Origin of the sequence: Tunturibacter empetritectus (assembly GCF_040358985.1) — a bacterium.
Taxonomy (GTDB): Bacteria; Acidobacteriota; Terriglobia; order Terriglobales; family Acidobacteriaceae; genus Edaphobacter; species Edaphobacter empetritectus.
The window spans coordinates 3,101,829-3,159,200 of record NZ_CP132932.1 but is presented as its reverse complement, the minus strand read 5'-3'; the positions used below and the strand labels follow the sequence as shown (position 1 = coordinate 3,159,200).

The 57,372-nt window shown below is 58.9% G+C and carries 53 protein-coding genes (2 of these 53 running past the window's edge); 20 read left to right on the top strand and 33 right to left on the bottom strand.

Translation table 11 applies throughout. The features are described 5' to 3' along the window. Together RBB75_RS13105 and RBB75_RS13100 are read right to left on the bottom strand one after the other, a co-directional pair. A protein-coding gene (locus tag RBB75_RS13105) for a hypothetical protein (protein ID WP_353068325.1) crosses the window boundary here: on the bottom strand, positions 1–255 show its 5' portion. The gene continues 99 nt to the left of window position 1, outside the view; the window shows 255 of its 354 coding nt (coding positions 1–255); it begins with the start codon at positions 253–255; its stop codon lies beyond the left edge, outside the window. 124 nt (positions 256–379) lie between these two features. Further along, positions 380–850: a hypothetical protein gene (locus RBB75_RS13100; protein ID WP_353068324.1), complete on the bottom strand. Its 471-nt coding sequence runs from the start codon at positions 848–850 to the stop codon at positions 380–382. A gap of 329 nt (positions 851–1,179) precedes the next feature. On the opposite strand from RBB75_RS13100, the gene RBB75_RS13095 reads away from it, so the two are divergent. After that, positions 1,180–2,175 (top strand): hypothetical protein, encoded by a 996-nt coding sequence (locus RBB75_RS13095; RefSeq protein ID WP_353068323.1) that lies wholly within the window; start codon positions 1,180–1,182, stop codon positions 2,173–2,175. Between the two features lie 19 nt (positions 2,176–2,194). On the opposite strand, the gene RBB75_RS13090 is transcribed toward RBB75_RS13095, so the two are convergent. Next, on the bottom strand, positions 2,195–3,814 hold the full coding sequence (locus RBB75_RS13090; protein ID WP_353068322.1) for an FAD-dependent thymidylate synthase: 1,620 nt from the start codon (positions 3,812–3,814) through the stop codon (positions 2,195–2,197). A gap of 74 nt (positions 3,815–3,888) precedes the next feature. Here RBB75_RS13090 and RBB75_RS13085 point away from each other — a divergent pair, with 74 nt between their 5' ends. From RBB75_RS13085 to RBB75_RS13055, 7 genes are all read left to right on the top strand, one after another. After that, on the top strand, positions 3,889–4,683 hold the full coding sequence (locus RBB75_RS13085) for a YqjF family protein (protein WP_353068321.1): 795 nt from the start codon (positions 3,889–3,891) through the stop codon (positions 4,681–4,683). 32 nt (positions 4,684–4,715) lie between these two features. Continuing rightward, the gene (fabG, locus tag RBB75_RS13080; protein WP_353068320.1) at positions 4,716–5,462 is read left to right on the top strand and encodes a 3-oxoacyl-[acyl-carrier-protein] reductase; all 747 of its coding nucleotides are present in this window, start codon (positions 4,716–4,718) and stop codon (positions 5,460–5,462) included. Between the two features lie 449 nt (positions 5,463–5,911). Then, positions 5,912–7,066 (top strand): hypothetical protein, encoded by a 1,155-nt coding sequence (locus RBB75_RS13075; protein WP_353068319.1) that lies wholly within the window; start codon positions 5,912–5,914, stop codon positions 7,064–7,066. 66 nt (positions 7,067–7,132) lie between these two features. Next, positions 7,133–7,933 carry a class I SAM-dependent methyltransferase gene (locus RBB75_RS13070; protein ID WP_353068318.1) on the top strand — a complete coding sequence of 267 codons (801 nt, stop codon included), beginning with the start codon at positions 7,133–7,135 and terminating at the stop codon, positions 7,931–7,933. A 219-nt stretch (positions 7,934–8,152) separates the two neighbouring features. Next, entirely contained in the window at positions 8,153–8,791 is a 639-nt protein-coding gene (locus tag RBB75_RS13065) for an alpha/beta hydrolase (protein WP_353068317.1), read from the top strand. 218 nt (positions 8,792–9,009) lie between these two features. After that, the gene (locus RBB75_RS13060; RefSeq protein ID WP_179585397.1) at positions 9,010–9,414 is read left to right on the top strand and encodes a helix-turn-helix domain-containing protein; all 405 of its coding nucleotides are present in this window, start codon (positions 9,010–9,012) and stop codon (positions 9,412–9,414) included. A gap of 61 nt (positions 9,415–9,475) precedes the next feature. Continuing rightward, positions 9,476–9,955: a GAF domain-containing protein gene (locus RBB75_RS13055; protein ID WP_353068316.1), complete on the top strand. Its 480-nt coding sequence runs from the start codon at positions 9,476–9,478 to the stop codon at positions 9,953–9,955. Positions 9,956–10,055: 100 nt separating this feature from the next. Here RBB75_RS13055 and RBB75_RS13050 read toward each other — a convergent pair whose 3' ends face one another. The 8 genes from RBB75_RS13050 to RBB75_RS13015 form a co-directional block, all read right to left on the bottom strand. Beyond that, complete coding sequence (locus tag RBB75_RS13050; protein ID WP_353068315.1) at positions 10,056–10,886, bottom strand: rhomboid family intramembrane serine protease; 831 nt, start codon at positions 10,884–10,886, stop codon at positions 10,056–10,058. Positions 10,887–10,994: 108 nt separating this feature from the next. After that, entirely contained in the window at positions 10,995–11,486 is a 492-nt protein-coding gene (locus RBB75_RS13045; protein WP_179637197.1) for a hypothetical protein, read from the bottom strand. Positions 11,487–11,592: 106 nt separating this feature from the next. Continuing rightward, positions 11,593–12,654, bottom strand: a complete 1,062-nt coding sequence (locus RBB75_RS13040; RefSeq protein ID WP_353068314.1) for an MBL fold metallo-hydrolase — start codon at positions 12,652–12,654, stop codon at positions 11,593–11,595. 239 nt (positions 12,655–12,893) lie between these two features. Further along, positions 12,894–13,133 (bottom strand): hypothetical protein, encoded by a 240-nt coding sequence (locus tag RBB75_RS13035; RefSeq protein ID WP_353068313.1) that lies wholly within the window; start codon positions 13,131–13,133, stop codon positions 12,894–12,896. A gap of 17 nt (positions 13,134–13,150) precedes the next feature. Next, positions 13,151–13,606, bottom strand: a complete 456-nt coding sequence (locus RBB75_RS13030) for a MaoC family dehydratase (protein ID WP_353068312.1) — start codon at positions 13,604–13,606, stop codon at positions 13,151–13,153. A gap of 85 nt (positions 13,607–13,691) precedes the next feature. Continuing rightward, positions 13,692–14,561, bottom strand: coding sequence for a 3-hydroxybutyryl-CoA dehydrogenase (locus tag RBB75_RS13025; protein ID WP_353068311.1), 870 nt, complete (start codon positions 14,559–14,561; stop codon positions 13,692–13,694). A 172-nt stretch (positions 14,562–14,733) separates the two neighbouring features. After that, positions 14,734–16,206, bottom strand: coding sequence for a serine hydrolase domain-containing protein (locus tag RBB75_RS13020; protein ID WP_353068310.1), 1,473 nt, complete (start codon positions 16,204–16,206; stop codon positions 14,734–14,736). A gap of 258 nt (positions 16,207–16,464) precedes the next feature. Then, positions 16,465–17,316, bottom strand: coding sequence for a PP2C family protein-serine/threonine phosphatase (locus RBB75_RS13015; RefSeq protein WP_353068309.1), 852 nt, complete (start codon positions 17,314–17,316; stop codon positions 16,465–16,467). Between the two features lie 104 nt (positions 17,317–17,420). On the opposite strand from RBB75_RS13015, the gene RBB75_RS13010 reads away from it, so the two are divergent. After that, positions 17,421–18,335: a DNA-methyltransferase gene (locus tag RBB75_RS13010; RefSeq protein ID WP_353068308.1), complete on the top strand. Its 915-nt coding sequence runs from the start codon at positions 17,421–17,423 to the stop codon at positions 18,333–18,335. Here RBB75_RS13010 and RBB75_RS13005 read toward each other — a convergent pair. From RBB75_RS13005 to RBB75_RS12975, 7 genes are all read right to left on the bottom strand, one after another. Beyond that, positions 18,298–18,735, bottom strand: coding sequence for a DUF4870 domain-containing protein (locus tag RBB75_RS13005; RefSeq protein WP_353068307.1), 438 nt, complete (start codon positions 18,733–18,735; stop codon positions 18,298–18,300). The two genes, RBB75_RS13010 and RBB75_RS13005, sit on opposite strands and share 38 nt — an antisense overlap. A 300-nt stretch (positions 18,736–19,035) precedes the next feature. Further along, positions 19,036–19,761, bottom strand: coding sequence for a hypothetical protein (locus RBB75_RS13000; protein WP_353068306.1), 726 nt, complete (start codon positions 19,759–19,761; stop codon positions 19,036–19,038). Between the two features lie 12 nt (positions 19,762–19,773). Beyond that, complete coding sequence (locus RBB75_RS12995) at positions 19,774–20,322, bottom strand: hypothetical protein (RefSeq protein ID WP_179637188.1); 549 nt, start codon at positions 20,320–20,322, stop codon at positions 19,774–19,776. Then, positions 20,319–20,582: a hypothetical protein gene (locus RBB75_RS12990; protein WP_179637187.1), complete on the bottom strand. Its 264-nt coding sequence runs from the start codon at positions 20,580–20,582 to the stop codon at positions 20,319–20,321. Before RBB75_RS12990 ends, RBB75_RS12995 begins: the two co-directional genes overlap by 4 nt. 76 nt (positions 20,583–20,658) lie before the next feature. Then, on the bottom strand, positions 20,659–21,603 hold the full coding sequence (locus RBB75_RS12985; protein WP_353068305.1) for a metallophosphoesterase family protein: 945 nt from the start codon (positions 21,601–21,603) through the stop codon (positions 20,659–20,661). Positions 21,604–21,692: 89 nt separating this feature from the next. Next, positions 21,693–22,232, bottom strand: coding sequence for an HPF/RaiA family ribosome-associated protein (locus RBB75_RS12980; protein ID WP_179637186.1), 540 nt, complete (start codon positions 22,230–22,232; stop codon positions 21,693–21,695). A 201-nt stretch (positions 22,233–22,433) separates the two neighbouring features. Next, positions 22,434–23,099, bottom strand: coding sequence for a Bax inhibitor-1/YccA family protein (locus tag RBB75_RS12975; RefSeq protein ID WP_179637185.1), 666 nt, complete (start codon positions 23,097–23,099; stop codon positions 22,434–22,436). Between the two features lie 219 nt (positions 23,100–23,318). Between RBB75_RS12975 and RBB75_RS12970 the strand changes: the two genes are divergently transcribed. The 5 genes from RBB75_RS12970 to RBB75_RS12950 all read left to right on the top strand — a co-directional run bounded on the left by RBB75_RS12970 (position 23,319) and on the right by RBB75_RS12950 (position 27,716). Further along, entirely contained in the window at positions 23,319–23,777 is a 459-nt protein-coding gene (locus tag RBB75_RS12970; protein ID WP_179637184.1) for a vitamin K epoxide reductase family protein, read from the top strand. A 120-nt stretch (positions 23,778–23,897) separates the two neighbouring features. Continuing rightward, positions 23,898–24,296 carry a hypothetical protein gene (locus RBB75_RS12965; protein ID WP_179637183.1) on the top strand — a complete coding sequence of 133 codons (399 nt, stop codon included), beginning with the start codon at positions 23,898–23,900 and terminating at the stop codon, positions 24,294–24,296. Between the two features lie 215 nt (positions 24,297–24,511). Further along, entirely contained in the window at positions 24,512–25,465 is a 954-nt protein-coding gene (locus RBB75_RS12960; protein ID WP_179637182.1) for a radical SAM protein, read from the top strand. A 269-nt stretch (positions 25,466–25,734) separates the two neighbouring features. After that, the gene (locus tag RBB75_RS12955; protein WP_257031029.1) at positions 25,735–27,237 is read left to right on the top strand and encodes a glycosyltransferase; all 1,503 of its coding nucleotides are present in this window, start codon (positions 25,735–25,737) and stop codon (positions 27,235–27,237) included. Between the two features lie 98 nt (positions 27,238–27,335). Continuing rightward, the gene (locus RBB75_RS12950; protein WP_179637181.1) at positions 27,336–27,716 is read left to right on the top strand and encodes a hypothetical protein; all 381 of its coding nucleotides are present in this window, start codon (positions 27,336–27,338) and stop codon (positions 27,714–27,716) included. A gap of 125 nt (positions 27,717–27,841) precedes the next feature. On the opposite strand, the gene RBB75_RS12945 is transcribed toward RBB75_RS12950, so the two are convergent. From RBB75_RS12945 to mreC, 6 genes are all read right to left on the bottom strand, one after another. Then, positions 27,842–28,846: a hypothetical protein gene (locus tag RBB75_RS12945; protein WP_353068304.1), complete on the bottom strand. Its 1,005-nt coding sequence runs from the start codon at positions 28,844–28,846 to the stop codon at positions 27,842–27,844. A gap of 268 nt (positions 28,847–29,114) precedes the next feature. Further along, positions 29,115–32,894, bottom strand: coding sequence for an Rne/Rng family ribonuclease (locus RBB75_RS12940; protein WP_353068303.1), 3,780 nt, complete (start codon positions 32,892–32,894; stop codon positions 29,115–29,117). A 576-nt stretch (positions 32,895–33,470) separates the two neighbouring features. After that, positions 33,471–34,571 (bottom strand): rod shape-determining protein RodA, encoded by a 1,101-nt coding sequence (gene rodA / locus RBB75_RS12935; RefSeq protein WP_353068302.1) that lies wholly within the window; start codon positions 34,569–34,571, stop codon positions 33,471–33,473. 12 nt (positions 34,572–34,583) lie between these two features. Continuing rightward, positions 34,584–36,530, bottom strand: coding sequence for a penicillin-binding protein 2 (mrdA, locus tag RBB75_RS12930; protein ID WP_353068301.1), 1,947 nt, complete (start codon positions 36,528–36,530; stop codon positions 34,584–34,586). An 87-nt stretch (positions 36,531–36,617) separates the two neighbouring features. After that, on the bottom strand, positions 36,618–37,142 hold the full coding sequence (gene mreD, locus RBB75_RS12925) for a rod shape-determining protein MreD (RefSeq protein ID WP_179637176.1): 525 nt from the start codon (positions 37,140–37,142) through the stop codon (positions 36,618–36,620). An 18-nt stretch (positions 37,143–37,160) separates the two neighbouring features. Then, positions 37,161–38,471: a rod shape-determining protein MreC gene (gene mreC / locus RBB75_RS12920; protein WP_179637175.1), complete on the bottom strand. Its 1,311-nt coding sequence runs from the start codon at positions 38,469–38,471 to the stop codon at positions 37,161–37,163. A gap of 152 nt (positions 38,472–38,623) precedes the next feature. Here mreC and RBB75_RS12915 point away from each other — a divergent pair, with 152 nt between their 5' ends. Next, positions 38,624–39,253, top strand: coding sequence for a cytochrome P460 family protein (locus tag RBB75_RS12915; RefSeq protein WP_179637173.1), 630 nt, complete (start codon positions 38,624–38,626; stop codon positions 39,251–39,253). Between the two features lie 15 nt (positions 39,254–39,268). Here the strand turns inward: RBB75_RS12915 and RBB75_RS12910 are convergent, their stop codons facing one another. After that, the gene (locus RBB75_RS12910; protein ID WP_353068300.1) at positions 39,269–40,429 is read right to left on the bottom strand and encodes an alpha/beta hydrolase; all 1,161 of its coding nucleotides are present in this window, start codon (positions 40,427–40,429) and stop codon (positions 39,269–39,271) included. Positions 40,430–40,488: 59 nt separating this feature from the next. Between RBB75_RS12910 and era the strand changes: the two genes are divergently transcribed. Next, positions 40,489–41,538: a GTPase Era gene (era, locus tag RBB75_RS12905; RefSeq protein ID WP_179637169.1), complete on the top strand. Its 1,050-nt coding sequence runs from the start codon at positions 40,489–40,491 to the stop codon at positions 41,536–41,538. 154 nt (positions 41,539–41,692) lie between these two features. On the opposite strand, the gene RBB75_RS12900 is transcribed toward era, so the two are convergent. The 3 genes from RBB75_RS12900 to ald form a co-directional block, all read right to left on the bottom strand. Beyond that, positions 41,693–43,063 (bottom strand): sigma-54-dependent transcriptional regulator, encoded by a 1,371-nt coding sequence (locus RBB75_RS12900; RefSeq protein WP_179637168.1) that lies wholly within the window; start codon positions 43,061–43,063, stop codon positions 41,693–41,695. Continuing rightward, positions 43,060–45,678, bottom strand: coding sequence for a sensor histidine kinase (locus RBB75_RS12895; RefSeq protein WP_353068299.1), 2,619 nt, complete (start codon positions 45,676–45,678; stop codon positions 43,060–43,062). Before RBB75_RS12895 ends, RBB75_RS12900 begins: the two co-directional genes overlap by 4 nt. Positions 45,679–45,744: 66 nt before the next feature. Continuing rightward, positions 45,745–46,857, bottom strand: a complete 1,113-nt coding sequence (ald, locus tag RBB75_RS12890; protein WP_179637164.1) for an alanine dehydrogenase — start codon at positions 46,855–46,857, stop codon at positions 45,745–45,747. 180 nt (positions 46,858–47,037) lie between these two features. Between ald and RBB75_RS12885 the strand changes: the two genes are divergently transcribed. Both RBB75_RS12885 and RBB75_RS12880 read left to right on the top strand, forming a co-directional pair. After that, complete coding sequence (locus RBB75_RS12885; protein ID WP_353068298.1) at positions 47,038–48,390, top strand: hypothetical protein; 1,353 nt, start codon at positions 47,038–47,040, stop codon at positions 48,388–48,390. A gap of 102 nt (positions 48,391–48,492) precedes the next feature. Then, positions 48,493–49,557 (top strand): rod shape-determining protein, encoded by a 1,065-nt coding sequence (locus RBB75_RS12880; RefSeq protein ID WP_306459659.1) that lies wholly within the window; start codon positions 48,493–48,495, stop codon positions 49,555–49,557. Positions 49,558–49,998: 441 nt separating this feature from the next. Here RBB75_RS12880 and RBB75_RS12875 read toward each other — a convergent pair whose 3' ends face one another. The 4 genes from RBB75_RS12875 to RBB75_RS12860 all read right to left on the bottom strand — a co-directional run bounded on the left by RBB75_RS12875 (position 49,999) and on the right by RBB75_RS12860 (position 54,035). Further along, a complete protein-coding gene (locus RBB75_RS12875) occupies positions 49,999–51,435 on the bottom strand; it encodes a hemolysin family protein (RefSeq protein WP_179637160.1) in 1,437 nt (478 codons plus the stop codon). Next, positions 51,432–52,007: an rRNA maturation RNase YbeY gene (gene ybeY, locus RBB75_RS12870; RefSeq protein ID WP_179637159.1), complete on the bottom strand. Its 576-nt coding sequence runs from the start codon at positions 52,005–52,007 to the stop codon at positions 51,432–51,434. Before ybeY ends, RBB75_RS12875 begins: the two co-directional genes overlap by 4 nt. Then, entirely contained in the window at positions 52,004–52,921 is a 918-nt protein-coding gene (locus tag RBB75_RS12865) for a glycoside hydrolase family 16 protein (protein WP_179637157.1), read from the bottom strand. The genes ybeY and RBB75_RS12865 overlap by 4 nt, the downstream gene beginning before the upstream one ends. 76 nt (positions 52,922–52,997) lie before the next feature. Further along, positions 52,998–54,035, bottom strand: coding sequence for a PhoH family protein (locus tag RBB75_RS12860; RefSeq protein WP_353068297.1), 1,038 nt, complete (start codon positions 54,033–54,035; stop codon positions 52,998–53,000). 467 nt (positions 54,036–54,502) lie between these two features. On the opposite strand from RBB75_RS12860, the gene rpsT reads away from it, so the two are divergent. After that, positions 54,503–54,781 (top strand): 30S ribosomal protein S20, encoded by a 279-nt coding sequence (gene rpsT, locus RBB75_RS12855; RefSeq protein ID WP_183768804.1) that lies wholly within the window; start codon positions 54,503–54,505, stop codon positions 54,779–54,781. Between the two features lie 137 nt (positions 54,782–54,918). Here rpsT and RBB75_RS12850 read toward each other — a convergent pair whose 3' ends face one another. Then, a complete protein-coding gene (locus tag RBB75_RS12850; protein WP_353068296.1) occupies positions 54,919–56,484 on the bottom strand; it encodes a hypothetical protein in 1,566 nt (521 codons plus the stop codon). A 232-nt stretch (positions 56,485–56,716) separates the two neighbouring features. On the opposite strand from RBB75_RS12850, the gene RBB75_RS12845 reads away from it, so the two are divergent. After that, positions 56,717–57,372, top strand: the 5' end (the start) of a protein-coding gene (locus tag RBB75_RS12845; protein WP_353068295.1) for a M13 family metallopeptidase. It continues 1,462 nt past the right edge of the window; the window shows 656 of its 2,118 coding nt (coding positions 1–656); its start codon is at positions 56,717–56,719; the stop codon falls past the right edge of the window.

Here is a 57,372-nt window from a genome sequence, read left to right as displayed (position 1 = left end):
GTGGTCGTAGTGCGGATGGGACCAGTAGGCGCCGGGATAAGGTGGACGATCCCAGCGGCCGGGAACCCAGGCATAACGGCCGTCGTTGACTCCCCAATAACCATCGACCCAGGCATATCCATCGCCGGGCATCGGTGGCCGTACTTCATAACGCAGCGGGGGCGGTGTTCTGCCGATGTAGATGCCAACCTGCCCGAACGTTGGCGTAGTTAAGGTAACTGACGTTATTGCAGCAATTAGCCATTTTGTCTTCAAATAAATTCTCCGTACCCGAACCTTAGCTGCGACGGCAAGATTGTGTCAATGACCCGTATGGCTGTTCGACAGGATGGGATTCAGTTTCACTAAAACAGAAGTGAGTGAGACGTGGGCGCCGTGTTCAGGGGTGCTGGCTCTCCGCTTTGTAGAGCAGTTTGCCTGGGACGAACTCGGTGGCGATGCCGAAGAGAGCGCCAAGGAGGCCGCCCGCACGAGCGAGTCCGCCGGTGAACTTTGCGTTGTTGGTGGCGCCGGGATTGTTGATGCGCGAGTCGACAAGGGCACCGATTCCGGCACCGACGCCTGCGCCCAGTGCGGCCCCTGCGATGATCGATCCGGTTGCGTTGCGGGCTCGGATCTGATGGATGTCCGTTCTGAGGAAGGAGAGCGAGCGATCCACTCCGGCTTGTCGCTTGTGGCAGACGATTGCTTCTTCACTGACCGAATCGAAGGCACAGAGAGTTCTTTGCCTGGCGAGCGTGATTCGGATCGAGGCACCGGGCTTGAGGGTCTCGAGATCGTGCCAGTCTTTGGCAGGCTGCTGGGCAAGGCCCACCGCGGAGGCAGAGAGGAGGAAGGCGAGGCAGAGCACAAGGTTTAAAACGCTGGCGCGGATTCAGCCACCCCCTCAGTCGCGCCCCAAACTATAGCTCTGCGCGTGGAGGCTGGCAAGCACTGCGTTTCTACACGGTATTCGCTCTCTGCATGGACCCAGCTTCCAGCAGCTGTTCGTTGCTCAGCTTTTCGTTGCTTTTGGTGATCTGGTTCGAGTACGCTCGGCTGCGCGCCGCCTGGCTCAGGTCACCTGGCGCTGAACGTTGGTTGCTTAAACCCTCGGAGCGTCAGTTGACCCAAACTTTCCGTAGCAGCCTCCCCGGTTTTCTGCTTAGAGGTTCCCTGCTTAGTTCCCTGCTTAGAGCGATGGGATTTTTTCTTCTGGCAACCGCCACGCACGCTTGCCTCGCCGGCGCTGCTGGACCGAAGGCAGAGGGCCCGGTTGGGATTGGGGTGCCGTTTGACTCTCTTCCAAATGCTCCGGTACCAAGCGCAGCTTTGATGGCGGGTGTGACCGGCTCTAGTTCTGGCGATGACGCCACCGATGGCCTGATGGTTGCTTCTTCCGCAAGCACACTGAGGTTCAGAGGGTCGGGGGGCGGGGCGGGCAGCGGAACGATCAAAGCTCCTGCCTCGGAGCGGGAGATGGCCAGGGAGGAGCTGACCGAGGGCTGCGAGAGCGGCAGGATCAAGGGGAAGCCGTGCAGAGTGCAGTGGCTGCCGATGCTGTGGCAGTCGTTCGAGTTTCTTACGGCGCAGCACTCGGGAAACATTCTGCTGGACTCGGAGACGCGGAACGATCTGACGTCGAATCCTTACTGGTCGACGTATGTGTTTTGCGTCGAACACTACCGCTGGTACCAGTGGTCGGACGATACGACGTTCATCGTGCATGACATCGGGCATCCGATGATGGGAGCGATTACCAGCAGCATCTTTGAGCAGAACGATCCGAAGGCGCGGGGGCTGGTGTTTGAGAACAATGGCAACTACTGGCGCAGCCGGCTGAAGGCGATGGCGTGGTCGGCGGTGTACAGCGCGCAGTGGAAGGTGGGGCCGGTGAGCGAGGCTTCGATCGGCAACAGCGGGCGGAACACGTATTATGTCGCGCATCTGGGGCGCACGACCAACGAGACTGGATTTCAGGACTTCGTGATCACTCCGGTGTACGGCTTCGGCTGGAATGTCGGCGAGGATGCGATCGACCGCTACCTTATGCCGAAGATTCGCGCGCGGTCGAAGAACCGCTTGTACCTGACGGCGTTTGCGTGGATGACGCCGTGCAAGTCGACCGCGAACTTGCTGCGGTGGAAGCCGACCTACTACCGGGACATCGCTATTTCCCCGTCGGGCAGCAACTAGCTCAGGCCGCGAGGTAGTCTTATCGCCGCAACAGATCCACGGGCTCGTTGACGTCTTCGATGCGGAAGTACTGGGCCAGCGAAGGGTGCTTTTTGGCGACCGCTTTGTACATCTCCCAGGCGACGCGGCGATAGCTGAAGTGGCCGGCGATGCCGCTGCGGAGTTCGGAGATGTAGAGGGCCTCGGCGAAGTCCATCTTGAAGAGCGAGCGGCAGCGGGTGGCCAGCGGGAGTATGTACTGGGCGGATTGCGCGGCCTCGGGGACGCTGCTGTCGCGCAGGCTGCGGTAGGTCGCGTAGGTGGCGGCGAGGGTCTCGCTGTAAAGGGTTTCGAGGCCGGCTTCGGCGAGAGTGGGCTGTCCTGGGCAGATGGGCTCGTCGTAGCCGTGGAGGTCGGTGTAGGGCTGCAGGAGCTGGACGCAGCGACGATGGCGATGCATGTCGCGGAAGCCGCCGATGTCCATGAGGATGTCGAAGCGGAGGCTGTGGCCGGAGGAGAAGCTGCGGAGAAGCTCGTCGTGGCGGCCGCGATGTTTTGTGCCGAGGGAGACGATCTCGCCGCGCTGGTTGGCGCTGAGGGCGGCGACCTGGTGGCGAAGCTGGCGGTAGGGGTAGTGGCTGTGCGGGTAGAGGAGCGAAGTGGCGAGTTCGACCTCGAGGGGCTCGTCGCCGTCGAGTAGATCGACGACAGGCGCGGGAGCGATGGGCTGGCTGCCCATGAGGAGCTTCGCGGCGTGGGCGAGTTCGCTGCGGGTCTCGCGCTGGTAGTCATTGGGGGTGGCGTATTTGACCAGCGTGGGCGCAGCTTTGACGGGGCGCAGGAAAGCCTCGTGAGCGCGACGGCCGCAGTCGGCGTCGAGGGAGTCAATCTCTTCGCAGAGGACCTCGCCGGCGGCGTGCTGGACGTTCCATGCGGGCTCGGAGGCTGCGTTGCGAAGCTTTTCGCCTAGCTGGCGGATCTCGGCGAAGTCGCTGGTGAGCAGGCGGGAGACCTGAGTTTCGAGGGTGCGGGCGTTGACGATCTGGCCGAGCGAGGTGTTGGTCGCAAGGGGGAGAAGATAACGGGCGACGTCGAAGGCGCGGGCCTTGAGGGTGCGCTCGTAGGCGTCGGGCTTCATCGATTCAGGCTGCGGGATGGCGGCCTTGAGCGCGGTGAGCATGCCGGAGCTGACCTTGTCGTAGGTGGCGAAGAGGCGCTCGACGGCGGTGGTGAAGGTTGAGGTTTCGTCGCCGAGGGCAGGGGTGAACCAGCCGGAGAGGCGGAAGTTCTGGTAGCGGGTGGAGCGCTCCTGGCCGTCCCAGCGCTGCTCGTCGACGAGCTCGATCGCAGCAAGCAGAGAGAGACGCTCGATGGCGAAGGGGATGTGGGCGAGATCGGCGATGGAACGATGGCCGTAGGCGAAGTAGAAGGTATTGAGGAACTGCTCGGCGCGCTGGGAGCTGATCTCGGCGAGGGACTCCTTCATGGTGAGGGCGGAGCGGGAGTACTTGGCCATGGCGTAGGCGAGGACCTCGGGGTCGGCGCCGTGGATGGCGTAGACGTCGGTCTCGCTCGCGGGGGGCTGCGCGGCGGGGGCATTCGCGGGCGAGGAGGTCGCATGGCTGTCGATTTTGTTCTCTGAGTTGTGGGTCGCTGGCATGGTGAGACTCAGGATACTTGATCCCGTGAAGCTGGGCTTCCGACGGGTGTTTCGGGGACGACTATGCTGGGGGAATGGATGTTTTGAAGGCGCTGGATCACCGTCCCTACGAACTGCCTGCGGGGAGATGGCGCATGGCGCAGCGCTGGAGCGACCTGCTGTTCGCGCACTGGCCGATTGCGGTTGAGGCGATGGCGCGACTGCTGCCAGCAGGGCTGGAGGTCGACAGCTTCGACGGATGGGCATGGGTGGGTGTAGTGCCTTTCTGGATGGATCAGGTACGGACACGGGCGGTGGGCGAGAGATGCGTCGCTGTTCCGAGTGCTGGGAAGTTTTGCGAGTTGAATCTGCGGACCTATGCGCGTTCGCGGGTCACTGGCCTGCGTGGCGTATATTTTTTCTCGCTCGATGCCGCGAGTGCGCTGGCTGTGCTGGGGGCGCGGACACTCTTTCATCTGCCGTATTTTCTGGCCAATATGCAGCGAGAGGTTTCGGCGAATGGAACGATCGAGTACAGAAGCAAGAGGCTGATGTCGAAGCACAGCGTACGGTTTGAAGCAAGCTATCGCGGACTGGGTAAGGTCGCAGGGCCGAGTGTAGACGGCACATTGGAGCATTTTTTGACGGAGCGCTACTGCCTGTTTACTCCGCATGGGGGGAAGGTGCTGGTGGGGCACATCCACCATCTTCCGTGGCCGCTGGAGCGGGCTGAGGCGGAGATTCGTGTGAACGAACTGCCTGCGGCACATGGCATCGCGCTGCCCGATCGTGCGCCGGTGCTGCACTTCGCACGGGAGCTGCATGTTTATATCTGGTCGCTGCGGGAAGACCGCTCGGAGAACGCCCAGGCCGATTCGTATAATGAGTGAGTTTGTTTCGGTGATTTGTTTCAAGGAGAGTCATGAGCATTTCGGCAGGACGTGTTGCGTTGGTGACGGGAGCTTCGCAGGGGATTGGGCGCGCATGTGCGCTGGAGTTGGCGCGGGCGGGAGCGACGGTGGCGCTGGCGGCGAGGAATCTCGAGAAGCTGGGCGACGTTGCTGCGGAGATTGCGGCTGCGGGTGGAAAGGCGCATGCGTTTGCGCTCGATGTTTCAAACGAGGAGTCGATCAAGGAGTGCGCGAAGGCGGTGATTGCGCACTTTGGAGCGGTACACATTCTGGTGAATAACGCCGGCATCACGCGGGACATCTTATCGCTGCGCATGAAGCGGAAGGATTGGGACGATGTGCTGACGACCAACCTGACGGGCGCGTTCCTGATGACGCAGGCGGTGATGTCGCAGATGGTGAAGGGCCGGTGGGGGCGAATCGTCAACGTGACCTCGGTGGTGGGGGAGACGGGACAGGCGGGGCAGGCGAACTATGCAGCCTCGAAGGCGGGGCTGATCGGGTTGACCAAGTCGCTGGCACGCGAGCTGGCGAGCAGGACGATTACGGTGAATGCGGTGGCGCCAGGATTTATCGAGACGGCGATGACCGAGGTCCTTACCGCCGAGCAAAAGGCGATGAATGCGCAGTTCATTCCGCTGGGACGAGTTGGAACCGACATTGAGGTGGCTCATGCGGTTGCGTTCCTTGCGTCGGAGGAGGCCAGCTATATTACCGGGCACACGCTGGACGTAAACGGCGGAATGTACATGGGGTAACCCGGCCTATGGGTACCCTTGGCAGCGACAAAATTTATCATAGTTTCGCCGAGTACTTGCTGTAAAGTCTTTCCAGTACGTGATTTATGGTTCAATTTTCTTTTTTGAGTTTTGAGGTTGATCTTTTGCACCCCGTCCAGAGCTGTTTGGGTTGCCTCTCTCAAAGAGGTTGCAGGGAGCCTTTGAAGCAGGTCCGGGTCCAGAGTGATTGCCGCAATTGTTGAATCAGAGATCCAATCTGATTGATTTGGCGTAAGCCTTTCAGCTATCGCGTGATTCGTCTCCCGAAAAATGTCTTTGATTTGTTTCAATCAGCAACTACTTGGAACTGGCAAAGGCCTGTTCCACAGACTGGACTGCCTTATCACCAGAGACCAGATCCTATCTGTCGTACTGCAAGTAAATACCTGACGTTCCAGTTCCACGATCCTCGGTTCACGAAGTAACTTATGCTGTCGACCAGAGATGAAGCAAAAGACCTATTGGGGAGTGATCTGGATGCTGCGCACCTTCTCGTTCTGCGTGGGCGAGAGGCGATTCTGCGCATGCAGCCAGTCCTAATCCGTTTGAGCGCGCTCTGCGAACAGACCGGAGCGATGGATTACCTGGAGTACTTCCTGACCGGAACCGACAATCTGAAGAAGATTCCCTACCTGGTGCTGGCAGGAAAGCGTCGGGACTTAACCGTTACTGAGCTGCGGGCCGAAGACCTGAAGGGCGCCGTGCTGGTCTATGAGTACAAGGTGCTGGGGATGCCGTCGCGGGTCTTCACCACAAGCGACTTCAACGGCAGCAGGGCCGTGATTGCGCCGCCTGCCGAGCGAACCAGAATCTCCGCCAACGTAGGCCGCTACCTAATGACCAATGGCGCGCAGGTGGTAATGCTCAGCTACTCGGGCGAGGGCGACGAGACGTGGTCGGCGTGTTTCGACGGCTCGGTTCCCGGGGATGAGAAGCGCCTGTGGACGACGCAGACCCGCGAGGTAGGGGCGACCATTGTGCTGGAAAAGACGGTGAATGAGACGCTGGCCGCCATGGGCAAGCACACCCGGCGAAATCTGCGGTACTACCGCCGCAAGGCCGAGGCTGAGCTGGGGTGCATCTTCGAAGGCGACGTGAAGAGCATGCTGAACAAGGCTCAGCTGATCGAATTGAACGAGGCGTCGACCCATCCCGTCTCCGAGAACGTGCTCGAGCGGCGATACAGCTCCATGAAGGCGCTGGACGGGTTGTTCTGCGTTGGTGTGAAGCGGCCGGACGGCCAGTGGATCAGCCTGCTGGGCGGCAGGAGACATCATGGCGTGTCGGAGATTGACTGGCAGATGAATCGCGGAGGACTCGAACGATACTCGGTTGGGACGGTGATCCGCGCGTACCTGATCGAGCACGAGATTAAGATTGGAACCGGCAGGCTGTACTTCGAAGGAGGAACTCCGCACTCGATGCGGCACGCGTTCGTCTCCGAGAAGGCGGTCGATATTGTGGTGGCGAAGCGGTCGCTGTTTGTCTCACTGCTGCGCCGTGTGGCCCACTGGTCGCCGCCAAAAAATAACTTTCTGCTGCAGACGCTGGTCGATCCTGCGCTGCATTGGGAGCTGCACTAGACTTCTATCGAGAGATGAAGCGGCCGGCGCATCGTTTCGTAGATCCTGACGCAGACACAAAATTCAATGACGAGACTCAACACCGCATGGTCGAAGCTGCGATGGTCGCTCGCACAGCGCGGGCTGGCGGGAACGATGCGTACCGCACTGGGCCGCCTGCAGCATCAGGAGGGCGCCGCGGGTCTGGAAAAGCCGGTGCTGCATCCCTTCGATCAACGCTACGGCGTCGACACCAGCGGCCTGATCGGCGGTGGCGACCTGCGCACGGGGCATAAGAACGACGTCTTCAATACTGCCTACTACGGTATGGCTCCCTCGCGGTTTCGGCGCGTGGTCGAGGATTGGATCTCCGGCTCTGAGCACGCCGCGATCTCTCAGTACAGCTTCGTCGATCTGGGCTGCGGGAAGGGTCGCGCAGTGATGATGGCCTCGGAGTTTTCGTTTCGGCAGGTGATCGGGGTGGAGTTGAACGCCTCGCTGGCCAAGACCGCGGAGTCGAACCTGGCCGCCTGGACTGGTGCGACCGGCGCGGGGCGAGCGGTGTGTCCGGTGCGGATTCTCCACCAGGACGCGACCGAGTTCTCGTTTCCGGACGGGCCGTGCCTGCTCTACCTCTTCAATCCGTTCGCGGCTCCGGTGGTAAAGCGTCTGATCGAGCGGTTGGAGGCTGAATTTGCGGGCAGGCCGGGTCTGCTGGACGTCATCTACTTCAACCCCGAGGCAGGCGAGCTGCTGGAGGCTCATGCCGGCTTCAGGCTTCTATGGACCGGGACCGTGGAGCTGTCGGAGGAGGATGCGGCGGCGGACCACGTAGCCTCGCCGGAGGATCTGTGCAGCGTGTACCGGTGGGTGGGGGGGACGGGGTAGGATCGAGACTGTTACGAAACTCTATGCCCCGACCAGCAGAGATTGCCACATCACGTTGGTCTATGACGCACCCTGCATATAGCTGGTATTATCGGCCGCACCAAGGGGCGCGGTAGAGTTGCTTTCCGGCCGCTTCCTATCCCAACATTGAGGAGCAAAAAGGATGAGCGTCAAACCTACAATCGTTCTCGTTCATGGCTTTTGGGGCGGAGCTGCCCATTGGGCAAAGTAATTGTTGAGCTTTCCCGCAAAGGCTACACAGATCTTCACGCCGTTGAATTGCCACTCACCTCTCTTGCCGAGGATGCGGAACGGACGAAGAAGATGGTTTTGCAGCAAAAGGTGCCGGTCGTATTGGTTGGTCACTCCTATGGCGGCGCTGTCATCACCGAGGCTGGAAATCAACCGAACGTGGTCGGCCTGGTCTATATAGCAGCATTTGCGCCGGACGCCGGGGAGAGCCTAGGGGGAATCACTCAAGAACATCTTCCCGCGGCAGCGGCAAACCTAGCTCCCGACAGCGATGGATTTCTATGGATTAAACCAGATAAATTTCATGAAAGCTTCTGTCAGGACTTAACGGACGACGAAGGACTCGTAATGGCTGTCACGCAGAAGGCGCCGCTCGCTAGCACATTTGGCAATACGATCTCAGTTCCCGCTTGGAAGAACAAGCCTTCCTGGTATCAGATATCCAGCGAAGACAGAATGATCGCGCCGGAAAATGAGAGACGAATGTCGGCTCGACTTGGGGCAAAAAAAATCATTACCCTCGCAGCTAGTCACGCTTCGCTGGCTTCAAAACCTATTGAGGTAGCGGCGCTGATTGACGAGGCTGCGAAAGAGTCGATGAAGTAATCACTGCCCTGGGATACTAGCTGAGGTTACTTCAAGACTAGTAACTGATCCTGTAATGCCGGGTGCGGTTCCTGAGTTGCGCGAAGTTCAAGTAAGGCTTCAGGGTTTGGCCGGTAACTGCCTGTCATGAACCTGGGATGGTTCGGAGTTGCCCTGATCCCCAAAGTTAGCCATTGACCAACTCGTTGCGGCTGTTTACTTTGTGGCTAATGGCTGACATGCAAACAATACCTGTTGATCTGGCGAACGAGTCGATTGAGGCTCTTTCCATCTCGATGAATATCGGTTCTACGATTCGCGGATATCGGCTCCAAAAAGGTATGTCGCAGGGCGACATCGAGAAGCGGACCGGGCTGCTGCGCTGTTACCTTTCGCGTGTGGAGAATGGGCACACCGTGCCGTCGCTCGAGACACTTCAGAAGATTGCGCGAGCGCTGGACTTGCAGCTCTCGGAGTTCTTCGCCGAAGAGACGATGGCCAAAGAGATGTCGGGGCTGAACCTGGGCGAGGAGGAGATCCGGTTTTTGACCCAGGTGCAGCGTTACTCGGCGCACTTGTCGGAGAGCGACCGTAGGCTGCTGCTGGCCATGGTGCGGAAGTTCGCCCAGACGACGCTTAGCTAAGTCTGACGCGCAGCGAAAGACGAGGTTCGCCTTACTCTACTCAGACCGAGGGAATCAACTGGTGCCGAATAGCGAACTTCTGAATAAGCTCAAAAATATCACTGCTGAAAGATCCGATCGCTCCACCAGAGCGAAACGGATCGCGGATGCCATTCGCAAGGAAGGATCCTGGCGTTGGGTGGGAATCTATGATGTGGACTTTGAGCGCGGACTGGTCGTGAATATTGCGTGGAGCGGGTACTCCGCGCCGTCTCAACCCGCTTTTCCGATGACACAGGGCCTGACCGCGAGAGCAATTGCCGGAGTCAGAACGGTCAACGCCGGCAATGTGGCCGATGACTCGGGCTACATGACGACGTTCGACAGCACGCGGGCGGAGATTATCGTTCCGGTTCTGGCCCATGGACACGGCGATCTCGTCATCGGGACGCTGGATGTGGAGAGCGAGCATCTGAATGCCTTCGATGCCGACGCGCAGGCTCTGCTTGAAGAGTGTGCCCGCGTGCTCGAGGCATTTTGGGCCGAGTCCAGGTTGCGGTAGCGTCTCCTGTTTGGCGTGCAGCCGCAAAAGCGGGTAGCGAGTTAGCAAGTCAGCAGCGAATCAGTACAACTCCCGCTGACTGGCTGACTGGCTAACTCGCTTACCGCAGCTTGGTGATGAAGTACGCAAAAAGGAATAGCAGAAACGCGGCTCCGGCGAAGGTGAGCTTCTGCCGGGCGAGGTAGCGGGTGCGGCCTGAGGTCATGCGCGGCACCAGCGGAACGCCCAGCGCCAACCCACTCAGAAAGCCGCCAATGTGGGCGTGGTTGTCGATGCGGACGATGCTGGTAAAGTTCGCGCCGATGCCTATGATCAGGTTCAACACCGCGAACTGAATGACGGAGCGGCGAAGGCGTTTGAGCTCGAACGCCGGGATGGGAAGCTTCTTGTTCGACAGCAGAACAATCAGAATGCCCGCGATGCCGAAGACCGCACCTGACGCCCCGGCGCCCACCGAGCCGTAGTCGTGAAAGATGACATTGGAGCAGAGACCGAGTAGGTTCCCGGCGACACCAGTAAGGACATAAACCGCAATCAGTCCCATCGGCCCCAACAGAGGCTCGCCCAGCAGGCCGAGGTTCCACAGGCACCACATGTTGGTCGCGATATGCAACAGGCCCACATGAACGAAGGTGGCCGTAAGCAGCCGATACCACTGGCCGTGCAGGATGAACTCCGTGTTCGTAGCTCCGAAGTAAAGCAACTGGCCGGGCGTCGGGTTACTCGGGGAGACGCCGCGGAAGATCATGTAGCAGAAGACGGCGATGTTAATGCCGAGCAAAATATAGGTGCCCGGGGTGACAAGGATATTCCAGCCGCGCGCGCGGGAGTTAGGCCGTGAGGCCTCGCGCTCATAGTCGGGGATCGGCTGAGCGGGGTGAGCGTCTGTGTGCGGCGGCAGAACTTCGCCTTCAGGGGTGGGGAAGGACATGGTGTTGTACTACGCTATCAAATGCCGTACGGGAGTGGGGAGTGGTTCGCCAAAATCAGAAGCAGCAGGTGACCGGCAGTGCCGCAGATAAGGACTCCGTGACTTTGCTCAGGCGGCGTTCTTGGTAAAGCGGTCGCGGAGATCCGCAGGAATTCGCTGCTGAACGATGCCGCCGATAAAGCCCGGCAGCGGAGTCGCAATTGCAACCAGCACCCAGAGCAGAGTCGAGAAGACAAGGCCGACGATCGCGACTGCCTCAAGCGACACGGCAACCGCATGAGCCTGGTTCAGATGAACCCGAACGGTGTTGATATGGGTGACAACCTCAACCCGGTGAATGACCACGGCAGCCAGAAGAAACGCAACGATCGAAAGGGAGCTGACGCTGATCAAAAGTACATCGATGGTGCGCGCGATGCGCTGGCGACGGAGGCAGTGACTGCAGTCGGAGAGATGCTGCTCATAGTCCGTGCGCATGGCCGGAGAGAGTCCCGAGATGTCGTAGCGCCAACCGGAGAGGATGTCTCCCACCACCTGATCAATGCAACCTAGGCTATGGGCTCTGCGGTTGACTGGAAATGCTAACGCTGTCTTTTTCATCGGTTTATAGTTACCATTCTACCCTGTTTGATAGCTCGAAGAAAAGAAAGGATTCATCGAATCGTAACCGTCAGAGTACCCTCCCTAAACAGCTGAAAAAGAAGCATTAAAGAGTGATGGGATCGAGCGGAACAGACTGGCCAGCCAGAACGATCCGGTTACCGAGCAGCATTGGCTGGTTACCTAGCGCCTGTTCAGCAGAAAGACGCGCCAGCTCAGGAGCGTTATTAGACTCCGACAGGTGCCCGAGAACGATCCAGGCTGCCCCGCCGTCGTAGTCCTTTTCGAGAAACTCAGCCGTCGCGTGGTTGGAGAGGTGGCCAACCCGTGACAAAACACGCTGCTTGACCGACCAGGGGTATGGGCCGTCGCGCAGCATCTCGAGATCGTGGTTGGACTCCAGCAGAAGCACATCAATGCGTTTAAGAGCAGCCTTGACGTTAGGAGGCATATAGCCAAGGTCGGTCGCCAGCGCCATTCGGATGCCCTCGGCCTCGAAGACAAAGCCGCAGGGATCGGCCGCATCGTGCGGAATAGTAAAGGGGGTGATGTCGATGTCGCCGATGGAGAACTGCGTGCCGGCGTGGAAGTACTCCACCGCAGGAAGATGGGTGGGGTCTGCCTTTTGTGCCGCCGGCTCCGGGCTGCAAAGCTCCTCCTCCTCATCGGGGTCGACGGGCAGCTCGAGGGTGGCGTTAGGGTCGTCGGAGCGGTTGAGGGCAGCAGCCTCGGAGGAGACGCTGGCGATCGCCTCGGACTGCGCGGCAAGCTGGGCGGCCAGGCCCGCAGTCTGGATACAAGCCGAGGTGCTCGCAGCAATGGCTGTGGCGCGGGCTTCCTTCTCGCGCTGCACATGATCGAGCCATTTAGCGTAGGTCATCGTAGTGCGTGGGGTCAGCATGCGAACCCAGGCACGGTGCGTCGGCTCGGTAAAGAAGACAGGAATCTTCAGGCGTCGTGCAAGAACCGCAAGGCCTGCAATGTGGTCCTGATGCTCATGCGTAACGAGGATGGCGTCGAGCTTGGCGGGATCTTCCCCCGCGACGGCCATGCGCCGCAAAAGTTCGCGGCAGGAGAGGCCGGCGTCGACCAGAACGCGCGTCCTGGAGCTGGCGATGACTGTGCTGTTGCCTTTGGATCCGGAGGCGAGCACTGTCATACGCATCATCACGTTAGGATACGCCGATTGGTTGTGAGTATGTCGCCAGGGTAACCAGATTGGTTCCCCCCATATGCTGTCCTGCCGGACGGGCCTCCTGCGCGGAGGGCGGGCGTTCGCACGCGTTTTTAAAGCTTCGCTCGCTCCTCCCGTTGGTCGGAATCAACTTCTCCTCCGACCAACGGGAGGACCAGGCGCAGCGGTACACACCGCCCCACGCGTAGTGGGCCCGTCCGCAGGACAGCTTTTCACGACTCGAGACGACGAACCGCGGCGATATCCGCCAGCAGGGTCGAATGACCGCCAGTCCCTATCGGGACGAAGTTGCTGTTGGGACCGGGCTCAACCTTCAGGTAAAAGACGTCGGGGGTCTCTTCGGCATCAAAGACGAAGAGAATTTGAGCCGGAAACCGCTCGCCTTCGACAGTCTCAAGCATGACGACGAGGTCGATACTCGATTTGAGAAGAGCAAGATCCTCGCTGGTCATTGAAAGCTCGTTCTTTACTAGACGGTGGGCCGGACGGGAGCCAGGAAATTGACTGTGGAGCGCATCACCACCTCGTCGCGCTGATTGAAGGCAAGCGTGCGGGTGCGAACCACACCGAACTCCTTGCGGGAGTTGGAGTGCCGAACACCGACGACCTCGATCTCGGTGCGAAGCGAATCGCCCGGGCGAACCGGCTCGGTCCAGCGCATCTCTTCCACGCCTGCGCCGATCATCCCGCCCGCAACCGTGATCGACTGCACGCGAAGGCGCATCACGATCGCAGCGGTAAGCCAGCCCGAGGCCGCGAGACCCTTGAAGAAGGAGTTTTCCCCGGCAGCCTCGTCGAGGTGAAACGGCTGCGGGTCATACTTGCTGCCGAACTCTTTGATCTCTTCGGCAGTCACCTTGGCCTGGCCAAGCGAATTGAACTTCTGGCCTACGTAAAAGTCTTCGTAATAAAACTCCTGGGGCATTGTCTCTCCTGTTCCTTTGGATGCTGCGTCTAGCTTCAGGCTTCGGCTGATCTCATTAGTGTAGAACCGCAAGAGCCGATCTTGCTCATGAGGTGGGATAGGTGTAGAAGCCGCGTCCTGATTTCCGTCCCAGCCAGCCGGCGTCGACCATGCGAACCAGCAGCGGACAGGGGTTGTACTTCGGGCTGCCAAGCCCGTCGGCGAGGACCCGCATGATATCGGCGCAGACGTCGAGCCCGATAAAGTCGGCGAGAGTGAGCGGACCCATCGGATGTGCCATGCCGAGCACGAAGACCTGATCGACGGCCTCGGCAGTCGCCACGCCCTCCATCACCGAGTAGATCGCCTCGTTGATCAGAGGCATCAGCACGCGGTTTGAGATGAATCCCGCGGCGTCATTGACCTCGACCGGCTTCTTGTCGAGTTGCAGCGAGAGTGCATGCACCGCGTCGAAGGTAGCCTGCGAGGTCGCAAGGCCGCGAATGACCTCCACCAGCTTCATCACCGGTACGGGGTTGAAGAAGTGCATCCCGATCACCTGCTCAGGACGCTTCGTCACCGCGGCAAGCTTCGTAATCGAGATGGAGCTCGTATTCGTCGCGAGGATGGCTTCAGCAGGAAGGATGCGGTCGAGATCACGAAAGATCTCCGACTTGATCGCAAACTTCTCCGTCGCGGCCTCGATGGCAAAGCTGCAACTGCCAAGCGCCTCACGGTCGAGCGTGGGAGTAATCCGCGCTCTGGCCTCGTCGGCCTGCTGCTGCGTGAGCTTGTTCTTCACCACTTCGCGAGCCAGATTTTTTTCGATGGTAGCGAGCCCGCGACCGAGAAACGACTGCTGCAGATCGTAGAGGACAACGGGAAAGCCGGAGCGGGCACAGACGTGCGCGATGCCGTTGCCCATGGTTCCGGCGCCGAGGATTGCAATGGTCTCAATGGTCTTCAAATCGGACATAAAGGAGTTTCAGACGACTTCGCAGTGTAGCAGCTTGCGTGTGACCCGCGGAATCAGGGGGCATCCAGGCAGTGGGTCAATTTGAAATCCGGGGCAGCCTAGTTACCTATAACCCGTTTGCGCGCATCGCCCCTTCGAAAGGGGGGATCACTTCCCACAAGCCGACTTATCGTTACCTAACCCATTTCTTGGCTTCACGCTGGTTCGTTCCAGAGATGACAACGCAGCGGTTCACTATTCCATCACTTGTTTTTTCGAAACGAAAGCTCGCGCCTCCCGTTAGCAACGTAAAGTATTGCTGCTCGGACTCCGGCAGCAATTCAACCGGCTCCGAAAGGCCGAAGTGGTAGGTCGAACCCACACTGTAGGTCCCCGAGATGTAGGGTCGCCCGTCCCGGATGGTGACCGTGAATTTGTCTTGTCCGTCCCGATCGGCCTGATCATAAGTGCCCTCTAAATCCTTAAAGGATGTTGGATCAAGTTTTATCAGGGTATGCTCAGCTGGCTGAAAATCAGGCCATGCGTATTCATGTGCAACAGCTCGAAGGATCTCCGTGATGAGTTTCTCGCCTTGCTGGCCATTGGTCATAATTACGATGCCTTGCCCTCTGTCGCGATATGCTTCCAACACGGAGATAAAGCCCGTGTTCACACCAAAATGATCGAAGCGCGGCGTCGCGCCCGGCTTCTCCACTTCGAAGCCCAATCCCCAATTGTCTTTCTGACGGGTCAGCATCTCCTCTGCCAGTGCCTGCGAGAGAACCTTGTGTGAGTTTCCCGCGTATTCCTGTTGCACTTCAATTGCCGCCCGCGCGAGGTCCGAAGGCGTCGCCCACAAGCCCGCAGCCGCCATCTCAGGATAGATATGAAAGCCTCCCGGGAGTGGTTCGCCGTTCGGTCCGTATCCATGTGCAGCGCTACTGAGAAGACTGGGCGGCAGCGGCTGTTCATATGTGCTGTGAGACATCCCAATGGGGCTGAGAACGAGGTCGTTCATCAGCGCCGGGAAGCTTTTCCCTGTAGCCTCCATCATCATCAATTGCGTGACTATCATGCCACCGCCGGAGTAGCTATACACCGAACCGGGCACGGCTGCGACACGCACTGGGGCTGAGTTCGCCGGTTTCGCTCCGTCAAGAATCTGCGCGACCGATGGCAGCGGCCGATTCACTTCATAGCCGCCAAAGCCGTGGACGCTCACTCCGCCGCTATGGCTGAGAAGCATGCGAAGAGTGACTTTTTGGTTCGCCGTGAACTCATTGTCGGGAAGTTTCCACGAGGTGAGTTCGTCGTTCACATTTTCGTCCAGCTTCAGCTTGCCGCGTTGTACCAGTTTGAGCGCGCCTAGCGCAGCAATCGGCTTGCTGATTGACCCCGCCTGAAAGAGAGTTTCAGTAGTGACAGGGCGATTCCTTTGTATGTCCGCCACTCCGTAGACATGCGTCCATTCGATTCGCTCATGGTCGAAGTAGGCAATGCTGATTCCGGGTACATGGTAGTAGCGCATCCTGTCAGCAAGCTTCATGACAGGCGCCGGGTGGCCTTTGATCACGACCGAGGGCAACAATCCATTCTGGATACGAGAAATATGAGCTTGCGTCGCGGTGGTCGCCGCAGGCTGTTGTGCTTGAGTCTGAAGCAACATCAAGGCTGCTGTGATAACTATCGCAGACGAGTGGGTACGACTAGACAGCCAAATCCTGTGCATGAAGCCCTCGCAAGGGAGGATTTACTTGCTGAAGCGCATACGCGTAGCAATAGACAACGGTTCCGTGCCTTTTGCGTGCAGTTCCTTGAAAGTCTCGGGAAACGCGCTTATGTTCAACTAATCCGACCGGGTTTCCCAAAAAGTCGCTTTTTCGGCAGTCTCAGTCATTCATTCAAAACCGACCACTACCGGCAGCTATGGAGCGACGGCGACCAGTAGCACAGTGATGTTATCGTTGCCGCCGTTGCGATTGGCCGTCGTGATCAGATCTTCGCATGCCTTGGTGAGCGCGGCCACGGTCTGCGGCCTGGGGATCGCAGTCAGAATCTCCGCGATCTCTTCGTCAGTCACCTCGTGGGTCAGACCGTCAGACGCAAGCAGATACACATCGTTCGCCTGCGGACGATGGCTTTGAATCTCCGGCTGCACCGTAGCCTGCGAACCGATGGCGCGGGTAATGAGGTTGCGCATGGGGGAGTGCGCCGCCTGATCGAGCGTGATCTGCCCGGCGCGAAGCTGCTCCTCGATCAGCGAATGATCGATAGTGAGCTGCTCCAGCTTGCCGCGGCGCTGGCGGTAGCAGCGGCTGTCACCAACATGGCCCAGCCAAAGCGTCGGAGGATCGGTGACGCGGGAGTTCAGATGACTGGCCGGCGAACGGCGAGTAGGTGCCTTGCCATTCTCCCCCTTGCTCTCGCTTTTGACCACTGGCGTGTGCAGCAGAGCAACCAGCGTCGTGCCCATGCCGTTGTACTGTCGCTGCTGGCGGGACTGCTGATAGACCGCATGATTGGCCGCATGAATCGCTGCATTCATACGCGCCTCCGGCGTCAACGACGCGTCGAGCCCACCTCGCGGCGGAGAAAGATTCGCGAGAAACGTATCGGCAGCCAGAGTGCTCGCAACCTCGCCGGCGGCCGCTCCGCCCATGCCGTCGCAGACGACGAACGCCCCAATCTCAGGCGCCGCAGCGCAGGTATCTTCATTGCCCTTACGGACGCGGCCGCGGTGACTGAGCATGGCGTAGATGAGGTGAGTCGCAGACATATTCGTGCGGGGGCCGTGTGCAGCAGAACCATCCGAGGAGAACAATACACGTCGCAGCCGAAGAGACCAAGGGTACGTTAGTGTTAGGAGCGGAGACCGTTGGCATGAACCGGATCGTGCAGGGAGATAACCTCACCGTTTTGCAGTCGTTGGCAGCCGCCTCCGTAGAGCTGATCTACGTTGATCCCCCCTTCAACACCGGCAAACGCCAGAGCCGCACCCAGATGAAGACCATTCGCGACGAGGCAGGCGACCGCGTCGGATTCGGCGGCCGACGCTACCGCACCGAAGTGCTGGAGCAGCAAAGCGGGGGCACAGGCTACGGCGACCGCTTCGACGACTTCCTCGGCTTCCTGCGCCCACGCCTAGTCGAAGCACACCGCATCCTCTCGCCCACCGGCTCCCTCTTCTTCCACATCGACTATCGCGAGGTTCACTATTGCAAGGTCATGCTCGACGAGATCTTTGGACGCGACTGCTTCCAGAACGAGATCATCTGGGCCTATGACTACGGCGCACGCGCCACCAAACGCTGGCCCGCCAAGCACGACAACATCCTCTGGTATACCAGGGATCCCAAGCGCTACACCTTCAACCTCAACGAGAGCGACCGCATCCCCTACATGGCGCCTGGGCTGGTCGGCGCAACCAAAGCAGCCCGCGGCAAGACGCCGACCGATGTCTGGTGGCACACCATCGTCTCGCCCACTGGCAAGGAGAAGACCGGCTACGCCACGCAGAAGCCACTCGGCATCCTCGAGCGGATCGTGCGCGTCCATTCCAACCCAGGCGACACGGTGCTCGATTTCTTTGCCGGCAGCGGAACGACCGGAGCCGCCGCAGCCAGACACGATCGCAGCTTCCTGCTCGTTGACGAGAGCGCCGCGGCCATCGCCGTGATGGAAAAACGTCTTACAGCCTACGCCCCCCGGAGAGAGGACATGCCCCTCCCGAGAGTCAAAAAAACCAAGGCCAGAAGATCTACCCGCGCGCCTGCTTCTCGGCGAAGTCTCCAATGATCGGCAGCTTGTACCACTCGCCCTTGCTGGCCTTGATGATGAGGAACAGCCAGACCAGAAAGAGGCCGAGCGCTATCACCAGATGCACCAGCGAGAACAGCAGAACAATCCCCGGAATGAAGTGCAGGAGTATCTCCCCAAAGGAGATCAGCAGCTGCAGCACAAACGCCGCCACGCAAAGGCCGATCGACTGCCACGAGTGAAATCGCACCAGCGGCATCTTGTTGAAGGGCTCGAGCACCAGGAAGATAATCGCCGGAATAATCGTGAGATACGCGATGGCCGCCGCTGCATTCTCCGACAGCCCTGCGTTGGTCGCGGCTGGCGGCGCTGCAACATAAGCAGGCGGCACCGTAGAGTAAGCCGGCGGAACATTCGTATAGTCCGGCGGCGGGGGCACCGTTGAACTCGCAGCACTACCCGCGGCAAGGGGCGCACCGCAATGGTTACAAAATGCATTTTGGGTTGCCACCTCGTTGTGGCAGACGGGACACTGCATGGCATCACTCCTGAGAGATGGAATTGGGGCCTAAGTGCAGAACGCAAGTCAGCTCGAGACAGCTCGGAAGTGGACCTCGTCTGAAGTGCTACCCAGCATACCCCGGAATCGGCGCGATTCGATCGATTTTTTCGATGCCCTGCAAAATCGAGAGGTCGAAGTCTAATTCCCCGGCGCGGTTACCGAGACGTCGACCCAGCCTCAACAGTATCCAAGAATCGCGAGAATTCGATTTGCCTCAGCCAGCGGAAGACCCTCGCTCCCCACACAACGCTCACAAACGGCGTTGGGGTCGGTTGAGTAAACCGGGCTGACGAGTAACTCCGGTCTCGCCGCAAGCGCCCTGCGAATCTCAGCCACCGCCGTCTCGAAACTCTCCGGACGATGTGCTTGTCTATGATCCTGCCAGGCCGATTCGACAGCCTCCGTCGTCGAAAGCTCCATCAGTCTAAGAAAATCTCGAACGTACTTGGGAGCCACAGGCTGGCCTTCGCAAAGATTCCAGCTTAGCCTGGCCGCTCGTGCCGTCAGATCTTCCATCGAGATCATTGGCAGTCTTTCGAACTTCCCTTCGATCGGATGAACACGGTTCATCACCGATCCGTAGGCACGAAACACATCCACCCGAACCCCGGTCTCTTCGTCCACGCATTGCAGCAGCGTCTTCCCCGGAGGATCCCCTGGATGAACGTGACGCATAAGGAAGTCTTTGGAAAGACTCTGCGGTATGCAATCGAACGACGGCACGATGAAGTCGATATCGTGCAGCGGACGAAGCTCGAACGGTCCGCCGCACCGCACTATGTAAATCTCAGTGGCAAGTCCACCAGTCAACGCCCACCGGGAGATGTCGTGCCCGGCAAGTTTGCGGATCGTCCGCTCGGCTCGAGCTTTATCGATCTCAGAAAGAGCAACCCCGAAGATCACTGCGTCCTCCGGCTACGGCTTAGCCTGTCGCTCTGCGGCGAGGCACTCCTCGATCGACCTCTGCCACTCCGGCCCGCTCTCCGCGTCTTGCTTCCCCATGGCCAGCACGTCCTCATTCGCGGCTGCGTCGAGAGCAGTCCGAACATAGGTCACCTCCACCTTCGTGCTCGAGGGCGCAAGAACAGAGAGTCGCACCTCGACCGTAAAGACCAGCGCGTCGGGAATGAAGGACACATACTGCATACGGCCAACAATCGGATCAAAGACCGTATTTACCCACACGCTCTTATGCAGACCATGCTGGACCGTAAAGATGGCTCCCTGGACGTCCTGCGCCGGTTGAGGATGAACAAACTCGGGCTTCCAGTGCTTGCCCGCCCAGCACCGCTCTCCCTCCGGACCGAAGAGAGCCGAGGCGCGGCTCAACGGAGCCGGCACAATGAACTTAAAACTATTGCTGACATGAGCCGGCAACGCCGCTGTTTGCGCCATCGCGATAGGCTGCCCTGCGCTCACCACGCCGGTGGCCAGTGCGAGAGGAAGTAACGTGGCTGCTCTCATCTGCGCTCCTTCAAGTGATGGCTATCCAACGCGCGCAGCGTCAGGCCATAGATATTCTTCAACTTCTCAATCTCTTTCAGAGTCTGCGGAGAAAACGCGGACTTGCCCTCAAACGCATGAAGCACAATGCCCTCCAGCAGATCGCCCAGACTCATATCCTTCAACTCGGCCACGGCTTTCAGCACCTTTAGCAACCGCTTCTCCATGCGGACCCCGGTCTGAATCCGCTCAACCTCGACCAGGTTCTTCGATGTCGCCATGTGTACCAATGTACCACGGTAATAAAATGAAGAAATCAAAAAATAGGGGGAGCAGACCTCCCAGAGCAATTGTTCTTTAGGTGTTCTGCGGAGCGACCGACTGAAAGCCCGAAGGCTCATAGTGCGTGGTCAGCTTATTGTCTGCGACGGTGACGATCGTAAAGCCCTCCGGCGTGCCCAGACGCGTGCCATGCCACCAGTTGCCGCACACCGCTCCACTCGTGATGTACGGCACGCCCTTCCACTGAACCACTTCGTTGACATGGGTATGCCCCTGCAGAACGCCCAGCACATTATGTCCCGCGAAGAGATCAAGCACCTGGCTCGCATTGGCGACACTCAGGCCGTGGTGAGGCGGCGCAACCGCTAGTTCGGGCATGTATGCCGCGATCGCTGTGACGAGAGGAATATGAACCGAGACGATGACCGGTGTGCCCGGCGCGAGCACAGCAAGATCGGCCGTCAGCCACTGCAACTGTGCCGCGTCAATGCGGCCCTCGTAGGCGCGATCCGGCGTGATGCCGATCGAGTCCAGCACGATGAAGTGATGGCCCTTGTGGTCGAAGGAGTAGTACAGCTTGCCGAAGCGCTGCTCAAAGAGCTTTTTGCCGTAGAGCGGATCGTCCTGCGCGATACCACTGGCCGGGTAGATACCGAGAACGTCGTGATTGCCGACGGTGTGGTAAACCTTCACGCCCAGATCCTGTTCGGTCTTGTCGTAGAGGTCGAACAGGGTCAGCGCACGCTGCTTCGGCACGGCGAGCGCATCGAAGACGTGATCGCCCCCATTGATGGCAAAGTCGGCTTTGACCCCGCGGGCCTTCTTGAAGGCCATATCCGTACCGACAACGCCATTCAGTTCAGGCTGAAGATGCGCATCGGTAACGAACAGAAAAGTGAACGGCTCGCGAACCTGCCCACCGGCAGACGCTGATGCAGCAAGAAGCGAAGGCGCAACGGCTGCCGAGAGGCTAGTGGCGCCAAGCATCGTGAGAAACTGTCTGCGGCTGGTCGAGTTCACCGCTTCATGATAAATCTACGGAATAACTCAACGATAAAAGTTTGACATCTTCTCCACAGCCCGCAGGCAGCGCGCCACGAACTCCGCCGCTACCGGGAGGGTTGAGACCTCCGCCGGGCCTGGAAGATCAACTTTTTCTTTGGACCTCGAGGACTGAGCTTGGTCGGCTTCTTCGCGGCAGCCTTCTTCGCTGCGGCCTTCTTTGCCGCGACCTTCTTGCCTGTTTTGGCAACAGTCTTTCTAGCCGCCGCTTTTTTGGCCGCCAGAACTGGTGCGGCCTCTTCGGCGTGCGGAACATCCCCGGAGACCTCCTCCGCAGCCCTTCCCCTCCGTCCGAAGAAGGTGGTCAACAATCGCTGCATCTTTCCCAGGGCCGCCCCAACTGCGGACTCCGTCGTCATAGCGACTGCGTTCGCGCTCACCGGCTTGTCCCCGGCGGGGCGAACCTCAACCAGGCAGCGTTTGTCCGCTTTACCAGTCTTTTTGTTATCCACATCAGCGAGATGGACCTCGACTCGCGTAAGCCTCTTGGCAAACCGGTCCAGGACACGGCTCACCTCCCCTTCGACAAAACCCGTCAAACTCGCGTCTACGTCAATTGTCTTGTCGCTATTGACCTGAACCTTCATCTGATCCTCCGGTAGAGTCCCTCATTGAATCGGCTCAGTGTACCTCGATAGAAAGCACTCTGTGCGTGAATATCGGGGCTTTGGGAGCAATGCCCTGCCCTCGTGCTGAAGGATCAGACACACGAACCCAAAGGTTCAACGTCTCAGGAGATCTTCAGACGATCCACGCTCTGCATCTTCGCCAGACGCAACCCTCCGCAGCTAATTCCTGCGGCGGCCACCCATCAACTGCAGAACCGCCATAAAAATGTTGATCGCATCGAGGTAGATCGAGAGCGCAAGGGACACCGCCGACCGGCCATCTCCGCCTGCCCGGATGCGGGCAAAGTCACCAACCGTTAGCAGCGTAAAGACCCCCAGCGTCAACCAGGAGTAGGTATCCGGCGTCATGAAGCGGAAGAAGATGCTGGCGATACCGGCAAGCATCAGCAGCAGCAGAGCGGCGAAACCAATTCCGGCGATGCGCCGATAGTTGATGTTGAACAGATACGCGACGCATCCCATGGCCGCCATGCCCAGGCCGGTGGTTGCCGCCGCGTTGAAGACAACCGTCGAGCCTACAGTCTGAACGTAGCGGTGAATCAGCGGGCCGATCTCCCAACCCATGAAGTACGTCAGCGTAAGGAACAGCCCCAGCGCCAGCGCCGGACTCGCCTTGCGCGTAAAGGTAATCGCCAGCACGAGGACAAGCACCGCGATCATTCCCGGAAGGGTGCTCCACGGGGGAGCCGTTGCAACGCCGAAGGCCGTAATCAAAAAGCCGAGCGAGGTAATGCCCAGCACCTTGGCCAGCAGCGAGGCTGTCTCCTCGCGTGCGCCCTCAATCGTGGTGGGATACCCGTTCATATTCAAGCGGTTGTCGATCATCGTTTTTCTCCGCGGCAAGCCCTCAGGGGGCGCGTTCTATCGGCCTATCCCGCAGGTCCTGCCTGTCTTCCTGACTTCAATGATACTCGCCCCCAACTGCCCCGCCCGCAACAACAGGCGATGAATGATCCGTTAGGGAGCGCGAAAACATGAACTGTAAGACGAACGATAGAGACAAACGATTACAGCCGGTTGCGTCCAACCAAGTAAAATCAGACCATGAAGTATCTGATTGCGTTGCTGGCAGTTGCAGGCATTGTCGTTTCCATCATGGCGTTGCGCGTCCACTACATGGACCCTGCCCTTGCGCCCCCCTGCGCCGTGACCGAAAAGTTCGACTGCGGCGCGGTCAACCACAGCCGGTTTGCCGTCTTTCCTCCCCGCACCTTCGACGAAGACCCTAAGGCCGGTTCACATATTCCCGTGGCGATGCTGGGCATCGCAGGCTACGCAGCCATCGGGGTTCTCGCGCTGATGGGCCGCTGGTGGCTGGTCTTCGAGTTCGCTCAGATCGGTTTTCTCTTCGCCGCGTTTCTTAGCTACATCGAGGCATACGTTCTGCAGAAGTGGTGCATCTACTGTCTTTGGTCGCAGGGCATCGTAACGGCCATTCTGCTGGTAACGATCGTCGCGCTCGTCATGCGGTGGCGGCAGAAGCACTCGTCGCTCACGCCGTAGTGAACTCGAAGAGAAAGACTGTTTCAGATCAGCAGATATTGCGCCTGAACTAGGATTAGGCATCGGGTTGAGTTATTTCGTCGCAAGAAACAAGAAGAAGAGCAAAATCGGGAGCAGTGTATGTGGCCAAAGGTATTCGCGCAGTTAGTTGAGTTGCTGCCTCACATCTCGCGGCTGGTGCCGATGGCGGACAAGTTTTTCAACTCCAAGGCAGCCGCCGAAAAAGCTAATGAAGCTGCGATGGTGGCCATGGCCGAGGGCGTTCGCGGCGATCTGGGACAGGTCACCAAGGCGCACCTGGGACTCTACCGCCAGCTCCAGGACCAGAGCGCGCAGATCACCGAGATAGGAGAAGTGGTAAAGCATGCGCAGGCGTCTATGGAGCAGCACGAACACCGAATGGAGGCGCTCGAGAGACAGGTCGCCTCGTTCAGTCTATGGCTGAAGGCCGGCATTCCTATTTTGATTGCGCTGGTTTCGATGGTCGTCGTCCTTCTGGTCCGGCTACTCCAGCGATAGCACTCTCCGGAATCGTCTCTCAAAATAAATCTGCAAAATGTGGCGTATTTTTTGGCAGCGAAAACGTGGCGGCTAAAACACCACGTCAGCCACACGTATCACCACAACCTCACCACGTTTTCACCACAGCAAAACACATCAAAATCACAAATACCTCTGAAAAACCGCCATTCTCGCCTCCAGATTTTTTTACGTAAAAACCGTAGAATGGAAGCATGGGAATTAGCCGAACCGAAGCGTTGGACTGCTTTCGCAGCGATGATCTGATTGGAATTGGAATGGAAGCCGACGCCGTACGCCGCCGTCTGCACCCCGAAGGTGTCGTAAGCTACGCGATCGACGGAAGAGTCTCCTACACACAGTCCGCGACTGGCGCGGGTTTTGATCAGCTCTGCGAAGAGATCTCCCACATCCTGGAGAGAGGCGGCCACGGCGTGACGCTGCAGGGCGAAGTAACCCCGGCGCTCACAATCTCCTGGTTTGACGGGCTCTTTCGTAGCATCAAGAGACGCTTCCCTACCCTCTGGCTGCACTCCCTCTCGGCCAGCGAGATCCTCTCCATCGCGAACCAAACCGGAGCCACAGTAGAGGACACGATCGCGCGCCTGCACGACGCCGGACTGGACTCAATCCCCGGTGATGACGCGGGTATTCTCGACGACGCCGTACAGCAGGGTACGCGTACAAAGTGGACCACAGCAGACTGGCTCGCAGTCCATCGCGCCGCCCATAGGCTCGGCATGCCAACCACTGCGACGATGGTCTTCGGCGGTGGCGAAACGATGGAGCACCGCATCAATCACCTTGAAGCACTGCGCAGTCTGCAGGAAGAGACAAACGGTTTTGCCTCGTTCACGCCGTGGAGCTTCGCGCCAAAAGCCGCGTCCATGCCGGGGTTTGAGGAGGCAACGGCAGTCGAGTATTTGAAGACGCTGGCCATCTCGCGCATGGCCCTCGACAACATCGAGAATGTGCAGTCGAACCTCGAAACGCAGGGACTCAAAGTGTTGCAGGTCGGACTTCGCTTCGGTGGCAACGATGTAGGCAGTGTCCTGCACGCTGAGGGCGCCAATGCGGCGACTGAGGAGCAGTTGCGGCATGTGATTCGTGACGCAGGATTCAAGCCGGTGCAACGCGATACGGCCTACCGGACAATGTTCTTGAACTAAGAGCAGTCGTTGTCTCTTGCTGAAGTACAGCCGTCTTAACCCGATTTCAAGCGGTGATTCGCGTAGAATCGGTTGGGTACCCCCGAACCTTTCGTGGAGCAACGACCCTGCAATTCTCTCTTCAAACACTGACGTCCCAACTCGGGTTGCTGGTCGGTCCAAAGGGCTTCGGTCACTATTGGAAGACCCACTACGCAGACAAGACGTTCGAGCATCTGTATCGATGGAATGCCTTCGATACGGCAATGCTGATTCCCTACTTCATCGTCATGATTATTCTGGCATTTTATGGGATTCACCGCTATCAGCTCGTGTGGCTCTACTTCAAAAACAAGAAGAACGCTGCGAAGTGGAGTGAGCCGCCGATGCGGTTCGCAGAGGGGCAGCTGCCATTTGTCACGATTCAGCTGCCGATCTTCAATGAACAGTTTGTGATCGAGCGCCTGATCGAGGCGGTATGCAGCCTGGACTATCCGCGAGACCGGTTTGAAGTTCAGGTGCTGGACGACTCGACCGATGAGACGACCGAGGTGGCACGGGAGATAGTCGAACGCTATGCGCGCGGATTTGTCGGCATGGACCCGCAGCCAATTGTGTATCTGCATCGCAGCAACCGGCATGGGTATAAGGCGGGAGCTCTGGACAAAGGACTCGACGTTGCCCGGGGCGAGTTTGTGGCCATCTTCGATGCGGACTTTGTGCCGCCGCGCCAGTGGGTCATGCAGGTGATTCACCACTTCGCGCAGCCGGAGATCGGTATGGTGCAGACGCGGTGGACGCACCTGAACCGAAACTACAGCTTCCTGACGCAGGTCGAAGCAATTCTGCTGGATGGGCACTTTGTGTTGGAGCACGGAGGCCGAAGCCGGGCTGGAGTCTTCTTTAACTTCAACGGCACGGCTGGGATGTGGCGGCGAGAGACGATCTCAACCGCAGGCGGCTGGCAACACGACACCTTGACCGAGGATACGGACCTGAGCTATCGGGCTCAGCTGGTGGGATGGCAGTTCAAATATCTGCAGGACGTCGAATGTCCCGCTGAGCTGCCGATTGAGATGACTGCCTTCAAGACGCAGCAGGCGCGATGGGCGAAAGGCCTGATCCAGACGGGGAAGAAGATTCTGCCGCGAGTGTTGAAGAGCGATGCACCCTGGCATACGAAACTCGAGGCCTGGTATCACCTGACGGCGAATATCAGCTATCCACTGATGATCGTGCTGAGTGTGCTGTTGATGCCGGCGATGATTATCCGCAGTTGGCAGGGTTATATCCAGATGCTGCTGATCGACTTTCCTCTGTTCATCGCAAGCACCATGTCGGTTTCAACGTTCTACATGGTGAGCCAGAAGGAGCTCTATCCGAAGAGCTGGTACAAGTCGATCATCTACGTGCCGTTCGTCATGGCGCTGGGTGGAGTTGGATTGACCATTACAAATACCAAGGCTGTAATGGAGGCGCTGTTTGGAGTGAAGAGCGCATTTGCAAGGACACCGAAGTACAGCGTGAAGAAGAAGGGCGAGAAGAGTCAGGCGAAGGTGTATCGCAAACGGCTGGGCATCATTCCCTGGATCGAGATGGCGATCGGATGCTACTTTGCCTGGACGGTTTACTACGCAATTTCGACGGAGAACTTCTTTACGGTGCCCTTTCTCGTGCTGTTTGTCTTCGGGTACTGGTACACAGGCTTATTGAGCCTGCTGCAGGGTCGTTTCGAACGGAGCCGCGGTCCCGATCAAGAGATGCACGAGAAGCCTTATCCGGTGGGCGTTTAGACGATTGAGGCTGATAGACTGACTGGCTGATAGACTGACCATCAAGTCTCCAGAAGATCTGCAGGCAACATCGCGGCGCAGGAGACCAAAACAGGCTCATGATCACTGGCGCTTTTCTTCTCGTTGCAATCGTTCTTGGGTATCTGCTGACGGTGGGTCTGTCGATGGCGGCCACGTTCTCCATTGCCAGGTTTTTGCCCGATCTGGTCGCGCGGGACCATCGAATCACATCGACGTACAAGCTTCTTCAGGATGGGGTTTGGCTGGTGTGCACAGCGGTGGGAGGCTTTGCGGCGGCGCTCGTTCTGGGCACGGATCACTCTCCGTGGATTGGCAGCCTGTCTTTGATGGCCGTTCTCATGGGAGTCTTGTGGACAAATACCTGGGAGATGCGTCAGCGCGGAGTCGGACATCAGATGCTGATGAGCCTGGCAACGGTGGCCGGCGTGGGTGCAGGATTTTTTCTTCGACTACGATAGCCCTTTCGGAAACGGGCAAAGAACCAGCGTGTCTTGATCGTCACAAGATCAGGATTTAAACAAAAGGAGAGAGGCGGCGTGCCTCTCTTCTTTTGCCTTTTGCAGCTGCACCCAGCAGATAGCCGCTAAAAGCGAACACCAAAGGTAACCGGAATATATGTCGTCCGCGCGCTGGCCTGCGGAAACGCATTGAAGTAGCTTGTAGTGCCGCTGACATCGAACGGGCGCTTCTGATTGTCAGTCCAGACATACCGAGCCTCAGCGTAGAACTTCGTCGAGGCAAAACGCGAGAGCTTGTAGGTAATGCCAAGGCCGCCGTTCACACCGAAGGCATTGCTCGTATACCAGTCGATGGATTGATTGGCCGAGCACTGGTAGTAGCCATAGTATGGGTCGAAACATGTGCCAGTCACAGGAGTCGTGAAGTTGGTGTATTTGTGATAGAAGCCAAGGCCACCGACGACATATGCCCCAAAGGTATCGGACGTATAGTAGTTCACGATTGGATTGAGCGTGAAGGACCAGTCGTGGATGTTGCCGCCCAGTTGAGGGATCAGCGAGCAGTTGCCGGCGGCTTGGGCCGCCGAGGTGCACAATCCGTTGTAGATGGCAAGCTGGTTATTGAGAGTACTAGTCTGAAAGCCGAACTTATCGTAGTCGAACTGGGCGATGACTCCGAAGGTCTTGTTGAAGTTGCGCCCAATGCCAGCCTGGATCTTCCAACTTGGCGTTGCGTAGTTGTGGGTTCCGCCGGTCGGTAATGTGAAGCCACCACCTACAAGGAAGGTGTACTTCGCGGAACCGTCAGGATTGGTATGGCTATCGCTGTAGTTTGGACGGCTGTAACGGCGACGCGGCGGGGGCTGGTTTGCATCACTGCTGAGATTGAAGTCCACGGCGCTGGCGGTCTCGGAGCTGCCCGTGCTACTGCTGTAGCCAAGATCGTCCGGAGTGGAAAGATTGAGCGGTGCAACAAGACTCGCTTTTAAATTAACCGGCGGCAACGGCGATGCGGTACCGGCAGACTGTTGCGCGTGAAGGCCCAGGGTCCCTGCAGCTGCAAAAAAAGCGACTGCCGCGGTACGGCCAAGGATACGGTGTAGGCGATTCCCAATGATCGTGGTGTGCATCTTTGTGTGGCTCCCTTGGTGCTGTGAGGTTCTTCATGGGCTTGAACCCGACTCTAGCGCGCTTGTTGTGTAAGACGCAGGAAATGTCGTTTAGGATGACACTCCGGTGGAGTTTTTACATTTTACGTTGGCCAGAAGATACTGAGGAAAGAATAGTTACGGGCGCCCTGATGGTTTGGACGCCCGTAGTATCTCATGCCTTGGTTCGATCTTGTTTTTGGAGTTTCGCCACAGGCTGAAGCCCGTAATTGCTCTCCGAAACAGCGGTCTAGTGAATGTCGAACTGCTCAGGGTGCAGGCTGGGATCGGATTTGACGAGGATCGTCTTGCCGACCATCTCCTCCATCTCCTGAAGCCACTTGGTGCCTGGAGCCTTGAGCTGTTTGACGACCTCCGGGTTGACGCGAAGCATCACATCGCCGCGGTCGAGATGCTTCTGCATCTTGCGCATCTCGATGTAGATGTCGTTGCACACGGTGACGGGCGATTTGACCATGCCGGTACCGGTGCAGATGTTGCAGGTAGTGGACAGCGTACGCTCGAGCGACTGCTTCACTCGCTTGCGAGTGATCGCGACCAGGCCAAAGTCGTTGAACTGAAGAACCTTCGAAGGAGCGCGATCGGTCTTCAACTCCTCTTCGAGAGCAGCCATCACCTTGTTACGGTTCTTGCGCTCGTCCATATCGATGAAGTCGATGATGATGATGCCGCCGAGATCGCGCAGGCGAATCTGACGAACGATCTCCGGGATCGCATCAAGGTTGGTCTTGACGATGGTGTCTTCGAGGCGAGCCGTCTTGCCGACGAACTTGCCGGTGTTGATGTCGATTGCAACGAGCGCCTCGGTCTGGTTGATGACGATGGAGCCGCCGGACTTAAGCCACACCTTGGAGCGGAGCGCCTTGTTGATCTCTTCGGTGATGCCGAACTGCTCGAAGAGTGGAGTCTCTTTGGTGTAGAGCTTGACGCGACGAATCAGCGATGGCTGGAAGCGCTGCAGGAAGCGCAGAACACGCTCGTACTCGCTCTCGCTGTCGACCCAGATCGCGGAGAAGTTGTCCGTAACCTGATCGCGAAGGATGCGTTCAACGAGATTCAGATCATGATAGATCAGCGCGGGAGACTTCGAGGACTCGGAGCGCTGCTTGATATCAGCCCAGAGGTTGAGGAGGAAGCGGAGGTCAGACCGAAGCTCCTCTTCGCTAGCTCCCGATGCGGCAGTGCGAACGATGAACCCGCCCGAGGCCTCGCCCTTTTCGCTGAGCAGAATCTCCTTCAGACGTCGGCGTTCGCCATCGGATTCGATCTTGCGGGAGACGCCAGTGTGATTGACGGTCGGCATGAAGACGAGGAAGCGGCCAGGCAATGCAATGTGCGACGTGATACGCGCACCCTTCTTTGCGATGGGTTCCTTGGCGATTTGAACCAGGATCTCTTGTCCCGGCTTGAGGAGTTCGCTGATCGCCGGAAGATTAGTGGACTGCATCGAGCTGCGGCCACCACGTCGATCGCGGCCACCGCTGGCACGCTCGCGGTCGCCTGCGCCGCCGGTGTTGCGGGGGCGGTCGTTTCTATCACTGCTGCGGCCATAGCGGTCTCCGCGGCGGCCATCACGTCGACCATCGCGTCGGCCACGACCACGGTCCTGGTCGCGATTGCGATCAGTTGTGGGAGCTGCAGTACCAGCCTGCGCTTGATCGAAGCCATTGGCAGCTGCTTCGTCGCCTTCCACGAACTCTTCATGCAGAACATCCTCTTCGGTGTCAGACTCGTCGAGATCTTCTTCCTCCGTGTCCTCAAGATCCCCGACGAGAGGATCGTAGATGGCGTCCTCTTCTTCGAGGTCGTCCTCCTCTTCCTCGTCCACGTTGCCGGAGCGCGTGATCTGGTCGATGGACATCTCGCGGATCATGGTGCCAAGATCGGCTGCGCCTTCAAGAGTCTCTTCTTCCTCAAAGTCGTCCATCTCTTCGATGGAGCTGGCGTGAAGGGTGGTGCTGAAGTCTTCCTCGTCGAGCGTCTCCTCCTCCAGCGAGCCGATGCCAGGCGCGAAGTGCTGCGGAGCCGCCTGGTCTGCGACGACGTTATCGGCTGGATTCGCGACGGCAGTCTCGTGCTCAATCGGTGAGACAGTTTCGGTGGCATGCTCGGGCGTAAAGATCGCGACCGGAGCCTCAGAGTGCATCTCGCCGGTGGCGTGAAGCGTGGTCAGCTCGTGCGGCGCGGGAGCCGTCTCGGCGAAGACTTCAGGCTCAACATGGGTTGCGGCCGGGGTCTGCCAGTCAAATGGTTCGTAGGCGGCGTGCGCAGGCTCGGTGTGAAGCTGCGCAACATGCTCACCCGGAGCAGGCGTGATGCTGTGGGCCGCGCTGTGATCGTGAGCTTGCGGCTCGGCATGAGTCTCTGCGAGAACCTCCTCAGGCGCATCGAGCACAGGCGCGCTCTGGCGATACTCGCTGGGAGCTGCGGGATCGAGGCGGTAGGAGGCAGAGGCGTCGGTGGGTTCATACTCGACGGGCACGGCTGGTGTCTCGTGCTGTGGTTGTTCGTTCGAGGTGTGGTCGGGATGCGCTGCGAAAAGAACCTCCGGCTGCTCCTCAATCGTCTCGCCAACGCTGAATCCATCTGCTTCGCGAATGACTTCGGCGCGAGGCAGAGAAGGCGCAGGACTGTTATTTCGGTAGTCGGTGCGAGCCACCTGGCGATGCTCTGCGCGGGGCTGGTTGCGGCTCTCTGTGCGGGGTTCATTGCGACGATGGCGTGAGAGAGACTCGCCCGGGAGAGTCGAACCGCCGTCCCAGCCTTCCGGGATGCTGAACTCAGGCGCGGATGGAATGATGACGTTGGTCTCAGTAGGCTTGGACGATGTGACTACTGGCTCCTCGCCGCCCTTGCGGTACTTTGAGAGCGACTCGCCAGGGAGAACGATGGGCTCGGGCGCATTGGCGTTGAGCTCCGGAGCCTGATCGTAGGCGGGTGCGTCGTCCACGCCGTAGAGCGCAGTCTTGGGAGCAAAGCCGCGAGGGACGCGTGGCTCGCGGTCACGTCCGCCACGATCCCCACGGTTGCCACGGTCGTTGCGGCCTCCACGATTACGGTCTCCGCGATCATTGCGCGCACTACGGTCGTTAACCCGGTCGCGATTGCCACGGTCCGCGTTCTCCGGAGAAGAGGTGCTTGTCTCGGGGGCGCTATACGCAGAGGCGATCGGTGCAGTCGTGCTGCTGGCAGGCGCGACAGGTGCGGCAGCTCCGTCGATGTCGAAAGATTCTTCGTCATAGGCGGCTTCACTGGTGACGTTATCCGGAGTGGCGCTGGCGACGTTCGGCGACTCGTCGCGCTGCCCAGGGCCTCGGCCACGGCGACGGCCGCGGCGGCCACGCCAGCGGCGGCTGCCGTCAGCGCCAGGCGCTCCTTCGCCAATCTCGCCCGCGTCGTTTCGGTCGATGGCATTTTCAGTCGGCTGATCGGCAGAAAGAAAGTCGGCCGCGGGTGCGTTGAAGGTATCGTCCGGCGAAGCAGGCGCGAGAGGATCTGCAACAGGCTGACGGTCACGGTTGCCACCGCGGTCACGACGGCCTCTGCCGCCACGGCCACGGTCGCTGCGTCCGCCTCGATCATTGCGATCGCCGCGGTCCGTACGCTCGGAGGTGCGAACCCCGGAGTCGCTGGTCTGGCCGAGCCGATCCGGAGGGCTGGCTACCGTGCCTTCGATGGTGGTGGGGCTGGGGCTGCCGTTGCGGTCGCCACGGTCGTTGCGGCGGCCTTCGGAGCGGCGGACGGAGTCGCCGTTGGTATCGAAGTCAGCCGAATCGCCGGCTTCCTCCATAAAGTCCGTGATGTAGAGGAAGGCGTCGCGCTCGAGGCCGATATCCACGAAGGAGGACTGCATGCCTGGCAGAACGCGGGTGACTTTACCGTTATAGATGGATCCAGCGAGAGTGTATTCATTCTCGCGCTCGTAATAAATTTCGGTTAGATCGTCATTTTCGACGATGGCGAGACGAGTCTCGTGAGGGGTACTGGAGATATAAATTTCTTTCGACATTCGCTGTGCTCTTTCTGCCCGGCCTCTAAGAGGTTCGAGCGGCAGACGCAACAGAGAACAATCGGGAGTTCGCCTGACCCGGAGGGCAGGTTTGGCTCACCGTGGAGCGGACAGATTACGGGCTGCGGAAGCTCGTGAACAAGACTCGACGACCGGTGCGAGGTAGGAGTACAGCTCTGCCCTAGATGCAGCTGCTACGCTCAAGTGGAGCGCGGCTAGGGCAATACCGGGTAGATCGGGGACACGGGGGGATGCTTCAAGCAATTCGAAACATACGGAGTTTGTGACCAGAACAACCTCAAAATCAGAGATTTGAGGCGGGGCCGTTCGCCATCCGGATGCAATCATTCCCTAAAACCTGTCCGGCCAACGGATCGATGTCTCTGGCTGGCCGGCCTTTTCTTCTAAAAAGTCTTTTGTTGCCGCTGACTGGCGACCGTGCGCCCGAGTAGCGGGGTACACTGTGCGGCATCTACAGCCGAACAGGTGTTGCTAACAGTATTGCACTAAAGCCGCTGCAAAAGCCACACGGCATTCACATTCCTTTATTGTCTAACTGTAACCCCTTCCAATCCACTAGTTCACGAACCGTCGCATGCGGATGTTCATCACGATCCCAAGCGACAGAAAAGTAAACAGTACCGACGAGCCGCCATAGCTCAGCAGCGGCAGAGGAATCCCCGTAACCGGCATCAGGCCCACAACCATGCCAACGTTAACGGCAATCTGAAAGACGATCACTGCGACCACCCCCATGATGATGAAGCTGCCGGGTAGATCGGAGGCGGTCTGGGCGTTCTGAATCAGACGCATAAGAATAAGGAAGTAGAGCAGCAGAACCCCGATGGCACCCACAAAGCCGTGCTCTTCGCAGAAGGCCGCGAAGATAAAGTCCGTATAAGGAATGGGGAGAAAATCGCCCTGGGTCTGGGACCCCTTGTTCGCGCCCTTGCCCCAGATGCCGCCTGAGCCGACCGCGATCAGAGATTGGCGAATCTGGTAGCCGGAGCCGCGAGGGTCGGAGTCGGGATCCATAAAAGCGTTGATGCGCGCCTGCTGGTACGGCTTCAGGTGCTTGCCGCTCTTCCACGCGACACCACCGATAAGCGCCAGCGCAAGCACCACCAAACCAACCTGCTTGACGCGAATGCCGCCAAGAAACAACCCGCAGATCAAGATTGGCAGATAGGTCAACGCAGTCCCAAGGTCCGGCTGCTTAAGCACGAGTGCCATCGGGACAACGACCATCGCCGCGGCCTTGCCAATGTCGCCCCACGTAAGCTCCTTCCCTGCCAGCCCCCAGAAGTAGCGGGCCACCGCGAGGATTAGAACCAACTTCACCCACTCAGACGGCTGAAAGTGAATGCCACCGGGAAATTTAATCCAGCGGCGTCCGCCTAGGACTTTGGTCCCAACGATCAGCACAGCAATCAGCGAAAGCACGCTAACGCCATAGGCCCAGTGGACGATGTCGATCAGCCGGTGATAGTCGATCAGGGAGATGACAAACATCAGGAAGATGCCACCGGCAAGGAACTGGATCTGCTTATGGTCGAAGCCGTGAAACTTGGTGTGCAACGTAGCCGACTTGATCTCAAGCACCGAGATCAGCGAGAGCAGCAGCACGAATCCAAGAAGGACCCAGTCGAAGTCGCGGTAGGAGGAGAAACGGGGCATGGCTGGTCTGTCCTATTCAGCGCTCGGTACGGTTGGTGCTTCGCTGGTGGGATTCGTGGGCTTGGCAGGTTCAGGCTTGGCGGGCTCAGGTGTCGCTGCGATACGGATGTTATTGTCCAGCTTCCGCTGCTTGTTCACATACGCGTCAATGATTTGGGAGGCGAGCTTGGCCGAGTTGTTGCCCCAGTTGCCATGCTCCCAGAGCACCGCTACGACGATGTCGGGATTGCGCCGCGGAGCCATGCCGACAAACCACGCATTCGGCTCCGTGTTGTGGCCCTTGTTTGTCTTGGCAAGAGCATCATGGCCGATCACCTGAGCAGTTCCGGTCTTGCCTGCAAAGTCGACGCCTTCAAGGTGCGCAGCGTAAGCAGTACCGATCGGGCTGCTGGTCACGTTCGCCATGGCGTCGGTGATCAGCTGCCAGTTCTCCGTGGTCAGCGGGATGGTCGCGTCGCCGGAGCCGGGAAAGGACTCCTGAATTGCCTGCTGCATGTCAGACGGAACCTCATCGGCAAACACAACGTGAGGGCGCCGCAAAACTCCACCCGAGGCAATACCGCTAAGCGCACGCGCCAGTTGCATCGGCGTCGCGGTCACCGCACCCTGACCGATACCAACCGAAATCGTCTCTCCCGCAAACCACTTGTCATGCTGAGTCTTCAGCTTCCACGCTGTAGAGGGCATCGTACCGGCAACCTCATCGGGTAGGTCGATGCCGGTCTTCTGACCCAGCCCGACGGAGGTTGCGTACTTCGCGATCGTGTCGATACCGAGACGATTGGCGAGCGTGTAGTAGAAGGTGTCGCAGGAGTACGGGATCGCGTTGTTGATGTCCACCGCACCGTGATGTTTGTCGCAAGCGTAGAAGTGGCCGTAAAACTCGGCACCGCCGTTGCAGCTTACATGCATCGTCTGCGCCACATTCTCCTGCAGGCCCGCGACTGACATGATGATCTTAAAGGTGCTGCCCGGAGCAAGCTGCGCCTGAAGGCTCTTGTTCAGGAGCGGGTGATCGGGATTATTGATGATCTCGTTCCAGTAGTTTTTGGTCAGGCGCACGGAGAACTGATTGGGATCGTAGGTCGGGCGCGAGACCATCGCGAGAATCTCGCCGGTGTGAGGGTCCATCGCGACGATCGCGCCGTTCTTGCCATCGAGAGCTTTTTCCGCGGCGATCTGGAGGTCAAGATCGATGGTGAGTTTCAAGTCTTTTCCGGGAACGGCAAGCTCTTGCCCAAGGTGCCCAAGCTCCTTGCCGTGGCTATTGACGATGACATCGCGGCTGCCATCTTTCCCGCGAAGCAGAGAGTCGTAAGTCTGTTCCACGCCGGAGCGCCCGACCACATCGCCGGGAGAATAAAACGCATAACGCGGGTCGTCGAGCATCTGCTCCGAAACCTCGCCAACATACCCGATCAGGTGCGCGGCAAACCCGTCGCGAGGGTAGAGGCGGCGCTGCTCGTCGAGAGTTTCGAGCTCGGGGAGTTCATCGCGATGCGCGGCGATGAAGGCCTGCTCGTCGGGAGAGATGTCCTGTTTCAGCGGAATAGGCTGATACTTCGGCGCGATCTGGTAGCGACGCAGCGTGGCCTGAATCTGCTCGATGGGAATGTGCAGACCCTGCGAGATCAGAGGCAGATCGGCGTCGAAGTCTTTCACCTGCTCACGCAGCAGGTAGCAGGAGACCGAAGGATAGTTGTCGACAAGCAGCCGGCCCTCGCGATCGAAGAGGCGGCCACGTGGAGCGAGGATAGGAACCTTGCGAATGCGATTGGCTTCGGCGAGCGCGCGGAAGTTGTCCGCCCCCAGAACCTGCAGGCGCCAGAGCCCGGTAATCAGCACGATCAGAATGCCCGCAACAATATATTGGGCCGCATGAAGCTTTCCCGCAGAGACCTTCTCAGCCCTTCCGTTGGGGCCGAGGTCGTTCGGGTCGATATGGTGGCTCATTTGCATGGCTGAACTCAGTTTACGGCGAGAGCTGACGATCTGTGTCTACCACTGTTGTGTCGTAAGCACTGTGTAGACGGTTGATTTCGCATTTCAGTCGTTGCGCTTGGTGTTATCCAGCAGAAAAAAGATGGGAAGCGCGACCACCGTGTTGATCGCGGCACGGATAAACTCGTGGCCCCAATAGATGTGGAAGTTCGTCAGCCCCAGCAGGCGGCGATTGATGAGAAAGAGCAGAAAGCTATTGATAAGAAAGAAGCCAAAGTTGATGAGGATACGCGTCGTGAGGTTTTCCACGTCAACCTGGATGCCGATGCTGGCCGCAATGTAGCCGATAACGGACTTCGCCATGCCGTTGACCCCGATGGGCTGTGCGGTCAGGGCGTCCTGAAGCAGCCCAATGGCCGCGCCGGTAAGAGTTCCGGCGACGGGGTTGCGGCGCGAGACGGCAAAGAAGATGGTCACAATCAGGGGGAGGTCGAGGATGGCAAGCCGCGGAAAGGGCCGAGGTAGCAGCGCCTGCAGAAGGATCGCCCCCAGCGGAACCAGCAACGCAACGGCGGAGGGAAAGCTGTGCTGCTCTAGCTCTCGGCGGGATGTAAAGCTGCGGGTAGCCATGATGTTTTTAGCAGACTGCTACGGCTGAGGGTTAGGGGACTGGGTCTGTGGCTGGGCCGAGTCCGGTGGAGGCTGAGGTTTGCGAGGCTTCGGCTGGACCGGCTTCGGTGTCGCGGGTTGAGTCGTAGTGTCTGGCGTCGGCGTCTGTGGCACAACCGGATTAGCCGCCTCTGGAGCCCCGGGTTTGAGATTGGCTGCCGATGGCGTTGCTCCCGGCGAATAACGATCCGAGTGGAGGGTCGGAAGGGGCTTCGGAACCACGCTGACGGGCGGAGTCTTGGCAGCAGGTGTTGTCGCATCCCCCTTCTTGGTCGTGTCGTCGTCGCCCTCATGGATGCTGGGCAGACGGTCAGCCACGATCTGAGCCGCCGACCGCGCAGCAGCCTCAGCCGCCTGCTGATCCGCAAGCTGTTTGGCAGTTGCCTGCGCCTCGGCCGTCTCCACTCCTGCGACCAGATCCCTCTGGGCCGCCACGGGCAGCGTGGTCTGGGTCCCGGTGATCACCAGAACCTCCTCAAGTTGATTCAGATTAGCCGCGGGTCGAAGCTGGATGAGTGTGTAAGGCTGGTGATCCGGGTCCACCTTGATCGACTCGATAGTGCCGACGGAAAGTCCGCGCGGATAGACCTGGTCGCCGCCTGAACTGAGCACCTGTTCGCCGGGCTTGATGCGATCGTCCGGAGTTAGATTATTGATGAGGATCTGGCCGGTAGTGCTGCCGCGAAGAATCGCACGAATCCGCGTGGTCGCAAGCAGCACGCCTGCCCCCGAGGTCTGGTCGTTGATCAGCAGCACCTGCGAGGTATGCGGGAAGACGTCGCGGATCTTGCCGACGATACCGTCCGGAGTAATCACCGCCTGATCTGCCTTGAGACCATCCTTCGCGCCTTTATCGATATAGACCACGCGAGAGAGATCGTTGCCGCTCGTCCCGATCACCTGCGCCGCAACGGTAGTCGAAACATAGTGCTGCTGAAAGTCCAGCATGGCCTGTAGCCGATGTCCCTGCATGGCGTCTTCGGCGAAGGAGGCTTGCTCCAGCCGCAGCCGCGCAATCTGCTCCTGAAGATCGTGGTTCTCCTGCTTGGTATGGCGAAGATCCACATAGTTCGACCAGCCGTGGCGAAAGGTATAACCGATCCCATGAAAAAACCGCTCAAACGGCGTCACCACCGAGACAGCCCAGTAGCGAATAAGCGTAACCTTGCTGCTGTCCGGTGCGCCCGATTCGACCGGACGGCGAACCTGCACCGCGAGCCCGATCGTCTGGGCCAACAGAATCGCCACCAGCACCAGGACGTTTTTAAACCGTGTGAAGAAAGATTCCATGCGCTAGCACTGATTATCCGCGAAGTTAAGCGCAGACGGAGGTGGCGTGCTGGATGCGGAGGCCAACTTTTCTCTTCTCCTCAAGAACGAAATCTGCTGCCCGAACCGCAGGAGGACATGAGACCCTGAATCCGATTTATCGAGGTTAACCCATGCTGCGTTCCGCGCTTCTACTACTTTTGGTTACCATCCTCCCCCAACAGGAGACAGTCCGGTCCTACCCCGACACCGTTGAGGCAATCGGCCAAAACTACACGGCAGACGGCCAGTTCAAGATGCCCGAGCACTACCGCGAGTGGGTCTTCCTCAGCTCTGGCCTCGACATGAGCTACAGCCCTAAGCCGTCCATGCCGGGCCACTCCATGCCGGGCCACTCCACCTTCGACAACGTCTTCGTCAACCCCAGCTCCTATCGAGCCTTTCTTCAAACCGGAGCCTGGCCCGACAAGACCGTGCTCGTGCTCGAGATTCGCGGTGCTGAAGGGGCCAGCTCGATCAACCAGAGCGGCCACACCCAGTCGTCAGAGATCATGGGAATCGAGCTGCACGTCAAGGATGCAAAGCTCGAAGGCGGCTGGGGCTTCTTCGAGTTCGACGCCCCTAAAGGCACCGCCAAAGTGGTGGCTCGACCCGGCTCCTGCTACCAATGCCACGAGGCGCACGCCGCCGTAGACACGACATTCGTCCAGTTCTACCCAACTCTTCTGGCACTCGCAAAGACTAAAGGCACACTAAGCCCGGCCTACCTCAAAGAGGTCAACGCATCTCCAACAGGCAAATAACGCTCTCCCAGCAGCTTACTTCGACTGAAACAGCAGCGGCGCAAACTGGCTCAAGTTATCCCGCCACACCATCCACGTGTGATACCCAGGAGTCTCAATCTGCTTGACCGCCATCTTCTTGTTCTTGAGAAACTCCACCAGCTTCCGGTTCGGCTCGATCAGCGAATCCTCCGTCCCACACGCTACCCACAGCAGGCGAAGGTCCGCCGTCCTGGGATCGAGCGCAGCCAGTTTGGTCTCGTAGTTAAGATTGTGCACGGCCGAGCTGAATCCCCCCACCCACGCAAACTTGTCCGTATGCGACAGCCCGATCGACAGGCTTTCGAGCCCGCCCATGGACAGTCCAACGATAGCCCGATCCTTCCGATCCTTCGACACGTGGTACTCCGCCTCGACACGAGGAAGCACCTCCGTAAGCAGCGCCTTGGTAAACAGATCCGTGTTGCGATCGATAGCGGCAGGATCCTCCCATACATGAAACTGGTGCAGGAACGACATATCCCCGTAGCCCAGCGGCATCACCACCACCATCGGCTTGATCTTGCCCTGCGCCAGCAGATTGTCGAGCATCAGATCCGCTCGACCCACCGCCGTCCAGCCCGAGTCCGAGTCGCTCCATCCGTGCAGCAGATAGAGCACCGGATAAGGTTGAGGAGCCTTCGGATCATAGCCCGGCGGCGTGTACACGTAGTACCGGCTCTGATTTTGCGGCAGCCCCAGAACAATATTCGTCGTGTAGTTGTAGTGGTGCAGAACGCCGTGCGGAACGTTGGTCATCTCCCACAGCTGCGGCGTATCGCCCGGTACTATTAGCTCATTCGCTATATCCACTAGGTTAATCGTCGTATCCGGATTGGCAGGGTCCAGCCGGAAGTCGCCGTCCGCCTCGAAGTGATATCCATAGATCTCGGGCGCCAGCGCCGGCGTCGTCACCGTCCAGGTGCCCGCCGCATCCTTCTTCATGGGCAACTTCTTCGGCAACCCGCCCACCACGAGCTCCACCTTGCCGGCCGCGGCATCCTTATAGGCGAAGGTCACCGTCCGGTCCGAGTGAACCTCGATTGAAGAGAACGGTTTGACAGCTTGAGCCGAAAGAAACAGCGGCGCGGTGACAGTGGATAACAGGGCCAGACCTCGAGCGAATCTGCGAGCAGTCCGCAGTTTGGTGAAGTTCATACGAGTCAGTTTAGCCGAGCTTACGAACTACGGCACCGCAACAGCGCATAATAAGGAGAATGGCCTTTCGCTCCGGTTTCGTCTCCATCATCGGTCGCCCCAACGCGGGCAAATCCACTCTGCTGAACGCCCTGCTCGGGCAGAAGCTGGCTATCGTCACACACAAGCCGCAGACGACGCGCACCCGCATCCACGGCGTTCTCGAAGTTCCCCTGAAGAAGAAAGCCAAAGGCGAGCCCGGACATCCCGCCGCGCAGGTCGTTCTGGTCGACACACCCGGCATCCACAAGCCCGACACGCAGCTCGACAAAAGGATGATGCAGGAGGTTCACGATGCGCTGGAGTCGCGCGACGCCGTCCTGTTTATCGTCGACGTGACCCACCGCCTGCCAAAGGCCCTGGGAGAGAAAGACAGCGGAAAAGCCACAGGCCGCATGGGCATGTCCGCCGCTGAAGACGACTTCGCCCTCTCGCTGATCAAAAAGCTCGAATGTCCCGTCATCCTCGTCCTTAACAAGATGGACGCGATCCCCAAGAAAGACCTGCTCCCGCTGATCGCGCACTGGTCCACGCTTCATCCCTTCGCCGATGTGATTCCCATCTCAGCCCGCAAGAAGGAGGGCCTCGATCTTCTCCTCGAGAAGATCGTCGGCCAACTCAAAGAGGGCCAGCGCTACTTCCCCAAGCATCAACTGACCGACCAACCGGAGCGCTTCCTCGTCGCTGAACTCATCCGCGAAAAGATTCTCATGCTCACCGGCGAAGAGGTCCCCTACGCCACCGCAGTCGTCATCGAGAAGTTCGAAGAGCCCGCGTCCATGAAAAAGACGAAGGACGGCAAACTGCCAGTGACGAAGGTCTCAGCCGCGATCTTCTGCGAACGCACCGGACAAAAGGCGATCCTCATCGGCAAGCAGGGCGAGATGCTGAAGCGCATCGGCACCGCAGCCCGCAAAGACATCGAATCGCTCCTCGGCACCCGCGTCTTCCTCGAACTCTTCGTCAAAGTTCAGGAAGAGTGGCGCTCCAGCCGCGGCTTCGTCGAAGACCTCGACTGGCGCCGCCAACTCGAAGAGATCGCCGCAAAGCAAGCCGCAGAAGAAAAGTAACAGCAGACAAAGTATCATTCCCGAATAAATCTGCTTCAGCCGCTGCCCCTCTTGTTGTCATTCCCTAAGGGAATCTGCTTCTGCCATTGCCTTTTCTGGTTGTCATTCCCGAAGGGAATCTGCGTTTACAGTCTCTACCCCCTCGCACAAACACTCACTCCTTCACGCTAACGCCCAGAGCCTTCATCTTGCGATACAGATGGCTACGTTCAAGACCCAACCCCTCGGCGGCGCGACTGACATTGCCATGAAACTCATCTAACTTTTTCAAGATGTAGTCGCGCTCATACGCCTCACGCGCCTGCAGCAGGCTGGTGAACTCCTCGCGTCCATTAGCCTTGTTGGAGTCCTTAGCCGAGTCACGATAAACCAGCATCGGCAGATGTTTGCGCTCAATCCGCTGCGTCTTCGGGTTCAGGATCAGCACGCGCTCGACGAGATTGCGCAGCTCGCGCACGTTGCCCGGCCAGTGGTACTGCTTCAAAGCAGCCAGCGCATCCTCGGTCATCTCAACATGAGGACGGCCATACTCCGCACCGAACTGCTGCAGAAACTCTTTGACCAACAGAGGAATATCCTCCTTGCGGTCGCGCAGAGGCGGCACAAAAAACGGAATGACATTCAGTCGATAGAACAGATCTTCGCGAAAGTTACCGCGAGCAATCTCCTCTTCAAGGTCCTTATTCGTTGCTGCAATAACCCGCACATCGACGTGCACAGGATGCGACGCGCCAACCGGCAAAAACCGCTGCTCATCGAGCGCCCGCAGCACTTTGGCCTGCGTCTTCAAGCTCATATCGCCCACCTCATCGAGGAAGAGTGTGCCTCCATCCGCGCGCTCAAACGTTCCGCGCTTCTCGGTCGGACCGCCAGGCACCGCACCGTGGCGATAGCCGAAGAGCTCGCTCTCGATGTAATCCTCCGGGATCGCCGCACAGTTGAGTTCCACAAAAGGCCGGTCCTTGCGCAGGCTCTCCGCATGCATCGCCCTGCCGACAAGCTCCTTCCCTGCCCCGGACTCTCCATAGATCAGCACGCGCCCGTTTGTGGGCGCCATCAGCTTGATCTGCTGGCGCAGCGCCTTCATCGGAACAGAGTTCCCCGTCACCGTCCCCTTTGTAAGCTGGCGCGAAAACTCCTGGTTGTCCTCGCGCATTTGGCGAGCCTTCATCGCATTCTTCAGCACGATCAGTGTGCGATCGAGCGAGAGAGGCTTCTCAAGAAAGTCATAGGCCCCAAGCTTCGTAGCGCGCACCGCAGCTTCGATCGTGCCGTGGCCGCTGATGATGACAACCTCTGGCACGTTGCTCGACTCCATCTGCCGAATCTCGGTCAAAGTATCGAGACCGTCACGATCCGGCAACCAGATATCGAGCAGAACCACGTCGTAGGCAGCATCCCGAAGCAGCTCGAGAGCTTCACGCGCAGTAGCAGCAGTGGTGACGAGGTAATCCTCTTCACGAAGAATGCTTTCGAGCGACTCGCGAATCTCGGCTTCGTCGTCGACGATCAGTACATGGTTCATTGGGGGCCTCTGGGGAGGGTGGAGGCTAAGTCGTCCTGTGCTTTTGTGTCGCCGTGAACTGGAAGCTCTATAGCAGATTCAACTGCAGCCACTGCAGCATGGCCGTTCTGCGGCGTGGCGAATCCACTGAAGGCCGCCGGCGCGTCCGGGTCGCTGTCGGTCGAGAGGGCCGGTCGCAGTTCGATGATGAATCTTGCACCCGCAGGCTCATTCTTCTCCGCGCGGATCGTGCCCTGGTGCTCCTGGATTATCTTCGCGGCAATCGCCAGTCCAAGTCCCGTGCCGCGCTGCTTGGTAGAAAAATACGGCAGAAAGAGGCGCTCGCGCATGTCATCGGTGAGACCGGAGCCGCTGTCTGCAATGGCAAGCTCGACCATCCCGTTCTCCAGCAAACACGTGCTGATCTGCAGCTCGCGATAGAGGCTCTGCTGCATCGCCTCGGCGGCATTGTCGATGAGGTTGCCAAGCGCCCGCTTCAGCGCCTCCGGGTCCGCCATCACCAGCGGCAGGTCGATGCTCATCTTGCGCACGATGCGGACCGTCTGCATCCGTCCAGCAAACAGCGCGAGTGAGTTCTCCACAATCGTGTTGAGGTCCGCAGGCTTTGGCCGAGCCGTCGGAAACTCCGCGAGCGCGGCAAACTGATCGACCAGCGACCGCATACTCTCAACCGAAGAGGTAATGACCTCCGAGCATCGGCGAATGACAGCGATCGACGGCGACTCCGGAGCGCTGACAGACGTGGCCTCAGCGACAGCGCGCGCAAGGCGGTCAATATGCCGGCGAATCTGTTCTGCGCTAAGACTGATCGGAGTAAGCGGATTCTTAATCTCGTGCGCCACACGCCGCGCCACCTCCTTCCACGCCGACTGCTTCTGCGCTCGCAGCAGCTCCGTCGCGTTTTCCAGCACAATCACATAGCCCTGATGCTCCCGGCGCATCCGTTCCGTAGCCGCCGGCATCTCCAGCAGAGCAACCGTAGCCAGCAGGTTCATCGTCCCGCCAAACCTGTCGCCCGAGCTTTGAGGAAAACCAGGAATCTCAATCTCACTCGACGCCGACCCCATGCGATGACTGCGTTTAATCAGACGATCAAGCACCTCAGACACCTCAGGCGGAAAGACCTCCTCCATCACCAGCCCATAGAACGGCCTCTGCCCGCCCGGGTCCATCATCTCGCTAAGCGCCCGGTTGGCAAGAATAATGCGCCGATCGGTATCGAGCGTCGCCACACCATTCGGAATCGTCTCGAGCATCGTCTCAAGCTCGCCGCGCCTGGCCTCCAGCGCCGTATTCGCCGCGCTGAGCTGCACCGTCGACTCCTCCACCGCGCGTCGACTGCCCTCAAGATCGGCCGCCATGTGGTTGAAGCTGCGCACCAGCTCCCCCAGCTCTTCGGTCGCGCTCTCCTGCACGCGATGGCCGTAATCCCCCTGCGCGATCGCCTCCATCGCATCCGCCAGCGCCTCCACCGGCTTAGTCACCTGCTTCGACAGATGCAGCGCCAGCCAGCACGACGCAAACAGCGCAAGGCTCGTCATCATCATCAGCAGCAGCATATAAAGATCACGGATCTGCCGCCGCTCGCTGTAGAGCACCCAGTACGCATCCGCCGCCTTGCGCAGATTCGTCATCGTCGCCGCCATCCCAAACGGCATCGGCAAACCAACCACCACAGTCTCGCCCTGTTTTAATGTCGATGCGCCTAGCGCATAGTCCGTAGCGCCAAGAGAAAAAACCGGCTGATCCACGCGCTGCGCCGCAGTCAAAATCGCAGCATCCACAGGATCAGCTTGTCTCTGGGCGCTCGACTCATCCGTATCGGCCCCGGCCACCTGATCAGGAAGCCACACCTTGACCTGCGCCGTCGTCCCAGCCCGCTGCGGCATATGAAACGAAGCCACTACGCGGCCCTCGCGATAGACGATCGCAAAGCCATTCTGCAGTGTGATCTCATGCTGTCGCAGCACATCATGGATCGCCTCGCGATTCCTAGACACAGCTAAAGACACAGCCGATGGTGCCGCCGCATGCGCAGGCAACGCCCCACGGTTCGAGCGCCGGTCAGAACCCCGGCCCGAAGCACCCGCCCGACCGCCACCCGCCGCCTTGGCCACAGGAGCAATCACCGGCGCAGCCGGCAAACTGGCAGCAATTGAATCCGCCTCAGCGCGAGCATTCGCCGTCGTATAGTGCGCCAGCTCCAGCGCCATATTATTGCTGTCTTCGCGCATATCCGTCACCGGCTGCGTAAACCAGCGATCCACCGCGCGATTCATCAGCTGATAACTGAACGCAAACATTGAAGCAATCGGAACCAGGCTCACCAGCACCGCGCCCCACAACATCCGCGTGCGCAGACGCGTCCCCATCACCCGGCTGCGCTGGTCCGCATACAGCTTCAACACATTGCGGACCAGCAGCAGCAGCACCGCAACAAACAGAAGAAAAGCCACAATCGACAGCCCCGTAAAGATGACCGTCTGCTGCGTACTCGCGGGCTTTGGCAGCTGCGTATTAAACGCATTCAGCGTCGCCAGCGCCACAAAGAGGATAAGCAGGCACGTCCCCAGAGCCACGATCCAAATCTTTCGCCGGTTCGCAGTCGCGCCCATGCCCGCCCTCCTAAGTCCCCCGATTATATGCGGCCACACGCTCGTCGATCGCCCATACCGCAGCAGCTAAACGAGCTTCGCAACCGCCTGCCACTCACGCTTCTGCGCTTGCGCCACCGCACCATACGTCAGCACGCCGTTGAACGTATTCACGCCCTCGGCAATGCCCTTGTCTTCGCTGATCGCCGCATTCGCCCCCAGCCGCGCCAGCTTCAGCACACAAGGAAACGTCGCATTCGTCAACGCAAGCGTCGAGGTATTCGGCACCGCGGCAGGCATATTCGTCACGCAGTAGTGCACCACGCCGTTCACTTCATAAGAAGGATTCGAGTGTGTCGTCGGGTGCGCCGTCTCGATGCAGCCGCCCTGGTCGATAGCCACATCCACGATCACCGCGCCCTTCTTCATCTTCGCCACCATCGCCTTAGTCACGATCTTCGGCGCAGCCGCACCCGGAATCAGAACGCCGCCGATCACCAGATCAGCCTCCCGAACCGCATGCTCAATGTTGTAGCTGTTCGACGCAACCGTATAGATCCGTCCGCCAAAGATGTCATCCAACTCGCGCAGCCGATTCAAATTCAAATCGATCAGCGTCACCTTCGCGCCCATGCCCAGCGCAATCTTCGCGGCGTTCGTCCCCACAATACCGCCGCCAATAACGCAGACATTCCCCGGAGGCACACCCGGAACGCCGCCCAGCAGAACTCCGCGCCCACCATGCTCCTTCTCAAGATAAGCTGCGCCAACCTGCACGCTCATGCGTCCAGCAACCTCGCTCATCGGAGTCAGCAGCGGCAGCGTGCCCGCGCGATCGCGAACCGTCTCATATGCAATCCCCGTCACCTTCGAGTGAAGCAGTGCGTCCGTCAGATCGTTCAGCGGAGCCAGATGGAGATATGTGAAAAGTACCAGCCCCTCGCGAAAGTTCTTGTACTCCTTCTCGACCGGCTCCTTCACCTTGACGACCATCTCCGCCAGCCGCCACACATCGTAGGCCGAGCCAACAATCTCGGCGCCCGCGGACTGGTACTCGTCGTCCGGCATAGCCGACAGCGCGCCTGCATCATGCTCCACGAGAACCTTGTGTCCTGCCTCGACCAGTGCTTTCACGCCCGCCGGGGTCACCCCGACGCGGCTCTCGTGATCCTTAACTTCCTTTGGCACACCAATAATCATTCGTCTGTCTCCACTTTGCTTGATGCTGCCTTCGATTGTATCTATTTGCGCCGAAACGATGTCACAGCAACATGAGAAGCTTCCCATAGTTCGCTTCCACAAGCGAACCCAGGCGAGGACCCCATCAGGAAAGCGGAGACCAAACGTAGCATCCGGCTCAACTTCGATTAGATTGGGCAGATGCGGGCAATCGTCCCAGGCGATTTAAACTCAATCGAGTTAGACCAGACCAGGCGAGACCGTCGTCTGCTGCTGGTCCTGCTCCTCGTTCCCGTACTCCTTTCGCTGGCCACAGTATGGGCACTCGATCATACCCGCGCAAACAAGTCGCTCTTCTCTATTACCAACTTCGTCGGGCCAACCACGCGCAGCCTGCTGACCGGCGGCGGTATCACAGTCTGCACCGAAGAGATGGGAACCCGCGGCAATCCCATCTGCTTCCACGCCGCGCGCATGCCGGCTACCGCAGTCGTCGTTGCCTCAGGCATTCGACTCCTGGGCGATCGCTATATTCCAGTCGTCTGCTTCAAGACAATCCTCCTGTTGTTGCCGGTCGAGTTCGCCCTCTATCTCGCATGGTGTTGTCTGCCGCAGCCGCCCGGTCGCAGAGCGTTGACGATCCTGCTGCTTCTCGTTCCGTTTTTGATTCCGGCGTTTCTGGCCGACGTAACCAATCTGCAGGTAGACGAAGGCTTCTCCTACAGCTTTCTGGCGCTGGGCGCGGCAATTCTGTTCTTCGGCCAGCCCGGACGGAGAACCGTTGGAACGGCAAGCCTGCACGGCACTCACAGGGCTCTATTGTTCGCGGCGGCGCTCGATGGGCTTTACCTCTCGAAGAGCGGAATGCAACTTGCCGTGCTGGTTCTGTTGGCAGGCTTCCTCGCTTTAGAGAAGCAGACAAGCCTGCGTTGGCTCGTCCTCCTGCTGGTTGCGGCAGCTCCTCTCGGGTGGGCGCTGCATCAGCATCACGCCAGCGGCCGATACAGCTTGGGAACCAGCTTCGACGGAATCAATCTGCACAAAGGCAACAACGCAGGCTTTCTACGAAACTACCCGCCGCCGCACGGCGACTCGCTCGACTGGTACGACTTTGAACTGAACCGCGGAGTAAGTTTCCCGGACGAGTGGAGCTTCAACGACTATCACCTGCGATCGGCGTTCGAGTACCTGCGGACTCATCCCCAGGAGACGCTGTCAGGAGATGCTCGCAAGCTGAAGATCCTCTTCTTTTCACTCGAAAAATACGGTTCCACCGCAAGTTTAGGGGGTCGACGGCTGATCGAAATCGCCGGAATGCTCGCCTTCAGGTTGATCTTCTGGATCGCGACCGCCAGTTCAATCTTTCTTCTGCTTCGACACCGTCCACCAGCAGACCGATGGTTGCGCGTGGAGGCGGCTACTTTTCTTGCCCTGGTCGCAGCCTCCACCCTTCCCTTCCTGGTCGGCTTCGCCTACACCCGGCACGTCAGCATTCTCATCTATCCCTCGGCGCTCTTCTGCTGTCGGCTGCTGTGTGAACCAGAACGGAACTAACACGGAAGAGGCATGCTTACTGGTTAGGTTAGGTGCTGAAATAGCGCTTGCTAAAGGAATACACTAGTGTGAGTCTCTTTTTAGGATCGATCGCAAACACCTATGTCTTCAAATAGTTTTCAGATGCGTTACTCCCGCATTCACAATATGCGGTCTCTTTTCAGCCTCTTTTCCAGCGACCTTGCTATCGACCTTGGCACGGCGAACACGCTCGTCTTCGCGCACGGCAAAGGCATCATCGTCAACGAGCCTTCGATCATCGCGGTGAACAAGATCACCAACGAGGTTGAGGCCGTCGGCAAAGAGGCCAAGGAGATGCTCGGCCGCACGCCCGGAAACATCGTCGCCATCAAGCCCATGAAAGACGGCGTCATCGCCGACTTCCGCCACACCGAAAAGATGCTGAACTACTTCATCCAGAAGGCGCACAACCGGAAGATGATGGTTCACCCGCGCATCGTCATCGGTGTCCCCTCCGAGATCACTCAGGTAGAAAAACGCGCCGTCATGGACTCCGCCTATCGCGCCAAGGCCTCCGAGGTTCACCTGGTCGAACAGGCCATGGTCGCCGCCATTGGCGCGGGTTTGCCCATCACCGAGCCCGGCGGAAACATGGTCGTCGACATCGGCGGCGGGACTACGGATATTGCAGTGATCTCACTCGCAGGCATCGTCTACTCTCGCTCCGTTCGCATGGCCGGAAACCAGATGGACGAGGCCGTGATGACCTACCTCAAGCGGAAGTACAACCTGCTCATCGGCGAGCGCACCGCAGAGCAGATCAAGATCTCCCTCGGCTCGGCCTATCCGCTCGATAAGCCCCTCTCCATGGAAGTCAAAGGCCGCAACCTCATTGAGGGCGTGCCGAAGACCATCACCATCGAAGACTCCGAGATCCGCGAAGCCCTCTCGGAGAGCATCGCAACCATCATCAATGCCATCCGCGTAGCACTAGAGCGGACCCCGCCCGAGCTCTCCGCAGACATCTCCGACCGCGGCATCGTCCTCACTGGCGGCGGCGCGCTCATCAAGAACCTCGACAAGCGCATCCGCGAGGAGACCGGGCTTCCCGTCTCCATCGCCGATGATCCCCTCGCCTCGGTGGTGCTGGGAACAGGAAAGATGCTCTCCGACTTCAAACTGCTCCGTAAGATCTCTATCGACTAGTCAACTCACGGCTATAGAGAATGTCCTGCCGGACGGCCCCTGCTTGGTCACCCCACAAACGAAGACCTGTTTGTGGGGACCCCGATTCGGCGGCGGGCGTTGGCACGCCTTTTTAGAGCTTCGCGCGGTCCTCCCGTTGGTCGGAATCAATCTTCCCTCGCGACCAACGGGAGCGCCATGCGAAGCGGTATACAAGTCACGAAGTGACCGCGCTCCGCGCAGGAGGCCGTCCGGCAGGACAGCGTCTCTTCCCAAAAAATAAAGTTGAAAAACGTGGCGCATTTTTAGCGCCCGAAACTACGACTGCTTAAACACCATCTCAGCCACGCAAACCACCACACTCCCACCAGCAAAACACCACGTCAAAACACCCAATTTTCGCAAAATCCCCTTATTTTTCGCCCATTCCACCACACAAGAAAAAACACTCCAAAAAATCCTCTAAGAAAGGTCCGGAGGATCCGTAAGACTAACCCGAATCCGGTCGATCCGCCGGTCCGTACTGGCCAGCACCTCCAGCCGCAGTCCATCCTCTTCCACCACCTCCCCGGGCAGCGGAATATGCCCGGCGATCTCTGAGACCAGTCCCCCAAGTGTCGTAGATTCATAGTGTTCCGGGAGCCGCAACGCCGTGGGATCGTCCCGCGTATCGCGAAGATCCGTCACCTCCCCCTCACCTGAATCCACCCCCTCCTCCTCAGGCTCATGCGGCTCCCCATCCTCAGCAGGCCGCGTAACCCGTTGATTCGGCTCGAATTGATCGGCAAAAAGGTCGCGCAGACGCGAAAGCTCAAACGCTCCCGAGACCACATAAGCGCCATTCGATTCGCGGATCGGTTGGTCATCCGCTTCAGGCTCATCATGCTCATCCGCAATGTTTCCGACGATCGCCTCAAGCAAATCCTCAATGGTGACAAGGCCTGCAACACTTCCGTACTCGTCGATGACGATGCGCATGTGCTGTTTTTCGCGCTGCATCTCGCGTAGCAGCTCAGCCACTTTCTTGGTCTCAGGAACAAAGGCGGCGGGGCGCTGAATTTGAGCAACCGTGCGCGTATTTGCCTCAGCGTCAAGTACTTTGAGCAGGTCATGGGCAAAGCCGATGCCGGTGACGTGGTCAAGCGAACCGTTGAAGACCGGGACACGCGAGAAGGCATGTTCGTTGATCGTCGCGGTGAACTCCTGCAGCGTGAGGGTGCCGGGAACGGCGAAGATCTCAGGGCGAGGAGTCATGACCTCAAGGACAACCTTGTCACCAAACTCCACGGCAGAGCGGACCAGTTCGCGATCAGACTCCTCGAGGATGCCCTCCTCTTCGCCGGCTTCAAGAAGAGCATCCATGGCTTCGGAGGGATGATCTTCTTCAGTGGTGTCTTCCGGCTCAGCGAGGGCAGCAATAGAGAGAAGCAGCTGCAGCAGCATAGTGACCGGAAGAATGAGATAGAAGAGCGCCTGCAGAAGAGGAAGGATGCGCGCGATCCAGAGGCCGCGGGTGCGGGAGAAAAGGAGTTGCGGGAGCAGGCGGTCGAAGATGAGGATGAGAAGAATGAGCTCGAAGACTGCGCGCAGAACCTCGCCAAGACTGGGTGTACGTGCAAGGGTTGGAACCAGGCTGGTGTGGGTGTAGAGGCGAAGGCCCGAAAGCAGGGCCAGGGTTGCCAGCGTGAGCTGGCGAAGAACCGAGGCGGAGAGTGCGATGGACTCGCGACCAAGACGAAGACGAGGTTCGACGACACTCTCCCAGGCGTCGATGTTGTCCTGATATTCGCGGGCGAGGAATTTGCCCATCTCCGAGTAGACACGATCGACGTAGGCAGCTAACGCAAGGATAACGAGAAGAAGAATGAGCGCAATGGTATACGCGTAGGCGGGAGTCATCTAGAACCTCGCGCGATTGTTTTCTTTTTTATTGCGCTGCGTTTTGTAGCGGGGCGAGTGGATGCTGTCGGTGCCCTCTTCATGGGCGGCGATGTCTTCGTCGTTTGGTCTAGCCGCGCCTTTTGCGGCAGTGTGGTGGTGCGCTCGATTAAAGTGTTAGGGAGTTTGAGCTTACAGCGGAGAGTAGCCTCGCGAGCGGCCATCTCGCCGTTGTCGGTCTCGTGGTCAAGACCGGAGAGATGGAGCAGGCCGTGTAGGAGGAGTATCTTCACTTCGTCGCACAAAGAGTGGCCGTAGGTGGCGGCCTGGCGAGCCGCGGTCTCAAGCGAGATCGCCAAGTCTCCAGCGTGCGCGTTTAAGATTTCGGCTGGAGTGGGGAAGCTGAGGACGTCGGTCGGTTTGTTTTTGCCCCGGAAGGACCTATTGAGACGGCGCAGCGTAGCGTCGTCCGCGAGCAGGACCTCGACTTCGCCTCTAAGGCCGACGGCGAGTCGAGCGCGCTTGAGAAAGCTGGTTAAACCGGAGCGGGACAGCGTCGCTTCCAGGCCTGCCGTTGGTTCGATGGCGATCATTGGATTGGCTTCGGCGTCTGGGGTGCTGAGGAGGCCGCTTGGTAGACGCGGACGTAGTCAACGAGCATCTTTTGAGGAAAGATAGTGGTCTCGTCGGGGTTGCCGGGCCAGCCGCCGCCTACGGCCAGGTTGAGAATGACGAAGAAAGGATGGTCATAGACCCAGTGAGTGCCGGGGGGCAGGTCGGCTGGGGTCCGCTCGACGATGAGGTGATCATCAAAGAAAAACTTGATGTCGTTAGGGGTCCACTCGACGGCGTAGAGGTGGTAGCCGGCGGTGACGGATTCGCCCGCAGGGAGCGGGAATTTTGCCGAAATGGGTTTGGCACCGCTGTATCCGGGGCCGTGGAGGGTGCTGTAGACCGTAGCCGGATCGCCGATGTTTTCCATGATGTCGATCTCGCCGGACCTTGGCCAGGGATTGGTGTCGATGTCGTCGCCCAGGAGCCAGAAGGCTGGCCAGATACCTTTGCCGGTGGGAAGTTGGATGCGGGCTTCGAAGCGTCCGTAGGCTTGGGAGAAGAGCCCCTTGGTGTTGATGCGGGCGGAGGTGTAGTGGCGCGGGATGCCATCCAGGCCGGTGAGGTCTTCTTTGCGGGCCGTGATGATGAGGTGGCCGTCCTGTTGATGGGCGTTGACGGGCCGCTTGGTGTAGGACTCGAGCTCGTGGTTGCCGTAGCCACCACCGCCTATGTCGTAGGTCCATTTGGCGGGGTCTGGTGAGGAGCCGTTGGGGCCGTTGAACTCGTCGCTCCAGGTGAGGCGCCAATTTGGGTTTGGAGTTGCCGGGGATTGTGCGGCGAGGGTCACTCCTGCTGCGAGAAAAATCAAGCATGCGCGGGTGAAGGTGCGCGTCAAACCTGAGCGGAGAGGCGCGGGGATGGAGTTGGCACTTGGGGGTTCGATGGTGATCATCGTGCGGAACGGTTACTCAATATCAACAGGGGGCTGGATTGGCCCCCTGTGATTGATTATCGCAGATTGGTTGAATTTATTGGGGTTTAGGTATGGGTTTGGCTGTGGACGCGAGGTTCGGGTCCGGCATGGCAACTTCGCCGATGGGAAGAGGGAGTTGCTGCTGGGCCTTGCCGTAGATGTCGTAGGCTCGAACGATGCGCTGGACGAGTTGGTGGCGAACGACGTCGACGTCTTCAAAATGGCAGAAACGAATGCCTTCTACGCCGTCAAGAACGTGGAGCGCCTCAAGGAGGCCGGACTTCTTCGGGTTGGGCAGATCGGTCTGGGTGAGGTCGCCAGTGATGACGGCCTTGGAGTTGTTGCCGAGACGGGTGACGAACATCTTCATCTGTTCCATGGTGGTGTTCTGGGCTTCGTCCATGATGATGAAGGCGTCGGAGAGGGTGCGGCCGCGCATGAAGGCGAGCGGGGCGACTTCGATGACGTTGGACTCGAGAAGCTTGTCGACCTTGATGGGGTCGAGGAGATCGTAGAGGGCGTCGTAGAGGGGGCGCAGGTAGGGGTCGACTTTTTCCTGGAGGGAGCCGGGTAGGAAGCCGAGGCGTTCGCCGGCTTCGACTGCGGGACGGACCAAGATGATGCGGCTGACTTTTTTGGCCATGAGAGCGGACACGGCCATGGCGACGGCGAGGTAGGTTTTTCCGGTGCCGGCGGGGCCCAGGCCGAAGGTCATGTCGGACTGCTCGATGGCTTCGACGTACTTACGCTGGTTGGGCGAGCGGGGCTGAACCATACGCTTGACGCCGGCGGAGCGCTGTTTGCCTGTGTCGATGAGGGATTTGAGGGTGATGGAGGGATCGGCGACGACGAGCTTGAGCATGCCGTTTAGTTCGCCGTTGTGGAGATTGATGCCGGATTTTCGGAGGGTGTCGAAGTCGGTGAAAAGTTGTTCGACGCGGGCTACGTTGGTGGCTTCGCCGGTAACGTGGATAGCGTCGGAGCGGAGATCGATCGTGACGTTGAGTTTGTCCTCGAGGAGGCGGAGGTTTTCGTCGTGGGTCCCGTACAGGGGCTCAATGCCAGGTGTGATTTCCAGGGATTTTTTAATCAAGTAGTGTGCTGACCTCCGTCAGGGGGAGCTGGGTTGGGTGCATGGCCGTTGACTTGGGAGTTTTTGAGGGGAAGTGCAGACAGTAGCTGGTAGCGCATTGGCTGCGCCCTTTGACTGCGACCGGGATGGCGGAAGGTGCCAATCTAGTGTCGAAGATGGGCAAAGAGTAGAACGTCGGGAAGATGGCGTCAAGGGGCAAATGATGAATAGATTTTGGTGCAAAACCGGGATGGAATCGCGGTACGGCATGTTTTCTAAGAATTAGATGCTTTTGGGGGGATTGAAGCAGCATTTTGGCCAGAAGAGGAGTTGACCGAAGAGCATGGTTTCCGTAGACTTAGATATTGCAGGGAGTGCGGCGGGTTTATTTAGCGCTACTCAAGGCTGTGACTGTATCCAGAGTCGCCTGGCTTTGAGTCTGCATCCCATTTTCCCCTACAAATGTAAGGGTTGAGAGAAGAGAGTTTATGGCAAATCATGTTTCGTCTTTGAAGCGCGCACGTCAGACCGTAGCCAAGACCGCGGTAAACCGTTCGAACAAGAGCAAGCTCCGTGGCACCCTGCGCCAACTGCGCGAGTCGATCGCGAAGGGCGACCACGCCGCTGCAACCACCCAGTACCGGGAGACCGCGTCGATTCTGGACAAGAGTGTGCAGAAGGGCGTTCTGCACAAGAACACCGCGAGCCGCTACAAGAGCCGCTTGAACGCACGTGTGAAGGCTGTTGCGCCGAAGAAGGCTGCATAACTTTCGGGTTTTGATGGGAAGCTGAAATTTTGGCGTAGAGATTAGGAAGAGGCTGGCTTTCGGGAGACCGCGGTCGGCCTTTTTCCGTCTATCTTATACTTTCGCATTTCGCAGCCGCAATTTTTCGCGGAGAGAATCTACTGAGGCGTGTCCTTTGGACGGTCGGAGTTGGAAGGTCTGTCCGACGGTTTGTCGGTGGGGAGGGTGTAGAGAGTAGGTGGTTTGCGATGCTCCTCAGGTGTGGGGTCGCCCGAGGCTTGAGCGGTATCGCCGGAGGGTTTCGCTGCGGGGGCCGCGTCTGCAGGTGAAGGTGTTTGGGTGGAGTCGGGAGCGGTTGTGTTCGACGCACTGGGCGCGACGGCGTTGGCCGGCTGGGCTTCGGGTTGAACGGTGGAATCGGCTTCTTCCGCAGATGGGGAGAGTTGGCTGGCGAAGCGGACCGGCAGATCGTTCTCGGCTGGCGCAGAGGTTTGCGCCAGTTTGATCGCGTTTTCTTCCTTAGGGGTGAGAGGCGGGAGACGATAGATCTCGATGGCGTCAGCGTGGATGATGGCAAGAGAGAGGCCGTCCGGCGCGAGAGCGAAGTTCTGGCCTGCGCGCTCAACGGGGGTGCAGTCGGCATGGAGGATTTGCTTGCCGCTGTCGGTCTGATAGACAACAACAGTTTGCGCCGAGATCTCGTCCGCGCTGACGGGCTGATCGGCTACAGCAGAGGAATGGAGGAGAACGCGGCTGAGCGCGAACCGTCCGCTGGATGGAGCGTAGACGAGCGACGGAGCGATGAAATCGCCGAAGAGACCCTGCTCCCACATCTCCTGCCCCCGCATGTTGAAGCCACCGACAGCACCGATGGTGTGACCCGTGCGACAGCCGAAGACGATGAACTGGCTATGGCTGACAAAGAGGGGAAAGGGCGGACAGGTGGAGTCGAAGGGCGAGAGTTCGTCGACCTTGCCGGCGTAGGAGTGGAAGTCGAAGGCATAGTGCTGATGTCCTTGATCGACGGTGGAGAGGTATCCTGCGACCGAGACGGGAAGGCCTCCGGCACCTTTGGAGCGGCCAGCACCGGCAGGACTTGCTTTGACTTGTGCGCCGGGTTCAGTTGGCACGTAAAGACGATAGAAGTTGATTTGAACGACTTGCGGCTCTGGAGCCGGTTCAACCGGGGTAGGGCCGAAGAGAGGAGCCTTTGGCTTGGGAACGGGGGGAGTACGTTTGACGGTCTCCACCGTGAGGAGATCAGCATCGGGGGAGAGGATGACGACGGCGATGCGGCGATCTTCTGTGGCAAGAAATGGATGTTCTGTAAAAGGCTGGCCGGTCGCCAGGTTAGCGAGTGGAGCGAAGGTTGTGAGAGTGTCACGGATGCGCAGGAGGAAGTGGCCGTGGCCGAGGCTCCAGAGATATTGGCCATGATCGTGGGTACGCCATGTGGTGCGAGCCAGAACGTGGCCGGAGGGTAGCTCGAGCAGGACGGCGTCGATGGTGCGATCCATGTCGTCTTCGGGCTCGTCGGGCAGGCGCTTGAGCAGGTGGCGGGCGCTGAAGGTGAGCAAAAGATGCTGGTCGTCGACGTAGTGGATCGTCAACATGGAGCTTCCTGCGAGAAGGAACTGCTCGGAAAGTGGTTGGAATCCGAATGACTCCAGCGGCAGTCGCAGCGAAGGTTCCGGGCCGCGGGCGGCGAAGACAGGGAAAGCCATCGGAAAGAGCAAAACACCTATGAGCGAGAGGCGTCGGCAAAACGTCGAAATGAGATATCTGGGAACCGTCATGGGGGTAGATGCGTATCTCTGCTCACCGAGAACGCTCGAGTAATGCTTTCACAGACGCGCGGGCGACGCCAATGTATGCGGACGGCTGGACGAAAATAACAGCTACGCTGGGTTGGTGATACAAAGGCTGCAGAAATTCCGCATGAAAAAGGATAATTAAATGTTGAAAGCATGGACGTTGGAAGTTCCTGGCAGGATGAGGCGGCGGGCTGGACTTGGTGCAATGATTGCCGTGGCTATGACTGGCACTTGGAGTGTTGGCTGGGCACAACAAGCGAAGCTGGTGAGCGATAGCAGCAAGCCGACTGAAACCTATCTCCCGATTCCGGGATTCGATACCACCTCCCTGGATGCCTCGGTCGATCCATGTAATGACTTTTACAAGTTTGCCTGCGGGAAGTTCGCGGCAAACCATCCGATCCCTGCAGACCAGGCCGGCGTCGACCAGTTTTACGCGCTGTACAACGTGAACACCCAGTCGCTGTATGGAATTTTGACCAAGGCGGCTGCCGGTGGCGCGGGCCGTTCGCCTGACGAGCAAAAGATTGGCGACTTCTACAAGGCGTGTATGGATACGGATGCGATTGAAGCGAAAGGAATTGCTCCTACGGGGCCGTTGCTCAGTGAGATCGATGCAGTGAAAAGCAAGGAAGAACTGTCAGCCTTGGCCGGCAACCTGCAAAGGATCGGCGTGAATGTGTTCTTTGGTTATGGGGAACAGCAGGACTTCAAGGACGCAACCAAACAGATCGCATCTGTGCAGCAGGGCGGGCTCGGATTGCCGGAAAAAGACTATTACCTGCGAACGGGAGCGAA

Excerpts from the sequence above, each read along its gene's own strand:
- RBB75_RS12950 (WP_179637181.1), top strand. The coding sequence starts at position 27,336 with ATGATCACTGGCGCTTTTCTTCTCGTTGCAATCGTTCTTGGGTATCTG.
- RBB75_RS12880 (WP_306459659.1), top strand. The coding sequence starts at position 48,493 with ATGTCTTCAAATAGTTTTCAGATGCGTTACTCCCGCATTCACAATATG.
- ald (WP_179637164.1), bottom strand. The coding sequence starts at position 46,857 with ATGATTATTGGTGTGCCAAAGGAAGTTAAGGATCACGAGAGCCGCGTC.
- RBB75_RS12965 (WP_179637183.1), top strand. The coding sequence starts at position 23,898 with ATGTGGCCAAAGGTATTCGCGCAGTTAGTTGAGTTGCTGCCTCACATC.
- RBB75_RS12900 (WP_179637168.1), bottom strand. The coding sequence starts at position 43,063 with ATGAACCATGTACTGATCGTCGACGACGAAGCCGAGATTCGCGAGTCG.
- RBB75_RS13085 (WP_353068321.1), top strand. The coding sequence starts at position 3,889 with ATGGATGTTTTGAAGGCGCTGGATCACCGTCCCTACGAACTGCCTGCG.
- RBB75_RS13020 (WP_353068310.1), bottom strand. The coding sequence starts at position 16,206 with ATGTTGCTTCAGACTCAAGCACAACAGCCTGCGGCGACCACCGCGACG.
- rpsT (WP_183768804.1), top strand. The coding sequence starts at position 54,503 with ATGGCAAATCATGTTTCGTCTTTGAAGCGCGCACGTCAGACCGTAGCC.
- RBB75_RS13090 (WP_353068322.1), bottom strand. The coding sequence starts at position 3,814 with ATGCCAGCGACCCACAACTCAGAGAACAAAATCGACAGCCATGCGACC.
- RBB75_RS12850 (WP_353068296.1), bottom strand. The coding sequence starts at position 56,484 with ATGGCTTTCCCTGTCTTCGCCGCCCGCGGCCCGGAACCTTCGCTGCGA.
- RBB75_RS13070 (WP_353068318.1), top strand. The coding sequence starts at position 7,133 with ATGACGAGACTCAACACCGCATGGTCGAAGCTGCGATGGTCGCTCGCA.
- era (WP_179637169.1), top strand. The coding sequence starts at position 40,489 with ATGGCCTTTCGCTCCGGTTTCGTCTCCATCATCGGTCGCCCCAACGCG.
- RBB75_RS12910 (WP_353068300.1), bottom strand. The coding sequence starts at position 40,429 with ATGAACTTCACCAAACTGCGGACTGCTCGCAGATTCGCTCGAGGTCTG.
- RBB75_RS13010 (WP_353068308.1), top strand. The coding sequence starts at position 17,421 with ATGAACCGGATCGTGCAGGGAGATAACCTCACCGTTTTGCAGTCGTTG.
- RBB75_RS13045 (WP_179637197.1), bottom strand. The coding sequence starts at position 11,486 with ATGAAAAAGACAGCGTTAGCATTTCCAGTCAACCGCAGAGCCCATAGC.
- RBB75_RS13030 (WP_353068312.1), bottom strand. The coding sequence starts at position 13,606 with ATGCCCCAGGAGTTTTATTACGAAGACTTTTACGTAGGCCAGAAGTTC.
- RBB75_RS13075 (WP_353068319.1), top strand. The coding sequence starts at position 5,912 with ATGCTGTCGACCAGAGATGAAGCAAAAGACCTATTGGGGAGTGATCTG.
- RBB75_RS12970 (WP_179637184.1), top strand. The coding sequence starts at position 23,319 with ATGAAGTATCTGATTGCGTTGCTGGCAGTTGCAGGCATTGTCGTTTCC.
- rodA (WP_353068302.1), bottom strand. The coding sequence starts at position 34,571 with ATGCCCCGTTTCTCCTCCTACCGCGACTTCGACTGGGTCCTTCTTGGA.
- fabG (WP_353068320.1), top strand. The coding sequence starts at position 4,716 with ATGAGCATTTCGGCAGGACGTGTTGCGTTGGTGACGGGAGCTTCGCAG.
- RBB75_RS12940 (WP_353068303.1), bottom strand. The coding sequence starts at position 32,894 with ATGTCGAAAGAAATTTATATCTCCAGTACCCCTCACGAGACTCGTCTC.
- RBB75_RS13095 (WP_353068323.1), top strand. The coding sequence starts at position 1,180 with ATGGGATTTTTTCTTCTGGCAACCGCCACGCACGCTTGCCTCGCCGGC.
- RBB75_RS13015 (WP_353068309.1), bottom strand. The coding sequence starts at position 17,316 with ATGTCTGCGACTCACCTCATCTACGCCATGCTCAGTCACCGCGGCCGC.
- RBB75_RS13060 (WP_179585397.1), top strand. The coding sequence starts at position 9,010 with ATGCAAACAATACCTGTTGATCTGGCGAACGAGTCGATTGAGGCTCTT.
- RBB75_RS12945 (WP_353068304.1), bottom strand. The coding sequence starts at position 28,846 with ATGCACACCACGATCATTGGGAATCGCCTACACCGTATCCTTGGCCGT.
- RBB75_RS12960 (WP_179637182.1), top strand. The coding sequence starts at position 24,512 with ATGGGAATTAGCCGAACCGAAGCGTTGGACTGCTTTCGCAGCGATGAT.
- RBB75_RS12875 (WP_179637160.1), bottom strand. The coding sequence starts at position 51,435 with ATGACTCCCGCCTACGCGTATACCATTGCGCTCATTCTTCTTCTCGTT.
- RBB75_RS12975 (WP_179637185.1), bottom strand. The coding sequence starts at position 23,099 with ATGATCGACAACCGCTTGAATATGAACGGGTATCCCACCACGATTGAG.
- RBB75_RS12955 (WP_257031029.1), top strand. The coding sequence starts at position 25,735 with ATGATTATTCTGGCATTTTATGGGATTCACCGCTATCAGCTCGTGTGG.
- RBB75_RS12885 (WP_353068298.1), top strand. The coding sequence starts at position 47,038 with ATGCGGGCAATCGTCCCAGGCGATTTAAACTCAATCGAGTTAGACCAG.
- mrdA (WP_353068301.1), bottom strand. The coding sequence starts at position 36,530 with ATGCAAATGAGCCACCATATCGACCCGAACGACCTCGGCCCCAACGGA.
- RBB75_RS13050 (WP_353068315.1), bottom strand. The coding sequence starts at position 10,886 with ATGTCCTTCCCCACCCCTGAAGGCGAAGTTCTGCCGCCGCACACAGAC.
- RBB75_RS12895 (WP_353068299.1), bottom strand. The coding sequence starts at position 45,678 with ATGGGCGCGACTGCGAACCGGCGAAAGATTTGGATCGTGGCTCTGGGG.
- RBB75_RS13025 (WP_353068311.1), bottom strand. The coding sequence starts at position 14,561 with ATGTCCGATTTGAAGACCATTGAGACCATTGCAATCCTCGGCGCCGGA.
- mreC (WP_179637175.1), bottom strand. The coding sequence starts at position 38,471 with ATGGAATCTTTCTTCACACGGTTTAAAAACGTCCTGGTGCTGGTGGCG.
- RBB75_RS12915 (WP_179637173.1), top strand. The coding sequence starts at position 38,624 with ATGCTGCGTTCCGCGCTTCTACTACTTTTGGTTACCATCCTCCCCCAA.
- mreD (WP_179637176.1), bottom strand. The coding sequence starts at position 37,142 with ATGGCTACCCGCAGCTTTACATCCCGCCGAGAGCTAGAGCAGCACAGC.
- RBB75_RS13035 (WP_353068313.1), bottom strand. The coding sequence starts at position 13,133 with ATGACCAGCGAGGATCTTGCTCTTCTCAAATCGAGTATCGACCTCGTC.
- RBB75_RS12995 (WP_179637188.1), bottom strand. The coding sequence starts at position 20,322 with ATGAGAGCAGCCACGTTACTTCCTCTCGCACTGGCCACCGGCGTGGTG.
- RBB75_RS12980 (WP_179637186.1), bottom strand. The coding sequence starts at position 22,232 with ATGAAGGTTCAGGTCAATAGCGACAAGACAATTGACGTAGACGCGAGT.
- RBB75_RS13040 (WP_353068314.1), bottom strand. The coding sequence starts at position 12,654 with ATGATGCGTATGACAGTGCTCGCCTCCGGATCCAAAGGCAACAGCACA.
- RBB75_RS12865 (WP_179637157.1), bottom strand. The coding sequence starts at position 52,921 with ATGATCACCATCGAACCCCCAAGTGCCAACTCCATCCCCGCGCCTCTC.
- RBB75_RS12990 (WP_179637187.1), bottom strand. The coding sequence starts at position 20,582 with ATGGCGACATCGAAGAACCTGGTCGAGGTTGAGCGGATTCAGACCGGG.
- ybeY (WP_179637159.1), bottom strand. The coding sequence starts at position 52,007 with ATGATCGCCATCGAACCAACGGCAGGCCTGGAAGCGACGCTGTCCCGC.